Consider the following 57671-nt stretch of genomic DNA (forward strand, 5'->3'; position numbering starts at 1 on the left):
ATCACTGCGCTCATAATGAGGTGTATTCTCTTATCCAAACGTGACCGTCAAAGTCTATTCCTGAGATCCAAATTACCTTCAGACCCCGCAAGCTTCGCCGCCCACGTTTCTCTTTCTTCTCATATTCAATTGTCAAAAAACTGACCACTCAAAGCAGTCAAAAAATCAAATCCCCGAAACCATCAGGCCTCGAATCCAAACAAGCAACCAGCTCATTCCTTGATTTATTTAGAACGAAAGACTTCGTCGCCAGCAGCGCCGCCGCCCTCGTTCAGTGAGCGGACTTATAAGAGAACCCCACCGAACAAGTCAACAGGCGAAAATGCGAATTCTAAAAAAATCAGTCAAGCTACTGATAATAAAAGGTAGTTTCCAATTTATCGTATTAATTACCAACGATTAATGATTCCAGCACGACTTTGCCGGAAGCATAGCATGCCTCGCCTATATGGGGTTTCATGTTCGCAATAAGAGGGGTTTAAGCCTTACGATCAATCCGCGGACGGGCTGAAACGGGCGACAAGAGCGTGCGCATTTCCGGGATAGGTGAACCGCACATAGGTGACGGCGCCGGAATTGCTCCACGTCCGGCGCTCCACGACGAGGCAGGCCTGCTTCTCAGATATGGCCAGCAGGCGCGCAATCTCTTTCGACGGCGTTTCGGCACTGATACGGTGTTCGGCATTGCTCCACGGAACATGGCCGAGCAGCCACGGGCCGGGCGCGACGCCGCCGAAATCGGCTTCTGCAGCCTCCGGCACCGTTACGAGGTTGACAAGGCGCTGCTCGATACAGAATTCCCGCTCGCCCGCGAAGTGAAGACAGACGATATCCAGCAGCGGCGCGCCGGCCGCCATCTCAAGCCGTGTACGGTCGTCTTTCGTTGCCGTACGCTGCGTGCACTTCAGAACCTTGAAACCGTAATCAAGACCGAGGGATTCAACCTCGGCCCTGATGTCGTGAATTTCGAGAACTGCCGACTGGATCTGCGGTTGACGAACGAAACTGCCGGATTTCTTGCGTCGCTCGATCAAACCCGCCTTGGCGAGCTGACTCATGACCTTGTTCACTGTCATGCGCGAGCAGTCATAATGGGTGGCAAGATCGACCTCGAACGGCAGCCTGTAACCGGGCGGCCATTCCCCCGAGACGATCCGCCCCTCTATATCGCTGAGGATCGTCTGGTGCAGGGTCTGTCCGGCCGATGCCTTTGTCACGTCCGTGATACCTTTCCGCACGGGCTCTTTCTCGTTCTCGCCGAGCCCATATCAGCTATTAAGAAGTTCGGCCATGACCTGGTTGAAACGATCCGAAATTTCCCGGCGCCGGATATGCTGACCCGCCTGCACCTGTTTTTCGCCACGGACCCAAACGGTATCGACACGGACATTGCCTGCAAATAACCATTGGTCGAGGATCTTTGACGCGGGAAGATAGGGCACGGCCGAAATATCGAGCGCGACAAGATCGGCGCTTTTTCCCTTTTCGATTCTACTTTCTGACATGAGTGCCCCGCCACCGCCTTCCAGCGCCGCCTGGAAAAGTTTTTCCCCGGTGGAACTGCCCGCGTCGGCAATGACATTACGCGCGCGCCGAGACAGACGTTGGGAATATTCCAGCGTGCGCAGCTCTTCAGAAACCGAGATGAGAATATTGGAGTCGGATCCGACACCGAAATGTCCGTCTTCCGCGAGAAAATCCGGAGCGTGGAAGACACCGTCGCCGAGATTGGCCTCCGTGACAGGGCAGAGGCCCGCAACCGCGCCGCTCCGTGCCATGCGGCGTATCTCCGCTTGCGTCATATGCGTGGCGTGGATGAGGCACCAGCGCTTATCGACCGGCGCGTTCCCGAGAAGCCATTCCACTGGCCGCGCACCGGAAAAAGCGAGGGAGTCCTCGACCTCTTTGATCTGTTCCGCCACGTGAATATGGATCGGCCCGTCTTTTGCGAGCGGCACGATGGCCGCAAGCTCATCACCGGTCACAGCGCGCAGGCTGTGCGGCGCGATGCCAAGCGCCGCACCCGGAAGGGATTTGACGACAGCCTGTGCGCCCTGCATCAGCTTCTCGTAACTGTCAATCGAATGGATGAAACGTTTCTGCCCGTCGATTGGCGGCTGACCGCCGAAACCGGAATGCGCGTAAAAGACCGGCAGCAATGTCAGGCCTATACCCGTTTGGGCAGCGGCAGCGCCTATACGCTCCGCCATTTCGGCGATATTTCCGTAATGTGAACCGTCCCTGTCATTGTGCAGGTAATGGAATTCTCCGACCCTGCCGAAACCGGCCTCCAGCATTTCCATATAAAGCTGTGCGGCAACGGTCTCGACATGGTCAGGCGTCATGGAGAGGGCGAATTTATACATGACCGTGCGCCAGCTCCAGAAACTGTCGTCGGCAGGCCCGCGGATTTCGGCAAGTCCAGCCATGGCCCTCTGGAAGGCGTGGCTGTGAAGATTGGGCATGGCCGAAACGATGACGGCATGGCGTTCATCCTGCCGCTCGGGAGAAACACCGGTTTCGACCGATGAAACAACCCCGCCATCACAGACGATACGGACATCCTGCGCCCACCCGCCGCTGAGAAGTGCCGCACCCGCGTGAATTGCCGTCATACCACCCTCTCCTCTTGTTACGACATCGGGCAAGGCCATTTCGAACAGAAAATGCGGCTTGCCAAGCCGGTTATTATGTATATACATTTACGCCATAAAGGAAAGGCGAAAAGCAATGCCCGGGAACAAATCTGCAAAGGGAGCGGCGATGGGAAACGCAACGGCCTTGTGGCGTAATGCCCGGCTGGCCACCTTCGATCCATTGAGGGAAGGCATCGGCGCAATCGAAAAAGGCGTGATCGCCGTCAGCAGCGGTCGCATCGCATTTGCTGGCCCGGAGAGCGATCTGCCCGCTTATCTCGCCGCCGCCGAGCAAATCACCGATTGCGATGGGCGCTGGATCACTCCCGCTCTGATAGATTGCCACACCCATCTGGTCTTTGGCGGCAACCGCGCCATGGAATTCGAAATGCGGTTGAATGGCGCGACTTATGAAGAGATCGCCAAGGCGGGTGGCGGCATCGTGTCCTCCGTGCGCGACACGCGCGCGGTTTCAGAGGATGTCTTGATGGCGCAAGCGCTCCCCCGTCTCGATACGCTTCTTTCCGAGGGCGTCTCGACGATCGAAATCAAATCCGGTTACGGCCTCGATATAGATACCGAACTGAAAATGCTGCGTGTTGCCCGCAGGCTGGAGACGCTGCGGCCGGTGCGGATCGTCACCAGCTATCTGGCCGCCCATGCAACGCCTGCTGAATATAAGGGTAGGAACGGTGACTATATCACCGATGTCGTTTTGCCCGGGCTGGAAAAAGCACAGGCGGAAGGGCTGGTCGATGCGGTGGACGGCTTCTGCGAAGGCATCGCATTCTCCGTCGAAGAGATAGCACGCGTTTTTGAAAAGGCGCGGCAGCTTGGTCTGCCCGTCAAGCTGCATGCCGAGCAGCTTTCCAACCTGGGTGGCGCAGCGCTTGCCGCCTCCTGCGGCGGGCTTTCCGCCGATCATCTGGAATATCTGGATGAATCAGGCGCCAGGGCACTGGCCAAGGCGGGAACCGTGGCCGTACTGTTGCCCGGCGCCTTTTATGCGCTTCGTGAAAAACAGGCTCCGCCGATGCAGGCATTGCGCGATGCAGGCGCGACAATCGCCCTCGCCACCGACTGCAATCCAGGCACCTCACCGCTCACTTCCCTGCTTTTGACCATGAACATGGGTGCAACGCTTTTCCGTATGACCGTGGAGGAATGCCTGGCAGCGACAACGCGCAATGCCGCCAAGGCGCTTGGCCTGCTTGCGGAAACCGGCACGCTGGAGGCCGGGAAATCCGCTGATCTTGCAATCTGGGATATCGAACGCCCGGCCGAGCTTGTCTATCGCATCGGTTTCAATCCGCTCCATGCCCGCATATTCAAGGGACAGAAGGTTTCTCCATGACCATGACGACCATTACGCTTCACCCCGGCAACGTGGCCCTGGCCGACCTGGCCGGCATCTACTGGAACAACGGCTCCGCGAAGCTGGACCGCTCGTTCGACGCCGGCATCGAAAAGGCGGCTGCCCGCATTGCCGAGATTGCCGCGGGTAATGCCCCCGTCTATGGCATCAATACCGGTTTCGGAAAACTTGCCTCCATCAAGATCGATGCAGCCGACGTGGCAACGCTGCAGCGCAATCTCATCCTGTCGCATTGCTGCGGGGTAGGCGCGCCGCTTCCTGAAAATGTGGTTCGGCTGATCATGGCGCTGAAGCTGATTTCGCTTGGCCGCGGCGCTTCCGGCGTGCGGCTGGAACTGGTGCGGCTGATCGAGGCCATGCTGGAACAGGGCGTTATTCCCGTCATTCCCGAAAAGGGTTCCGTGGGCGCTTCCGGCGATCTCGCGCCGCTTGCCCATATGGCGGCGGTAATGATGGGCGAGGGTGAGGCTTTTTATCAGGGCGCTCTGCTGCCCGCCGGCCAGGCGCTGACGAAAGCCGGGCTGACGCCGGTGGTTCTCGCCGCCAAGGAAGGGCTTGCCCTGATCAATGGCACGCAAACCTCCACCGCACTGGCGCTTGCCGGGCTTTTTCGCGCCCATCGCGCCGCGCAGGCTGCGCTGATTACCGGCGCACTTTCCACGGACGCCGCCATGGGGTCTTCCGCTCCATTTCACCCGGATATTCACAGCCTGCGGGGCCACAAGGGGCAGATCGACGCGGGATCTGCGCTTCGCAGCCTGCTCGACGGCTCCGAAATCCGCATCAGCCACATCGAAGGCGATGAGCGGGTGCAGGATCCCTATTGCATCCGCTGCCAGCCGCAGGTGGATGGCGCCTGCCTTGACCTCCTGCGGCAGGTGGCCCGCACACTGGAAATCGAAGCCAATGCGGTGACCGACAATCCTCTGGTGCTTTCTGACAATTCCGTCGTGTCCGGCGGCAATTTCCATGCCGAACCGGTGGCCTTCGCCGCCGACCAGACGGCGCTCGCGATTTGCGAGATCGGGGCCATCGCACAACGCCGTGTCGCGCTACTGGTCGATCCGGCGCTTTCTTATGGCCTGCCCGCTTTCCTTTCCAGGAAGCCGGGGCTGAATTCAGGGCTCATGATCGCCGAAGTCACGTCCGCAGCGCTGATGAGCGAGAACAAGCAGATGGCACATCCAGCCTCGGTGGATTCGACGCCAACCTCGGCCAACCAGGAAGACCATGTCTCCATGGCCTGCCACGGAGCGCGGCGACTTTTGCCGATGACCGACAATCTATTCGCCATCCTCGGGATCGAGGCGCTTTCAGCCGTTCAGGGCGTGGAACTGCGCGGGCCGCTGAAAACCAGCCCGGAACTGCAAAAGGCCATTGCCGTGCTACGGGCCGCAATCCCTTCGCTGGAGGAAGACCGTTATATGGCGCCGGATCTCAAGGCGGCGGCGGAGTTGATCGCCTCCGGTGCGTTGGTCGCCACGATTTCGGACGGCATCCTGCCGAAGCTGGAGGCTTGAGATGAGGCACGTTTTAACCTTCGCCAACTCTCTTCTTGCAGGGGCTAAACCCACGGAAAAGAGAGGCAATCGATGAAGACTCCCTTTGCCCTTCACCAAGGCACTTCGCCGATCATACTCGGTCTGCCTCACACCGGCACGGATGTTCCGGCGGAGATTTGGAGCCGCCTCAACGACAACGGCAAAATTCTGGCCGATACGGACTGGCACATCCATGAGCTTTATGCCGGGCTTCTGGAAAACGCGACAACCGTGAGGGCGACGTTCCATCGTTATGTCATCGACGCCAACCGCGACCCGGCCGGGGTGAGCCTTTATCCGGGCCAGAACACGACCGGGCTGGTTCCGGACACCGATTTCGACGGCAAGCCTATCTGGAATGAAGGGCAGGAACCCACGCCGGATGACATTGCGGACCGTCTGGAAACCTTCCACGCGCCCTATCATGCAGCTCTTGCGGCCGAGATCGAGCGGATCAAGAGCATCCATGGGATCGCCATTCTCTATGATTGCCATTCGATCCGTTCGCACATCCCCTTCCTCTTTGAAGGCAAGCTGCCGGATTTCAACATCGGCACGGATATGGGCAGAACCTGTGATCCCGCCATCGAACACATCGCCGTTGAGGCCACCGCCGCCGCGCAAGGTTACGACAGCGTTCTGAACGGCCGCTTCAAGGGTGGCTGGACGACGCGCCATTATGGCAGGCCGCAGAAAGGCGTGCACGCAATCCAGATGGAGCTGGCACAATCCACGCATCTGCAAAGCGAGGTGCCGCCTTTTGCTTATGACGCGGGCAAAGCCGAACGCCTTCGCCAGCATCTCAAGACGATTCTCACGCGCATGGAAGAATTTGCGCTCGACACGAAACGATAAGGGGAAATCTTATGAACAATCCGCGCCATAATATTCGCGACGTTCGCGCACCGCAGGGCACCGAGCTCAATGCCAAAAGCTGGATGACGGAAGCGCCGCTGCGCATGCTGATGAACAATCTTGACCCTGATGTTGCCGAGCGACCGCATGAGCTGGTGGTTTATGGCGGCATCGGCCGCGCCGCCCGCACATGGGACGATTTCGACCGCATCGTCGCGACGCTGAAGGATTTGAACGAGGACGAGACCCTGATCGTGCAGTCCGGCAAGCCGGTCGGCGTCTTCCGCACCCACAAGGATGCGCCGCGCGTGCTGATCGCCAATTCGAATCTGGTGCCGCATTGGGCCACCTGGGATCATTTCAACGAGCTGGATAAGAAGGGCCTGGCCATGTACGGCCAGATGACCGCTGGTTCGTGGATTTACATCGGCACCCAGGGCATCGTGCAGGGAACGTACGAAACCTTCGTGGAGGCTGGCCGCCAGCATTATGGCGGTAATCTCAGGGGCAAATGGATCCTGACCGGCGGTCTCGGTGGTATGGGCGGCGCGCAGCCGCTCGCCGCCGTCATGGCCGGCGCCTGCTGCCTTGCCGTCGAATGCGATGAAACCCGCGTCGATTTCCGTCTGCGCACCCGTTATGTTGATGCGAAGGCGCATACACTCGATGAGGCGCTGGCGCTGATCGATCAATGGACCAAGGCCGGCGAGGCCAAGTCCGTCGGCCTGATCGGCAACGCGGCGGAGATATTCCCGGAACTTTTCCGTCGCGGCATCCGGCCCGATATCGTGACCGACCAGACCTCGGCGCACGACCCGATCCATGGTTATCTGCCTGCCGGCTGGAGCGTGGCCGAATGGCGCGCCAAACAGGAGAGTGATCCACAGGCCGTTGCCGCTGCCGCTCGCGCCTCCATGAAAGTTCACGTCCAGGCCATGGTCGATTTCTGGAATGCCGGCGTTCCGACGCTCGATTACGGCAATAATATCCGCCAGGTCGCAAAGGACGAAGGGCTGGAAAACGCCTTCGCTTTCCCCGGCTTCGTGCCGGCCTATATTCGCCCGCTGTTTTGCCGAGGCATCGGGCCGTTCCGCTGGGCGGCACTTTCCGGTGACCCGGAGGACATCTACAAGACCGACGCCAAGGTGAAGGAACTACTGCCCGACAACAAACACCTGCACAACTGGCTGGATATGGCGCGCGAACGCATCGCGTTTCAGGGCCTGCCTGCCCGCATTTGCTGGGTGGGGCTCGGCGACCGCCATCGTCTCGGGCTTGCCTTTAATGAAATGGTCAGGAACGGTGAGCTGAAGGCGCCCATCGTGATCGGCCGCGACCATCTCGATTCTGGCTCCGTCGCCTCGCCCAACCGCGAGACCGAATCCATGAAGGACGGTTCCGATGCCGTGTCGGACTGGCCGCTGCTTAACGCACTGCTTAACACTGCATCCGGTGCAACCTGGGTATCGCTGCATCACGGCGGCGGTGTTGGCATGGGCTTTTCCCAGCATTCCGGCATGGTCATCTGCTGCGATGGCACCGACGACGCCGCGCGTCGGATCGAGCGTGTTCTGTGGAATGATCCGGCAACCGGCGTCATGCGCCATGCCGATGCGGGTTACGAGATTGCCGTGGAATGCGCCAAGGAGCGGGGGCTGCGTCTGCCCGGTATTCTCGGCAATTGATGAGCGTGCCGCGTGGTCCATCGCCGCGCGGCATTCCGACCTTGCGTCGGCAAAGCCTCAGGGCATTACCCAACGCTCCTTTGACTGAAACTTCCGGTTCGATTTTCTCGTTGTTAGCTGTTGGTCGGTCATAGCCGATCATTTTTAGCGTCTATAACGGCGCGGCAAGCTTTAATGGAGTGCGGAAGACAGCATGTCACCACGGCGTATTTCACTTGCCTTCAGCTTTTTGGTTGGTGCAATTTTTCCGGCTTTTTCTTTGACCGTTCCTGCATCCTCCCAGGCCCAAGAGCCTGTGCCGGTAAGAATCGATGTTGGCGGATATAAGCTCAACAGCCTGTTGCTGGAACCGCAAGAGCAGGCAGAGCTGCCACCGATCGTCTTCCTGCATGGCGCGAGCGCAAGTCTCTACGACCCGCTGTTGTCCTTTGCGGACAAATTCCGCGGTCGCGCAAAACTTCTGTTCGTCGACAGGCCGGGCCATGGCAGTTCCGACATCGGCGGCAAAGATAATATCCTGCCCGACGGACAGGCCGACGCCGTGGCTCAACTGATGAAAAAGCGCGGCATCCGCAAGGCCATCATCGTCGGCCACTCCTTTGGCGGAGCCATTACCGCGGCATTCGCGCTTCGCCACCCGGAGATGGTGTCGGGCCTGGTGTTTCTTTCTCCGGCGGTTTACCCTTGGCCTGGAGGCATCGCCTGGTATTACACGGCGGCAAGCGCCCGGGTGACAGGCCCGCTTTTTTCGATCTTCGTCGCACCGCCCGTGGGTTTCCTTGCGCTCGACCGGGCGACGCGCGGGGTTTTCGCCCCCAATCATCGTCCTCCTGGCTATGTGGAGGCAACGCGCGCATGGGGGGCGTTGAGACCGCAGGCTTTTCGCCATAACGCGCAGGAAGTCGCCGCGCTGAACACATGGGCGCGGAGCGCCTCACCGAACTACTCCAAAATCAAGGCGCCGACCGTCATTATAACCGGCGACACCGACAATGTTGTTTCACCGGAAATTCATTCCCGCCAGCTTGCACGCGCTATTGATGGGTCGAGCTTGATCATTGTGAGGAATCTCGGACACAAGTCGGACTACGTTGCGCGTGATCTTGTGGTCGCGGCAATCGAAAAACTCGCCGGAAAAAGTGTTGATCTACGCGCCGCGCAAAAAAAGCTTGAACAACGTATCGCTGGCGACCGCGATAAATAGTGCCATCGTCCAGACAAACGACCAGGGAATGCAGAAGATGAGACACCTAGAAAACACCGCCTATACATCAATGCCCTGGAAAAACGGCGGCGGTGTAACGACGGAGATCATCGTTCATCCCGCAAAAGCCTCTATGGCGGATTTCGACTGGCGCATCAGCATGGCGAACGTTGCGCAAGACGGGCCATTTTCCATATTTCCCGGAGTTGATCGCACCCTTTGCATCCTCGAAGGGAAAGGCATGAGCCTCAGCATCGACGCACGCGAGCCGGTGGCGTTGACGATGGCAAGCGATCCCCTGCCCTTCGCCGCGGATGTTCCGGTGGACGCCGTTTTGGCAGATGGTCCCATCGTCGATCTCAATGTCATGTCCCGTCGCGAGCAATATTCGCATCGCGTCGAAAGACACCGCACCACACTCACTGTCCAGTCGACAGGCTCAACGGCGACAATAATTTTTGCCGTTGATCCCGTCAGCGTCTCATCGGCCGGCCAAACGGTGCATTTGCAGCGACGCGACAGCCTCTTGCTGGAGCGCGGCGCCGGATTTGCAGTGAAGGGCATGGAAGAGGATGGTCGTTTCTTCGTCGTGACGTTTGATCAGGTCTAAGCTGCTTCCCTCAATCGAGACCGAGCGGGTCGGCAACCCGTGGCCATAGGCCAAGGCTTGCCTTGCGGTAAGGTGTTTTTGCCGGGTCGGTGGGATAGGAGGTCGGGGCCGCGATATAGACGATCTCTGAAGCGATCGGCGCAAAACCCGCGTGAAAATGGTTGGTCGACTTGACGAGCAACAGGTCTTTTTTCGCGAAATCGATTCCAAGATTGGAAAAGATATCCGGCTCATAAGTTTGCGTTCGACTGGTAATGAGAATGATGTCGATTTCGGTGCCGAGCGGCCGGACAACGGCGGCGCGGCCGAGCGTGACGCGACTATTACGGAAACTCTGCCAGCCCGTCTCGACGGTGCGCATAACCATTACTCGGAAATCCAGCGGATCGCCGCCCTGCGGACTGGATTTGCCACCTATGCGAAGATCGAGCTCTGCGCCCTCCCCCGCTGCATGGCAAAAAGAGACTGCGATGGGATCCCAGATCGTCGCGACGCCGATCCTGTCCATGCCGCGCTCTACCATGCGGCGCAGAATGTGGGTCGCGTCACCCGCGACACCGCCGCCGGGATTGTCCCATATATCCGAAACCACCACCGGCCTTTGCGAATTTGCGCTGCGAATGGCAACGGCCTGGTCGAGACCAGCTTCCGTATCCAGCATCGGCATGGCGGTCAGCCTGCGCATGGCATAAAGTTCACGGCCCAGCTTTTCGGCCAGCGCGTCCCCTTTGGTCCTGTCGTCATCCGTAACAACGACGATGCGTGTGCCCATGTCCGGTACATCACCTGCCATGAATCCATGAATAACGGAGATGGAGAGAATACCGTCTTTGCCCTCCATCGCCTTCAGCCGGTCCACATAAGAACGCATCGGCTCACGGCTGGTCGGATAAATGGTGATCATTCGGCAATCGAAAGTCGAGATGACGGGCCTGATTTCGCCGCGCAGAGTACGCAACGCCATTTCGACGACATGTTCGCCGCGTTCCTCAAAATCGGTATGGGGAAATTCCAGGAACGTCGCCATGATATCTAGGCTTTCAACCCTTAATGCCGTGAGATGGCTATGGGGATCGAACTCCGCCGCAATCAAGACGTCCGGGCCCACCATTGCCCGCATCCGCGACAGGAAATCCCCTTCAGGATCGTCATAGCCCTGCGCCACCATGGCGCCATGCAGGCCAAGAACCACAGCATCGACCGGCAGGGCTGCCCGGAGCTCCGAAAGAATGGTGTCGCGCAGTGTTTCATACGTCTGGCGCTGGATGAGGCCGGCAGGCTCCGCCCAGCAGGACGTGCCCTCGATGACCGTGAACCCTTCCGCCTTGCCGCGGCGCCGCAGAATGGGGACCGGCGAGGAGCAGAGCGTCGGCGTGTCCGGATGTTCACCCGGCCCGGCATAGAAAGCCGCACGAAAGGCATCCATATCCGTGGGAACAGGTGAAAACGTGTTGGTTTCGGTGGCGAGCGACGCCGTGAATATGCGCATTTATGGGGTCTCGTTGCCGGAGCTGCCTGCGGGCTGAGCTCGTTTCCTCAAGTTAATTAGCCGGATAACATTACCAGACCGTGCCGCGTGCAGCGACCTCTTCGACGCGGGTAACAACGCCGTTTCGATGGAACACCATCCTGTCGAAAAGGTTGCTGACGACGCATGTATGGTTCGGCACGACCCTGACGACATCGCCGATCCGGGGACCGCCGGACGCGCAGCCGGAAAGATCGACAACCGCGTGTTCTTCAGAGAGTGAGATGATTTTTGCGCCTTCATGGCCTTCGATCAGCCCATAATCGTTGAAGCCGAGGAGATCGGAGGTCAAAGCCTTGGAGCCGCAATCAAGCACGGCGCGGTCCGCTGCAGGCCGCGAGACAACGGTAGCGAGAACATGCATTGCCAGATCATCGGCCGTGCAATGGCCGGTACGCAACATCGCCCGGTCATTATAGACATAGGTGCCTGCCCGGTGTTCGGTTGCAGAGGGAACGAGATGCGCTGCATAGAAGTCCGGCGAGCCGCCACTGGAACGAACCGGGCAGTCCACGCCTTTTGCCGCAAGCAGCGCCATGGTGTCGCGCAGGAAGCTTTCCACCTTTTCAGCTCCGCCCGGTGCCGGATAGGTCAAGATACCCTTGAATATAAGTCCCGGCGCGGCGACGATTTTCTCAGCAAGTGCCGCCGCCGCCTCCGGTGTCTGCACACCGCAACGCTTTCCGCCGGTATCACATTCAACGAGCACGGCGAGCGGCCGCCCCTCATCAAATGTGGCAGCGAGGCCGGTAACCGTCACGTCGCTATCAGCAACGACGCTCAGCTGAGCTATACGGGCATTCAGCGCTTTCAACCGCGACAGTTTCGCGGCACCAAGAATATTGTAGGTTATCAGGATATCGTCAAAACCGGCGTCTGCGAAAACCTCCGCTTCGCTGACTTTCTGGCAATTGATGCCTATGGCGCCGGCCTGAAGCTGCTGTCGGGCGATGGCCGGTATCTTGTGTGTCTTGATATGCGGCCGGAAGGCCTTGCCATGACTGTCGAGATAGGCCTGCGCCTTCTTTATATTGGCGGCAAGCCGGTCTTCGTCGATCACCGGCATTGGCGTCGAAATGGCATCGAGCTTTGCGCCCTCGTCAGGCCATGGATAGGTCATCATATGCTCTCTAAGCGAAATAAATCAGATACTTAAGCCAAAGGCTTAAAAGCGATAACGTCCATTTCCACCTTGGCGTCAACCATCAGCGGGGATTGTACGGTTGAGCGTGCAGGCGGATGATCGATGAAATGTTTCTGGAACACGGCGTTAAAACTGGAAAAATCCCTGGCGTCATCCAGCCAGACATTCACCTTCACCACATCGGCAAGCGTACAATCAGCCAGCGCCAGGACATCCTTGAGATTGGCCACCACCTGCTCGGTCTGGGCGACGATACCGCCAGTCACCACTTCGCCGTCAATGGTGGGCACCTGTCCGGACACATAGACGAAATCACCGGCCCGGACGGCCTTGGCGAAGGGTCGACGCTGCCCGCCGGCCTGGCTATCTGCGACCTCGAACCGCACCAACTTATTTTTCACCATTCAAGCCTCGCAAATTATTTTCATGATGTTCAATTTTTCTTGCATTTATAGCCGGTTTAACGACGATACTCCATAACCCATGTAAATTATTTAGCAAATGATGAGATTCATTCGCTTTTCGCGACATTTTTTGAATGTTGCGGATATTTACTTAACGGCCGGCGATTTTTCGCCACGCGTCGAATATGACCTATTGCATCCAGGCCAAAGAGCGTCATCCACGCGGTGACCGTGACTCAACCGACGAGTTTGCCGCGGCAAACTACGCATTATAAATGAGGAGGCCGGAGAGTCCGGCACCATTGTTGGGTCCGCAACAGGCATCAGCCTTGTGCGGATATGAGGCGCTTACCGATCACTCTGTCAGTGATGAAATGCGCTATATCACGAGCCTGGATCCGTATATCCGGAACGGCGGTAATTTCCCAGAACCGGCCTGCCGTCAGCGCGCCGACGGCGAAGAGACCTCGCCATGCTTGGCCATCCGTGCGCAGCAGCCGGGAATCGCCGTCGACCTCGACACCAAGGCCAAAGGAATCGAGCCGAAGCACCCCGTCAGATCGCATGCTTTCCAGAAGGCGAGAGTGGCCGATACCCGCGCGTTCCATGCCGGTGCAATTGATGACCCAATCGACCTGCAGTTCCTTAATCATCTGCGTATGCCGAACGCGATAACGAATGGAGATGCTCTCCTCGTGTTCATCGATCGCCTGGAGATAACCCGCGTGGATAGTGAGAACGCCGTCTGACAACAGCCTGTCAAAGGCGTCATGCACCTCAGGCGCGATGCGATGTCTATGGATATTCCACCAAGGCAGCGCATGCCGCAAAAACCTTGCGCGTTGCTGTGAGCTGAGGCTCTGCCATAGCGATTGTGTTTTTGGCCGCAAACCGTCCATAACCGAGCGCCATGGCGCCCCGTTGGTCACCTGTTGACGGAGAGATCGTAATAGCTCGCTTATCTCAGTGGAACCTTCACGCAGACGCGGAGCGCTAGGCGGCACAGGCGGACTAACATGCGGATGCGGAATGAGCCCGCGGCGGGACAGGACATGGATCGGGCCCCGGTGACCTTTTCCGCGCAGCGTCAACACCTGATCGATCATCGTAAGGCCGGAACCAAGGATACAGATACGATCCCCGCTCTTCACCCGGGACAACCATCCCGGCTGCCAGCAATGGCTCACCACGCGCTGCACGCCCTCTTCACGTTTTGCGACAGTTTGCACCGGCAAACTTGCAGCACCAACGCCGAGACACAGAACGACATTGCGTGCCTGCAATGTCTCGCCATTTTCCAGGGTGAAGGTAAAGCCGCCTTGTGATTCGGGCCGGCAAGCGGATGCCTTCGCCCGAATAAAATCGACACGCGCCCGCTGTTCCCGGCTTCTGAGAAGACTGGCGAGCCGGTCCCGCAAATAGAGCCCATAATCGCCCCTCGACGCGAATAGAAGGGGATCGTTTCCCAGCCCGTTCTGCGCCAACCATTCGACAAAATCGTCCGGGCGGTCCGGAAAGACGCTCATACGCCCCGCGGGCACATTCAGCCGATGATAGGGTAGTTCCGTGCGATAGGCGGTACCGCGGCCAAAATCCGACTCGTCACCAACGATGGCAATCGACGCCTCCGCGGGCAGTGATGACAGGAGATGGGCTGCTGTACAAATGGCCGAGAAACCCGAACCGACTAGAGCGACGTCATAGGACATTCAATCCTCCAACCAACGACAATGGAATTGCCCGGCAACCAGCGCGAGGCATCCCATACTCTAGTCATGCAGTAGAGATTAACCAGCTGCGAATGTCCACCCTTGAATTTCCCACTGCCCCGCCCCAGCGGGAAGATAGCGAAAGTTAGCCGCGGCAAACTTCCGGCCCACCTGCTGTCATAACTCAAGCCGAGGGCGCGAGGGGAAAACGAGGCCAAGTTAGCCGCGGCAAACCAGAAAACGCCCAAGAAGGAAAAAGTGATTCTTCCACAATGCTTTAGCCGCATCTCCGCACATGAGAAAAAAGCCTATTGCGCCAAAAAGAGAATCGGCGCTTATATCTCAGTTGCGGAAAAAACCGCCTTTTTCGAAAAAAACCGCTACTGCAATTTCGAGCGAAAGAAGACCGATGACACAGAGTGCCGATTTAAGACGTGCCGCAGGAGCACCTGACCTGACGAGTCTTATACAACAGCATTCGGCTGCGTTGTCAGCCCAGTTGCAGGCGCATAACGCAAATACATTTTCCCCCCATACCGAAAAGAGCATGCGGCATTTCTCTCCGGCGGAGACCGCAAAGCTCATCGGCATTGGCGAAGCCTATCTGCGCCAGATCGCTTCCGAGCTGCCTGAGCTTGATGCCGCGCAGGTATCCGGGCGTCGCTCCTATTCCGTAGAAGACATGCGCGATATCAGGGGTTTTCTGGACCAGGGTGCGCGTGGCACACGCCGCTACCTGCCCCACCGCCGGGAGGGCGAAGAGTTACAGGTCATCGCCGTCATGAATTTCAAGGGCGGTTCGGGAAAGACAACCACCTCTGCCCATCTGGCGCAATATCTGGCACTACGTGGCTATCGGGTTCTTGCCATCGATCTCGACCCCCAGGCCAGCCTTTCCGCGCTTTTTGGTCACCAGCCCGAGATTGATGTCGGGCCGAACGAGACGCTTTATGGCGCGATCCGTTATGACGATGAACGCCGCCCCATCGCCGAGATCGTCCGTGGCACCTATATTCCCGATCTCCACATTGTTCCTGGCAATCTGGAACTTATGGAGTTCGAACACGATACTCCGCGTGCGCTGATGCGCCGTGCACCGGGTGACACGCTGTTTTTCGCCCGTATCGGCCAGGCGATCGCCCAAGCGCAAAATTTCTACGACGTTGTCGTCATCGATTGCCCACCGCAACTCGGTTATCTGACGCTTTCGGCTCTGACAGCGGCGACATCGGTGCTCGTCACCGTCCATCCGCAGATGCTTGACGTGATGTCGATGAACCAGTTCCTCGCCATGACCGGCGACCTTCTGGCAGAAATTGGCCGGGCCGGTGCTCGGTCGGATTATAACTGGATGCGTTACCTGATCACCCGTTTCGAACCGAGCGACGGGCCGCAGAACCAGATGGTCGCTTTCCTGCGATCGATCTTTGGTGAAAACGTCCTCAATCATCCGATGCTGAAAAGCACGGCGGTCTCGGACGCTGGATTGACCAACCAGACGCTTTTCGAAGTGGAGAGGACGCAATTCACCCGGTCGACCTATGATCGCGCGCTGGAAGCCATGAACAATGTGAACGCTGAAATCGAAGGACTGATTAAAAAAGCGTGGGGTAGGGCAGCATGAGCAGAAAACAAATCTTCGCAAATCTTGGCACACCGGGTACCGACAACAACGATACCACGCCGGAGCGTTCGCGACCCCGTATCAGGCCTATCCTCGGCTCCCCTGAGCTGGTGACGGATGTTTTGAATTCCCCCGTTGGTATGATCGGTCAATCGCTGAATGAAGTCTCGGAGCGCGCCAAACGGGCTGAAGCCATTGAAAAGCAGCTAGCCGAAGGACTGACGATTGTCTCTCTCGACCCCGCGGATATCGATCCCTCCTTCATACCGGATCGTATGCCCGCTTCCGAAGAGGCCGATGCCGGTCTGGTGGAGGCAATTCGTGAGCAGGGGCAGCAGGTGCCGATTCTCGTGCGTCCGCATCCCGATTTCCCGGGCCGTTATCAGGTCGCCTTCGGTCATCGCCGCCTTCGCGCCGTTTCAAGTCTTGGCATTCCGGTCAAGGCCGTTGTGCGGGATCTCAGCGATGAACAGCTGGTGGTGGCCCAGGGCCAGGAAAATAACGAACGTCGCGACCTGACCTATATCGAGAAAGCGCGGTTTGCGCAGAAACTGCAGATGCGGTTCCCTCGAGACACGATCATGGCGGCGATGTCGCTTCACAAGGGCGATCTGTCCAATATGCTTTCGGTCGTTGGACGCATTCCAGAGGATCTGGTCGATCTCATAGGCCCCGCACCCACTGTCGGCCGCCGCAACTGGATGGATCTAGCCGACCAGCTTTCCTCCTCACAGGTCAAGGAGGCGGCCCGCGCATATGTCAGCGAACCTGCGGTTGCCTCGCTTCCTTCCGAAGAACGCTTCAAGGCGCTTCTGGACTTTTTGAAGCCAAAGACACAGGTCAAGAAAACCGGCGTATGGTCTTCGGATACGGGCCGTCGCCTGGCGAAAGTGGTCGAGAGCGACCGGAAGCTGGATATATCGATCGACAAGAGCGAAGCACCGGAATTTGCCGAATTCGTTCTGGAACATCTTCAGACGCTGTTTGCCGAGTATCGGTCCAAGCAGTGATTTCTAACCCGAACGACTAACAGGAGACGCATCACAAAAGAAAAAAGCCCCCGAACGTTGCCGCGCGGAAGCCTTTCTTTGATTTAAGCACCCGAAGAATCTCATTTCCGCGAATCATAGTCAAGAGTCTTGGCATCGAATTTTTCGGTGAGCGATTTTCTTTTGCCTTGTGAAAGGTGAAAGACATGGACAGCACATGTGTAACGACGCCCTTTGGGCGGCGAGCGATGTCGTTTGGCGTGCTCGCAACCCAGTTTGCCGCGCAGAGAGGCAGAAAATGCGAAGCAGTCGACAAATGGAAACTCTATCGGTCCGTCTGTGAAGCAAGACCGCTGCTCGGCGTGACCGATCGCTCGCTTGCCGTTCTGAACGCGCTCTTGAGCTTTTATCCCAAAAATGAGCTTTCCAGCGAAGCCGGATTGGTGGTGTTTCCATCCAATACGCAGTTGTCGCTCAGGGCGCATGGCATGGCGGAACAGACATTGCGTCGGCATCTTTCGGCTCTTGTCGAAGCCGGCCTCATCATCCGCAAGGACAGCCCGAATGGGAAACGTTACGCACGGAAGCACAGGGGTGGCGAGATCAGCGAAGCCTACGGGTTCTCACTCGCACCGCTTCTTGCTCGTAAAACGGAAATAGAGGAACTGGCCGAGCGCATCATTCGCGAACGGCTCGATCTTCAACGGCTTCGCGAGACGATCAGCCTCTGCCGTCGGGACATCCAGAAACTCTGCGAAATGATTGCTGCCAGCGGCAAGATCGAGATCTTTGACGGGTTTCAGGCCCGTTACAACGACATCGCGCGGGCTCTCGGGCGCAATTCGAAGACAGCTGAACTCAAGGAAATCGCAGGTTTTCTGGCTTCACTCCGCGCAGAAGTGACCAACTATCTGGAAAATCTTGAAAAATCGGAAAATTTGAGCGGCAATGACTGCCAAAATGAGCGCCTCATAAAGAATTCAGAATCCGAATCCATATCTGAACCGCAGGAATTGGAGGATGCCGCGCCGGTTCGAACTGCTGCAACAATCGCGTCCACATCCGCAGATGCCGCGGTCGCTGGTGTCACACCTCCAAAGCCAACACCCAAGAACGATCTTCATAAGCAATTTTTTGTTCCTGATATTGTTTTGGTTTTGAAAGCGTGCCCGGATATCTCACTCTATGCACCTGGAGGTGCGGTGACTGGCTGGAGAGATATGGAGGTGGCAACTTCCGTCATCAGAACCATGTTCAGCATCAGCCAGTCGGCCTATCAGGATGCATTAGCCACCTTCGGGAGGCAGGGAACAGCGGCCATCCTCGCTTGCCTGTTGCAGAAGGCTGATCAAATCAGTTCGCTTGGCGGATATCTGCGCAATCTCACACGTAAGGCCCAGGAAGGCAGTTTCGATCTCAAGGCCATGCTCACGGCGCAACTGCGTGGCCGAACAGACAAGCAGGAAGCGGGAACGAGATCATGAGGGCGTGATGAGCGGAGCGGCGGCAGCTTGCGAAAAACCGGCTATGCGGTTAGATTCTTGCTGTTCACGCAAACACCAAAGGATTCGTTGGAACGAAGCTGCTAGAACACTTTGTGTCCGATCGGGGCTTCCCGTGGTGAATGCACAGTAACGCAAGTTAAGTCCAATTTAGCTTTCGTTTGCGCTTTTCCGTGATTGGTTTCAATTGCTTGAGTCTGGAGCATTTTGAATGCGGAGTAGCGGTCTGAACACATCAGATTGTGCAGTTCGGGCAGAAGTTCCTCCCTGCGGCCTCGAAAAAAGTTCCGCGATATGTCGCCAATCCGCGCTACCTTGGCGCCGACGAATTGAACTTTCGCTGGCACTGCGCGTTCCAGTCAATGGTTTAACGGAACGCCACGCTCATGACATTTCCGGATGATATAGAACTGGCCGTCGCCCTTTACATGGCGGATAAAGCTCTGCCCCGACATATTGCGATTGCAGAGCTCGTGAAATCAGTCCTCGAAGACACCGGCTATCTCCCAGGGGGCGAGGGGCGGCCGCCTGAAGTCGTCGATGGGCAATCGAGCGGTGATTACGTGCAATACCGCACTTACCTTGACGGCGATACCTGAAGCTGTGCGGAACAAATGCAGGGGATGGCTGTTATTGGCGCAGATAAAAGCGTCAGGGAATTTCGATGTTACCCAAGCCCCTCTTTCTCGCCGCCGGCCTCGTCTGCGTAATGGTCGTGCCGGTATTTTCCCAGTCCCTGGAAATCAGCCGGCTGGAAGATAAAAAAGACGGTAACGCAGCGGTTTCATCGGCGCCTTCCGCCCAAAGTTACATTATTGATGTCTCCGGAAAAACGGTGCGGCTGGTGGGACCGCAGTTCCTTCCCGACAGCGCGCGTGGGCTGGAATTCCCCGGCCGCGGGTCAGATCATAACAATACCGGGGCTGAAACCCACGTCTTGCGACAGTGAGGGATTGCGATGATCTATGCTCCGCAAACGGAAGCAGAATGAGAACAGGAACCAAGATTTCCCGACGGGCGCCGAGTGCAGAAAGCTGGATCCGGCATGACGGTCAGGAGACGGGAAAGGCGACATTTCCTGAGCTGTTCTTTGATCTGGTTTTCGTTTTCGCTCTTATTCAGTTATCCCATTCTCTGGCGAAGGACTTTGGGCCAACGGCGGTGCTGGAAGCCGGCATCCTGATATTGTCCCTGTGGTGGCTGTGGATACACACCACCTGGATAACCAATCTGCTGAATACTGAGAAAGAACCGGTCAGGATTTTGCTCTTCGTGCTGATGTTTGGCGGTGTACTGCTGGCCATCGCCTTGCCGGAAGCCTTTGCCGAACAGGGCCTGGTTTTCGCGCTGATCTACAGCGTCATGCAGATCGGTCGAAGCCTGTTTGCTCTCTATGCCTTCAGGGATGAAGACCGGCAGTCGTTTCTGGTGTTCGTGAGGGTGACGATCTGGCTGGCCATTTCGAGCCTGTTCTGGCTGGCAGGCGGGTTTTGCGATCTGGGGGAACGCATTCTCCTGTGGGGCATGGCCCTCGCAATCGAGTATGCCGGTCCGGCCTGCCGCTATGTTGTCCCCGGCTTGCGTTCTCGCGATGACGACAGTCTGCATCTTTCCGGAGAGCATCTGGCGGAACGTTGCGCCCTGTTTGTCATCATCTGTCTGGGGGAAACAATTCTGACCACCGGCCGGACGGCAACCGAATATATGAACTCCGGGCTGACATTTGTCGTTTTCTGCTCCGCCTTCATAAGCACCGTCGCGATGTGGTGGATTTATTTCCATCACGGACAGGCGGAAGCCTCCAGAAAAGCCGAGAACGCCGACGAGAAGGCGAAGATCGCCCATAATCTCTTCAACTACGGACATTTGCCAATCGTCGCCGGTATCATTCTGACGGCGGTGGGAGAGGATTTCAGCCTGTCCCATGCCCACGAGGCCGCAACGATAAGGGAGGCCATCGCAATCGTCGGTGGTCCCGTCCTCTTTCTGGCAGGCAATATCGGTGTCAAGATCGCCGCGACCTATCAGCGCCCCGTCTCGCATTTTGCGGGCGTGGCAGCGCTCTGCCTATTGTTGCCGGTGCCGGGCATTCCGCTATTCATCCTGCAGCTGGCCAGCACGGGTATTCTGCTGCTCGTTGCTCTGTGGGAATATCTGGCTTTGAAAAAGTCAGTCGCCACGGCGTGATCTCGAATGCTTAGACGCTGACCAGATTGCGCGTCCTCTCGTTCCAGAGCTTGAGGCTTTTCGCGTAAGCTTCGTCAAAGGAAAGCCCCATGTCATTGACGAGCATCAACGCGGCGGCGGCGGTGGATATGATGATGGTTTCCGCCCTTTCGTCTTTCGCGGCTCCCGTCCAGACTGCACGCCAATATTCGAAGGTGGTGAACATGGTTGGCATTTCGGCAGGCGGTGCTTCGCGGGCGGGGACCAGGACCTCCACGTCCCTTCCGCTTGAAAGACCGAAAATCCGTGTGCTGCGGAATGGCGTGAACTGTGCGAAATCCCGAGTGTTACCGAGTATGGCGAGATTCTCCACGGCGAGCAGGCGGGCGGTATCGCGATGCAGCTCCTGATAGGCCGGACGGGCGAGCCCTATAATGGTGCTCCTTGCGCGCAGTGGATTGAGAAGGTGGACGACAGTATGCACCGGCAGGCGCATTTCCAGAATGCCATGGAGACTGAGCAGGCTCTGGAATTGCAGAGACAGGCCGCCCAGGGGGAGATAGGCGATCCCTTCGGATGACGTGGCCTCGGCCGCCTGCGAAAGCGAATGGCAAAGGGGAATACCGCAGGCTTGTGCGGCGCGTTCAAGCTTGCCGCCATTTTCGCCCTGACCAACATGGCCGTGCAACAGCACCCTGTATCCCGCCATGGAAACGAGGCGGGCAGAATGCACGAACCATGGCGCATCGCGGTGTTTGGGGGACATATAAGCCGGCCAGTCGAGATCGACGGTGACAGGCCGGTAGCGGTCTCGCCCGACATGTCGCCACGTCGCCTGGATGAAGCCGGCCAGTTCGGCCGCCGTCACGCCGCGATAATGCATGGTGGCGAGCAGTGCCCCGATCTGTATCGGATCGGCATCCCCTTCCAGAATGATCGACAGTGCATCCGCCGCCTCCGATTGGCTGAGCGGACGGCTGTTGCCTATTCCCATCGCAGACGTTGCAATATACTTGGCGAGCCGTTCCTGTGGGGCGGAATTGTGACCGATGCGGGCGAGACGCTCGGCAATGTTTTCCGGCGTCGGCTGACCTTCAAGAAGAATGCTGGGGCGAAGGGAAAGTGGCGGTGCTTTCATCAATGCCGGCTGCTCCCAGCCGCTCTTATTGATGGTGGCCGGCGCCTCGGGTTCTTCCTGCGAATAATCGATCAGATTTTCGGCCTCTGCCGCCAGGGAGCGGATGCGCAGGCGCATGGCTTCGGCAAAGGGGGTGGGGCGCAGGCCTTGGCCGGTGCGGAGAAAGAGCTGGTCCCCGTATTTTTCCCGTAGCTGCTGCAAGATCCGGCTCATCGATGATGTTGGAAGTCCCATGCCCGCCGCGGCGCGGCTGACACTACCTTCCCGCAACAAAGCATCAAAAGCGACAAGCAGTTTCAGCTGCCCAAGCCTGTCGGGTTTTGCCGTGGAAGCCGGTCCGTCTTTTCTCTTGCTGGTTGTCATCTGGCGAATTTTTACTCCACTCATCTTAAGAGGGAGCCCTTTTTGCAATTTCTAGAATTTAGAACTGTTCGAAAACAAACCTGTTGCGCCTGCACCCCCCTCGTAAATAAGTGGGGTGAAATTCTCAAGTTAAATGCGGGGGCATAACATGGAATTGAAGTACCGGGGCTGCAAAAAGGCTTCGATGACAATAAAGACTACTTTTTCGGCAGCAATGGCGGGAACCGCGTTAAATATTGCTCTGCCCGCTTTTGCGCAGCAGGCATCCGAAAATACCACTGTTCTTGAGCAGATCGTCGTCACCGCGTCCGGTTTCGAGCAGAATGTAAAGGACGCTCCGGCCAGCATCACCGTCGTCACACGGGAGGATCTGGAAAAGGGGGCGTATCGCGACCTGACTGACGCCTTGCGCGAAGTGCAGGGCGTGTCTGTCACCGGGATCGCCAACGAAAAGGATGTTTTCATCCGCGGCTTGCCGGGCGCCTATACGTTGATCCTCGTTGACGGCAAGCGGCAGAGCACGCGCGATGCCCGCACGAACGGCAACTCCGGCTTCGAACAGAGCTTCGTGCCGCCGGTTTCGGCGATCGAACGTATCGAAGTGGTGCGCGGTCCCATGTCCTCGCTTTATGGCTCGGATGCCATGGGCGGCGTGATCAACATCATCACCCGCAAGGTCGGCGACGTCTGGTCGGGCTCCGTCACCACCGAGGGCACGGTTCAACAGCATTCGAAATTCGGCAATAGCGGCCAGGTCTCCTGGTATGCGAACGGTCCGATCCTCAAGGATCAGCTTGGTCTGCAGCTCTGGGGCAGGGGCTTCACGCGCGGCGAAGACCGCATTTTGAGCGGGACCACCGGCGCCAAGGAATATGATTTCAACGGCCGCCTGACGTTTACGCCGAACGAAGATCACGACATCTATCTCGAAGGTGGCAAGACAAGGCTGCGCCGTAGCGCCGAGCCTGGCGAATCGCTCGCGGCCAATAGCGACGGCACCTACAACATCAACACGCGTGACCACTGGTCACTCTCGCACACCGGCCGCTGGGGACCGACCACATCCGAATTCTCGTTGCAGCAGGAATGGGCGGAACGCACCAATTTCACCAGAAACATCCGAACCGGCCGCGTGACTGAAAATGCACGCTCGCCGGAGGTGCGCAATACCGTGCTCGATGGCAAGTTCACCACGCCTTTCGAGCTCTTCGGCAACCACACACTGGTCACGGGCGGCCAATATTTCGAGGCACGGCTGACGGACCAGAACCCGGGCCGCCGTACCGGCCGGGACGAGACGTTTTCGGCCACGCAATGGGCTCTATTCCTTGAGGATGAGTGGCGCATCGTCGACAATTTCGCGCTGACGGGCGGGCTTCGCCTCGATAACCATGAAAAATACGGCAATCATTTCAGCCCGCGTCTCTATGGCGTCTGGAGCGCCACGGAAGAGCTGACCATCAAGGGCGGCGTTTCCACCGGTTTCCGCGCACCGGAAATCCGTCAGATCGCGCCGGGTTATGCCTATACGACAGGTGGGGGCGGTTGCACCTATGGTCCGAGCGGCACTTGCGGTGTGATCATCGGCGATCCCAACCTCGAAGCGGAAAAAAGCACGAGCTACGAAGTGGCGGCACTTTGGGAGAATGGTGACGTCGCTCTGGGGGCCACCTATTTCTACACCGATTTCAAGGACAAGATTTCCAACGCGCTGGTGCTCAATCCCGATGGAACGCCAGTCCGCTGGAGCGAAGACCGCAACTACCGCCTCTGGTATAATTACAATATCGACGATGCGGTCATTCAGGGTGTGGAATTGACGGCGACCTGGTACGCGACGCCGGAACTGACGCTGCGCGGCAACTATACCTATACGCATTCCGAACAGAAGACCGGTGATTACCAAGGTTTTCCATTGGCGCGGACACCGGAGCATATGGCCAATCTGCGCGGCGACTGGGTGACACCGATCGATGGTCTTGAAGCCTGGGCCTCGCTGAATTACCACGGATCGGAAATCAATGCCGGCCCGCGCATCGGCACGAACGGCACGCCGGTGACGATCAACGGCAAGGCCGGTCGAAAATATGACGCCTACACCACGCTTGATATCGGCGCGAAATATGCGGTCGCCGAAAATGTCGATCTCAATGCCGCCGTCTACAACGTCTTCGACAAGGATGTCGGCACCGACGATTTCAACACCGTCATGGAAGGCCGTCGTTTCTGGATCAGCATGACAGCCAAGTTCTGATCCAGTCATAGTCGCGAAATTCGGAGGCGCCATCGAGCGCCTCTTTTTTTGACCGTTGTCTATTGACCTCAACTATGGTTGAGGAATTATACCGGCTGCTCTTCGTTGTGTTTCCGCGTTTCCGAGCGGAAATCGGTCCGGAAGCAGGAGCCAGAATGGAAAATACCATACTCAAACACAGCCTGACGGTGGGAGAGGTTGCCCGCCGCAGCGGCATCGCCGTCTCCACCATCCATTTTTACGAGGCGAAGGGATTGATCGAGGGCTGGCGCACCGCCGGCAATCAACGCCGTTATCATCGCGCCGTTCTGAGGCGCATCGCCATCATCCGCATTGCGCAGCGGGCGGGTATACAGCTGAGCATCATCAGGGACGCAATGGCCGACCTGCCGCAGGATCGGGTGGCGACAACAGCCGACTGGCGCAGGTTCTCCCAATCCTGGCGGGAAATGCTCCAGCTTCGCATCAACAACCTGATCATGCTGCGCGACCAGCTTACCGGCTGTATCGGTTGCGGGTGCCTTTCGCTGGATGATTGTCCGTTGCGCAATCCGAACGATGTTCTCGCCGATAACGGCGCAGGTCCGCGCCGCCTCGTTTCGGCAGAGTGAGCATAATTTTCGGACCGTTGGCCTTGTTGCTCACCCGGATTCGGCTGGCACCCAAACACTGACACTGCCGCCATTGGTGGGGAAGACGCCCTTGCCGCTCTCATCGAGGGTGATCTCCTCTTGACGGTGCCCGAGGAAGTCGCGCCAGACCGCCCTTGCATGATCCGGACCGAGATCGACATGCTTTTCCGCCGGTTCGCCATTCGACATCACCACGACACAGCCCGGCGCATCGGCGGTGCCATGGCGAATGAAGGCGATGCAGTTCGGGTCATCGAAAATGTCCGTCTGTACGCCATTGGCGAAACGGCTGCGCGCCTCTATGAGCTTCGGCAGGCATTCGATGGCCGGCATATCGATTTTGTACTCATTGCCGTCATTACCCGTGTCGGTATAGCTCGTGCCGAACAGATCGGGATAAAAAACGCAAGGCACGCCGTTTTCACGCAGCAATATGATCGCATAGGCGAGGGGCTTGAACCAGGGGTCCACCGGAGCCTCCAGCGATTGCAAGGGCTGGGTGTCGTGGTTATCGACAAGCGTGACGGCGTGATCGGGAACGACGGAAACAAGCGCACCATCGAAAATGCTGCGCATGTCAAAACCACCGCCCTGTTTCGACGCGTCGTGGAAGCTGTGGTGAAGGGCGACATCGAAAAGCATCAGCTGCTTGTCGACGAGTTCGAGATAGCTCTTCAAGGCCTCAAGATCGGGGTGCCAATATTCCGCTACGACGAAAAGATCGGGGTCAATAGTCTCGCGCATATGGCCGACCCAGTCGCGGAAGAACCATGCCGGAATATGTTTCGCGGCATCCAGACGGAAGCCGTCCACCTGGACCTGCTCGGAAAGCCAGCGGCCCCAATATTTGAGCTCTTCATAGACGGCCCGATTGCGAAACTCGACATCCGCGCCCATGAGATAGTCGAAATTGCCGTTTTCCTGATCGACTTCCTCGTTCCACTCACCGTCGCCATATTCGTTGACGAGCCGGAAAATGCCGTCTTCGGTCGGCTCTTCGATGTGATCGACGCCGCTGAAACATTTCTGGTCCCAGATGAATTTGGAATGCGCGCCGCCTCGGCCGGGAAAGGTGAAACGTGTATAAGCGAGTGCGGAAAAATCCTCGTCGTCGATATCCGTGCGATCGTCGGGATTGACGCGGCGAACCCGTACCTTTTCCTTCTCGTCGGCACCCATCTTGTGATTGAGAACGACGTCGTGAATGACACGGATGCCATTCTCTTTCAGCGTCTTGCCCGCATGCTCGAGGGCACCACGATCACCGTATTTGGTGGCGACGGTGCCCTTCTGGTCAAATTCGCCGAGGTCGAAGAGATCGTAGGTGTCATATCCAACCGAATAACCGCCGGCGGCGCCCTTGTAGGCGGGCGGCAGCCAGACGTCGGTGATGCCCATTTTGGCAAGGCTTTCGGCCTTCTCGGCCACCTCGCTCCATAATTTCCCTCCGTCCGGATAATACCAATGGAAGAATTGAAGCAAGGTGCGTCCGGCCATATGTCCCTCACGATGGTTAGCAGGTCGCGCCATAAACGGCCCGGTGACGAAAGGGTTCCGCCACCGGGGATGCGCGATCTGCGATTATGAGGTCGTTGCGGCGCTTCAATATTAGCCGGCTATTTCGAGCACCCTATCGCCGGCCTGAAGATAGTCGCCTTCCTTGCCGATCAGGCGGACCCTGCCGGCCCTGGTGGCGACAATCTGTGTCTCCATCTTCATTGCTTCCATGATTGCCAGGAGATCACCTTCCGAGACCGTGTCGCCATCTTTTACCTTGAAGGACTGCAAGGTGCCGGAAACGGGAGCGGTGATTTCACCCTCGTTCCTGTCGACCGCAGTGCCGGAAACGGACGCCTGGCCGCCGTTGACGCTGCCGAGGCTGGAAAGGAGAATGCTGGGCAGGCCGACCGAAACACGCTTTCCGTCAATCTCGAGATAGGTTCGTGTCATGGAAGGATCGTCGGCCGGTGCCGGGCGCTCCATGGCGTCGGGCACGGCCGCAAAATCGGTTTCGATCCAGCGGGTGTGAACCTTGAACCCATCCGTGCCAATGAAGTCGTCCGTCTCGATCGCGGCGCGATGGAACGGAAGAACGGTCGCGATACCCTCGATGCGGAATTCCTTCAGCGCGCGGCGGGCACGGCGCAGGACCTGATCTCGGTCGACACCTGTCACGATGAGCTTCGCCATCAGCGAGTCGAAGACACCAGGCACGACGGAGCCGCTGACGACACCGCTATCCATGCGAATGCCGGGACCGGACGGCGCGTCGAAAACCGAGATCGAGCCGGGCGTCGGCAGGAAGCCGCGGCCAGGGTCTTCGGCATTGATGCGGAACTCCATGGAGTGCCCGCGCGGTTCGGGCGTTTCGAGGACCCGCAGCTTCTGGCCTTCGGCAATACGGAACTGTTCGATGACGAGATCGATGCCGGTGGTTTCCTCGGTGACAGGATGTTCCACCTGCAGGCGCGTATTGACCTCAAGGAAAGAAATGGTGCCGTCAACGCCGAGCAGGAATTCGACGGTGCCGGCGCCGGAATAACCGGCTGCGGCGCAGATCGCCTTGGCGGCGTCATGGATTTTTTGGCGCTGCTCATCGGACAGGAAGGGGGCGGGGGCCTCTTCGATCAGTTTCTGGTTCCGGCGTTGCAGCGAGCAGTCCCGGGTGCCGAGAACAAGCACATTGCCGTGTTTATCGGCCAGAACCTGCGCTTCGATATGGCGCGGCCGGTCAAGGAAGCGCTCGAGAAAGCATTCGCCACGACCGAAGGCGGCGGTTGCTTCGCGCACGGCGGATTCGTAGAGGTCGGCGATCTCCTCCATTTTCCATGCAACCTTCAGACCTCGGCCGCCCCCGCCATGGGCGGCTTTGATGGCGACGGGCAGGCCGTGTTGTTCGGCAAAAGCGATGACTTCTGTGGCAGAAGAAACCGGACCGTCGCTGCCGGCCACCAGCGGTGCGCCGACGCCGGTGGCGATGCGCCGTGCTTCGACCTTGTCGCCCAGCGCCTCGATGACATGAGGATCCGGCCCAATCCAGATCAAGCCGGCATCGATGACGGCCTTTGCGAATTCCGCGCGTTCAGAAAGGAAGCCGTAACCCGGATGGACGGCATCTGCGCTGGCGCGTTTAGCAATCGAGATCAGCTTGTTGATATCGAGATACGTCCCGGCGGGCCGCACGCCTTCCAGCGCATAGGCTTCATCCGCCAGCCGGACGAAAAGCGCGCCCTGATCGGGATCGGCATAAACGGCGACCGATTTCAGGCCGTAATCGCGACAGGCGCGGATGATGCGCACCGCGATCTCGCCGCGATTGGCAATCAGCACTTTTTTCATCGCTTTTCTCCTCGGGATTCTATGTTCCTGGCCGCGATTTCGGCAAAGGGGCCGATCGGGCGAAATTTGATTTTGGCGTTGACGGGGATCTGCCCGGCAAGATCGAGATGATATTCCGCTACCGCGCCGATGACAGGATAACCTCCGGTCAGCGGGTGATCGGCAAGGAAAAGAACCGGCTGGCCGCTATGGGGAATTTGGATCGCGCCCGTTGCCGTGCCTTCGCTCGGAAGCTCCGCACTGTCCTTGCGTTCCACCGGCACGTCGCCTGAGAGGCGAATGCCGACCCGGTTCGATTGTGGGGTGACCTGCCAGAGCTGGCCAGTCAGCGTCTCGATACCCCTCTGCGTGAACCAGTCCGTTCGGGGCCCGAGAACGACATCCAGTGTCACGACCTCACCCGTTACCGGCGGCTCGAAAGCCGGAACCTCGTCGATCGATACGCTGGAAAGGCCGGACGTCTCACCCTTGAGCGGCAGGATGGCGCCTGCACCGACCGGCTCCGGGCCAACAACGGCAAGTGTATCCGTCGCGAAACTGCCGAGCACCGGCTCGACATCGAAGCCACCGCGCACCGCGAGATAACAACGCATACCTTTCGATGGTTGGCCGAAAGTGACAACATCACCGGCCTCAAGGGAAACCGGTGCATGCGCCTTTGCCACGAAACTGCGCTCTGCCGTCTTGATCGTGACGGGGCAGGGGGCGCCGGTTATGCCGATAACGGTACGGTTCGCGCTTTTGAAGGAAAAGCCGCCGAGCGTCAGTTCGAGACAGGGCGTGTTGACCGGATTGCCGACGATGCGGTTTGCGGCATTAAATGCGCCGCGATCCAGCGCGCCGGAGGCGGAGACACCCTGCCCGGTCTGGCCGAAACGGCCGAGGTCCTGAAAGATGGCTGGCATTGGCGCGGCAAGCACCTCGAAATGCGGGCCATCCTTTTTTGGTACTTTCCTGTCCGGTGCCGGAGCTGGGATATCTACCGTTCGACCGGTCTTGTCCATGTCGAAGAAACGCACACGGTAGCCCGGCTGAAACAGCGCGCCGGGGTCGCGGTCTATATCCCACATCTTCACCGGCGTCGTGCCGATGATCTGCCAGCCGCCAGGGCTGTTTTGCGGGTAGACGCCGCTGAAAGCACCGGCCAATGCTACGGAGCCGGCCGGAATACGGGTGCGCGGGCTTTGCCGGCGCGGGACATGCAGCGCGGGATCGCCTCCGACCAGATAACCAAAACCGGGAGCGAAGCCGCAGAAGGCAACGGTGAATTCGCTTTCGGTGTGCCGGCGGATAACCTCTTCGATGCTCAGGCCGGTTAGTTCGGCAACATCTGCAAGGTCTTCGCCATTATAACGGACGGGGATTTCGACAAGATTGTCCGACGGCGCGATCTTTGCCGAGAGATCGCGGCTCGCAAGCCGCGCAGCCAGCGCTTCGGAGCCGATCTTCTCGGGCCGGAACCGGATCATCAGCGTGCGGGCAGCCGGCACCGTCTCTTCTATGCCTTCGATGGGATCGTTCTGCAGCGAGGCGAAAAGCGCAAGCGTTTCATCGAGATCGGCGAGTTCGACAAGAATGGTGGCGAGGCTGACGGGAAGAAAACGCATCATATCCTCACGCGTGGTAGGCGGAATCGGGAATATCGGTAATGAACATGTGTCCCGGCGCATGGGTAATGGCAAAGGGAACACCGGATGCCATCACGGCGGCCTGTGGGGTGACGCCGCAGGCCCAGAAGACCGGAACCTCGCCGGGTTCAATCCGCACCGCGTCGCCGAAATCGGGCTTTGCGAGATCGGTAATGCCGATCTCCTCGGGCGCACCCACATGCACGGGCGAACCATGCACCGCTGGAAAACGTCCCGAAATGGTCGCCGCATCAGCGACGCGCGACGCCGGGATCGGCCGCATGGAAACGACCATATTGCCCTTCAGCCGACCGGCCGGACGGCAGGGGCGGTTGGTGAGATACATGGGCACATTGCTCTTGTCCGTCATATGGCGGATTTCGATACCCGCCTCCACCATCGGTGTTTCGAAGGTGAAGCTGCAGCCAATGAGGAAGGCGACGAGATCGTCGCGCTCAGCCCATGCGGCGGTGGCGTCAGCGGTTTCCTCAACAAGCTTGCCGTCACGCCAGATGCGATAAAGCGGCAGATCAGTCCTGAGATCGGCGCCAGGCGCCAGAAGAGTGGTCGGCGATCCCGGATCGGACACGTCGAGTACCGGGCAGGGCTTGGGATTGCGTTGCGCATAAAGCAGGAAATCGAAAGCCCAGTCGCGCGGCAGCACGATCATGTTCGCCTGCGTGAAGCCGGGCGCGATGCCGGAGGTAGGGGCGACAATACCGCCGCGATAGGTGGCGCGGGCCTTGCGGGCGGCGTCCGCGTCCGTGTGATTGAGATAGGATGTGGGTATCGTCATCGGCTATCCTTTCAGCGATTGGATGCAAAAGAGCGGATGTCGATGCCATCAGCCTCGAAGCGCCGGCGGATTTCCTGGGCGATGGCGACCGCACCGGGGCTGTCGCCATGTACACAGATGGATTGCGCCTCGATTTTTATAATACTGCCATCGATCGCCTCCAGCGTGCCTTCGCGGGCAAGCTGCACCATGCGGTCGGCAATTTTTGCCGCGTCATGTAATACGGCACCGGCTTCCCGGCGGGAAACGAGCTGGCCCTGAGGCGTATAGGCGCGATCGGCAAAAGCTTCGGCAACGACGGCAAGACCGGACTTGGGGGCGAGATCGAGGATGGGCGCGTTCGCAAGGCCCATCAACGCCAGTGACGAATCTATGGCCTTGATGCCGTCGATCACGGCTTGCCCCTGTTTCGCATCATTGGCGATGCGGTTGTAAAGTGCGCCATGCGGCTTCACGTAACGCACCGTGGTGCCCGCAGCGGCGGCAACACCCTTCAGCGCGCCTATCTGGTAGATGACATCGGCAATCAGTTCTTCCGAGGTGGCGTCCAGATCGCGGCGGCCGAAGCCGACGCGGTCAGGATAGGAGACATGGGCGCCAACGACCACGCCCTTTTCGGCAGCGGCCTTGACGGTGCGGTAGATGCCGGCCGGGTCGCCTGCGTGAAATCCGCAGGCGATGTTGGCGCTGGAAACGATGGCGAGCATCGCCTCGTCATCGCCCATGCGCCATGCGCCGTAACTTTCGCCAAGATCGCTGTTGAGATCGATAGCGGCCATGTTTGCCTCCCTTATTCCATCAGTAGCCGAGCAGGGCAAAGATCGCGCCCGCCGATTTATAGGCCATATACCAGGTGAGCGCGCAGGTCAGCACGCCAAGCACCAGCAGCCAGCGCGGGTAGTGGTACCCGTGCATCAGATTCGCGCGCTTCCAGGCGGCATACATGAAGATCGAAAGACCGATCGGCAGGACGAGACCGTTGAGACCGCCGACGAAGACGAGCATGGCTGCAGGCGGGGTGGTGATGATGACATAGGCAATCAGCGAAATGGCGATGAAGCCGACCGTTGCCAGATTACGCTGACGCTCCGTTATGTCAGGCTTGAAAGCTGTCAGGAATGACACGGAGGTATAGGCCGCGCCGATGATGCTGGTCATGGCCGAGGCGAGGAAGACGGCGCCGAACAGGCGGTAGCCGATATTGCCGGCGGCGGCATGGAAAGCCTGGCCGGCCGGATTCGCCGCCTTGCCGGAGAGATCGATGACCACGCCACTTGCGACAACGCCGAGGATGGCAAGGAACAGGACGTAGCGCAGGACGCCGGTGATGGCGATGCCGCTGAGCGCCGCGCGATTGACCGCGTTGATATTTTCAATGCCCACCATGCCCTTGTCCAGCAGGCGATGCGCACCGGCATAGGTGATGTAGCCGCCAACCGTGCCGCCTACGATGGTGGTGATGGTGACGAAATCGATGGTGTCTGGCAGGAAAGTCTGGCGGAAGGCTTCCGCGACCGGCGGGCCGGAAACATATGCCGCATAAACGATCAGCGCCAGCTTGACAAAGGCCGCGACGAAAACCACGCGGTCCATGGCAATGCCGGCGCGGCGGGACAGGAAGATTCCGATGGCCGCCAGTGCACCGATTGCACCGCCGATCTTCGGATCGAGATCGATCATGGCGTTGAAGCCGAGGCCCGCGCCGCCAATATTGCCGATGTTGAAGAACAGGCCGCCGATAATGACGAGAATCGCAAGCAGATAACCCGAACCCGGAATAGCGGCATTGGCAATGGCCGGTGCCCGCATGCGGGTAATGGTGACGATGCGCCAGATATTGGCCTGCACGACAAAGTCGATGAGGACGGAAATGACGATGGCGAATGCGAATGCGGCGCCCAGTTTAACCGTGAAATTTGCGGTCTGTGTGATGAAGCCCGGCCCGACGGCCGACATCGACATCAAGAACATTGCCGAAAGCAAGGCATACCGTTGATTCTTCGCCTTGCGCGCAACCTCGTTAGGGTCGGCGGGCGAGAGCTTATTCTGCTCCATGGATTTTCTCCGCTCCATTTGCAATCCGCCCCTCGCGGATGCTTTATGAGACCGAGTTTGGCCTGTTCCGCGAAATTGTCAACATTGTTCAACAATAAATAATAATCGTTCTCTTATTTTGTCTATTTGTTGGACGTTATGCGCATGAATTCAGCATGTTTTTTTCGTGCTTTGCTAATGCTTTGTGCTATGGGCAGAACATGCCGTGTCCGAACATGCCTGTCACGGAATTCCCGATGCTGCATTGCTCTTAGGAAAGGAGCGCCATGACGGAAACGATAGAGGGTCTGCCGCTTGCGGATCGATTGGCCAAGGGTATTCGTACCCTGCTGATATCAGGTGAGCTGGCGCCGGGGCAGCGCCTGTCAGAGGCAGCCTTCAGTGAACGTTTCGATGTCTCCCGCAATTCGCTGCGCGAGGCATTCCGGCTTTTGACCAAGGATGGGCTTCTGCGTCATGAGGCCAATCGCGGTGTGTTCGTCGCAGTTCCCACCATGTCCTCGGTCATCGATATCTACCGGGTGCGGCGCATGGTGGAATGCGGCGCGCTGCGGCAGGCCTGGCACAAGCACCCCGCGATCAAAACGATGCGGGCGGCGGTTGAGGATGCGAAGGTGAAGCGTGAGGCTGCTGATTGGCTGGGCGTGGGCAGCGCCAATATGAAATTTCATGCCGCTGTCGTTGATCTCCTCGACAGTGCCCGGATCAGCGATTTTTACGAGCGTATCGCCGCTGAACTTAGGCTGTGTTTCGGTCTCTTGAAAGATCCCGAACAGCTTCATTCTCCATTTGTCGACATGAACAGCAAGATTCTGTCACTGATGGAGGAAGGCAAGGCGCAGGAAGCGGGCGACGAGATGGACACCTATCTCAATCTTTCAGAGCGTACGGTCCTGAAAGCGCTCGAACGTGCCGTGGAACACGCCTCCTGACATAGCGGGCGGCGGCGGCGAAAGTCTCGTGCCGTACTGTTTCACTTTTGCCGATCAGGGCGATTGCCAAGTTTGCTGCGCTGCGTCATCAATGCTGGCATGACGCTTCGCGACCTGACAATTCTCGTTATCGACGAAAACGCGATCCGCGCTTCCATCATAGAGGAGGGCCTGCGCGAGGCGGGCTATCAGCGCGTTACCGTCATCCACGAGGTGAACGGGGTGGCGCGCACCATCGAGACGCTGCAGCCTGATGTCATTTTCATCGATCTTGAAAATCCCAATCGTGACATGATGGAGCATCTGTTTCAGCTCACCCGCACGGTTGGCCGGCCTATCGCCATGTTTGTCGATCGTTCCGACACCGCCTCCATCGAGGCAGCCGTCGAGGCCGGTGTCTCCGCCTATGTGGTGGACGGGTTGAAGAAAGAGCGTGTGAAACCGATTCTCGATATGGCGGTTAGCCGCTTCAATGCTTTCAGCCGCCTGCAGCGGGAGCTGGCCGATGCGAAATCGGCGCTTGAGGAGCGCAAGGTCATCGAACGCGCCAAAGGCATATTGATGAAGATGCGCGGCCTTTCCGAAGAAGAGGCCTTTGCACTTCTGCGGCAAACGGCAATGAACGAGAAAAAGAAGATTTCCGAGATCGCGCAAAGCGTGGTCACCGCGGCCGGTCTGTTGATGTGACGAAGACCAGCCGGACAGCGTGGAGTGAATAACATGGCGGCACCGGAACAAACGGCAGGACCAGACAGCGGAGCGACGAAAGCCCCGGGCGCACCGGCAAGGGTCGGCAGTGACCGGCAGAAAATCCTGCGTGCTGGCTTTATACCCCTTGTTGACGCATCGGTTCTTATCGCAGCGGCCGAATTCGGCTTTGCAGAACGCGAGGGCATTACGCTCGATCTCGTGAAAGACGTTTCCTGGGCAAATGTGCGTGACCGGCTGGCGTTCCGGCAATTCGACATTGCCCATATGCTATCGCCAATGCCCGTCGCCTCCATGCTCGGGCTCGGTTCCAACCCGTCGCCGACGATTACGCCTTTTTCACTCGGACGCGGCGGCAATGCAATCACGCTTTCAACCCGCCTGTTTGACCGCATGAAGGCCGTGACCGGACTTTCCGAAACGGCGGGAGCGCTCGAAAATGCTGAGTCGCTGAAGCGTGTGCTTGATGATATGCGTGCCCGCGGCGAGCCGCCACCGACGCTTGGCATGACCTACCCGTTTTCCTCGCATAATTACGAATTTCGCTACTGGCTTGCCGCTGGCGGCATTCACCCCGATAACGATGTCAAGCTTGTGGTCGTGCCGCCGCCGTTGACATCGGATGCGCTCGCTGCGGGAGCGATTGACGGTTTCTGCGTTGGAGCGCCGTGGAATATCGTCGCCGCCGAACGCGGTGTCGGCCGGATCGTTGCCGCCAAGCAGGATTTGTGGCCTTCCGCACCCGAAAAGGTCATCGGCATGCGGCCCGAATGGGCGGCAAACCAACAAGAAGCGGTCGGACGGCTGCTGACGGCGCTTGATGCGGCCGCGCGCTGGTGCGACCTTGCAGAAAATCACGATGAACTAAGCCGGGCCCTTGCCGATCCGCGTTACATTGGAGCGCCTGAGGCGATTATCCGTCGTGTGCTTGCCGGTGAATTCAGCATTGATAGCCGCGGGAATAGGCGCGTGATCAACAAATATTTCACCTTTCATGGTGGCCATGCGAATTATCCCCGGCAAAGTCAGGCTTTGTGGATTTACAGCCAGATGATCCGCTGGGGGCAGGCGGAATTTTCTCGCAAAGCCGTGGCGACCGCCTTGTCTTCCTACCGGCCGGATATTTACCGGGCGGTGCTGGGCGACGCCAATGCGCCTGATGATGCCGATATCCGTGTCGAAGGGCAGGAAGAGGGTGATCGTTTCGTAGATGGCCTCATATTCGATCCCGCCGACATAGAAGGCTATGTGAAGAAATTTTCAGTACGTACATCTACGGCTGTTTCTCACGCTTCCGGTGAGGCATAAACGGTCCCCAAGCTGGTCAAGCTGCGTAAAATTCAAGCGCGGGATTTCTCCATTTGCCCAAATGCAAGCCAAGAAAATCCCTGATTAAAATTTAGTCGTAAAGCTCATCTCCTGAAATACGCCTTTCTTTTCAGGGTTATAATCTAATTTTGATAAACTGGCACGCCTTTTGCTTCTTGTTTTTCGCACCGGTCAACGGCGATCGGAGCAAGCAGGGCGCGGCATAGGCGCTTTCAAAGACACAGACGTCGCAAGGTTTTGCAGTCCGGACTTCTCCCGTCCGCAGACGCAAACACCGAGCGGCGTTTTTTTATTTTCCGGTTTTTTCGCAAGCGAAAACGTCGCCTACGGGTGGCCCAATAAGGGGAACATGCGAATGAAAAAGATATTCTCCGGCGCTGTCAGCCGCCGCGCGATTTTGAAGACCACGGCCACCGCAGCCCTTGTCACTGCGGTACGCGGTGCGTTTCCCTCCGGGGCTTTCGCAGGCACCGCCGAGCCTGAGGTCAAAGGCGCAAAACTCGGCTTCATCGCACTGACCGACGCCGCACCGCTCGTTATCGCCGCGGAAAAGGGCCTCTTCGCCAAGCATGGCATGCCTGACGTCGAGGTTCTGAAGCAGGCGTCATGGGGCGCAACGCGCGACAATCTGGTGCTCGGCGGCGCTTCGAACGGTATTGACGGCGCGCATATTCTGACGCCGATGCCGTATCTGATGCATACGGGCAAGGTAACCCAGAACAATGTGCCGGTGCCGATGACAATCCTCGCCCGCCTGAACCTCGACAGCCAGGGCATCTCCGTCGCCAGGGAATATGCAGATACCGGCGTTCAACTCGATGCCTCCAAACTGAAGGTGGCGTTCGAGAAAAAGAAGGCGGAAGGCAAGGAAATCAAGGCCGCGATGACGTTCCCGGGCGGCACGCATGATCTCTGGATCCGCTATTGGCTTGCCGCCGGCGGTATCGATCCCGACAAGGACGTTTCCACCATCGTCGTTCCGCCGCCGCAGATGGTCGCCAACATGAAGGTTGGCAACATGGACGTCTTCTGTGTGGGCGAGCCCTGGAACGAGCAGCTGGTCAATCAGGGCATCGGCTTTACTGCCTGTACGACAGGCGAACTCTGGAAGGGCCATCCGGAAAAGGCGCTCGGCATGCGCGCCGACTGGGTGGAAAAGAACCCCAACGCCACCAAGGCGCTGCTGATGGCGGTCATGGAAGCACAGATGTGGTGTGACGAGATGGCGAACAAGGAGGAAATGTCCACCATCCTCGGCAAACGCCAGTGGTTCAACGTGCCGCCAAAGGATGTTCTTGGCCGTCTGAAGGGCAATATCAATTTCGGCAACGGCCGCGTGCTCGAAAACACCGGTCTGCAGATGAAGTTCTGGCAGGACCATGCCTCCTATCCCTTCCGCAGCCACGACAGCTGGTTCATCGCGGAAAACATCCGCTGGGGCAAATTCGCGCCCGACACCGATGTGAAGGCGCTGGTTGCGAAGGTGAACCGAGAGGATATCTGGCGCGCGGCCGCCAAGGATCTCGGCGTAACCGATCTTCCCGCCTCCACCTCGCGCGGCAAGGAAACCTTCTTCGACGGCAAGGTCTTCGACCCGGAAAACCCGTCGGCCTATCTCGAGAGCCTGTCCATCAAGGCGGCCTCCTGAGGAGGAGACCCGGGCGTCGCCCTTCATCCGCCGGCCGCGCTTCCCAACCGGTGCGGCTGAAGACCGGGTGAGGGGCGAGCCCAGACCGCAACCGACATCAAGAGGAAATGCCCATGTCCGCATTGGCCCGAAAATTCAACGAAGAGCCGCAGCAGCAGGCAGCGAAGAAGGCAAATGTCGTGGCGCTTGCGCCGAAACAGGCGCCGCGGATTGATCTGCGCAAATGGGCTGTGGTAGCGGCCCGCAACATCATCCCGCCGTTTGTCGTTCTCGCCATTCTGCTTGCTGTCTGGCAGCTGCTCTGTTCCGCCCCCGGCGCCTCCCTGCCGCCGCCGAGCCAGGTTTTCGAGGAGAGCTACGATCTCATCGTATCGCCGTTCTTCCATAACGGCTCGCAGGATATAGGTCTCGGCCTGCGCGTGCTGGTGTCGCTGGAGCGGGTGGCCTACGGTTTCGGCCTTGCCGCCATCGCCGGGATCATTCTCGGGGCTGTCATCGGCCAGTCGGTCTGGGCGATGCGCGGCCTCGATCCGATCTTTCAGGTGCTGCGCACCGTGCCGCCGCTCGCCTGGCTGCCGCTTTCACTGGCCGCCTTTCAGGACAGCAATCCGTCGGCCATTTTCGTGATCTTCATCACCTCCATCTGGCCGGTCATCATCAATACCGCAGTCGGCGTGCGCAACATTCCGCAGGACTACCGTAACGTGGCGCAGGTGCTGCGGCTGAACCAGCTCGAATTCTTTTTCAAGATCATGCTGCCATCGGCAGCACCCTACATCTTCACCGGCCTGCGCGTCGGCATCGGCCTTTCGTGGCTCGCGATTGTGGCGGCGGAAATGCTGACCGGCGGCGTCGGCATCGGCTTCTTCATCTGGGACGCTTGGAATTCCTCGCGCCTGCCCGACATCATCGTGGCACTCGCCTACATCGGCGTCGTCGGCTTCATGCTCGACAAGCTGGTGGCGGCGCTCGGCAAGGTCATCACCCGCGGCGCTGCGGCCAACTGAAAGGGCGATAACTATGAACGCATATCTCAAGCTCGATCACATCGACAAATATTTCGACAAGGGCGGCTCGCGCGCCGAGGTGCTGAAAGGCATCAACCTCACTCTCGAAAAGGGTGAATTCGTCTCGGTCATCGGCCATTCTGGTTGCGGCAAATCCACCATGCTGAACCTCATCGCCGGCTTGACGAAAGTCTCCGCCGGTGCCGTGCTCCTCGAAAACCGGGAGGTCAACGAACCCGGACCTGAACGCGCCGTCGTGTTTCAGAACCACAGCCTGCTGCCGTGGCTTTCGGTTTATGAAAACGTCAATCTCGCTGTCGAGAAGGTCTTTCGCAACACCAAGACCCGCCCCGAGCGGCATGACTGGGTCATGCGCAATCTCGATCTCGTTCAGATGGGGCACGCGAAAGACAAAAAGCCTTCGGAAATTTCCGGCGGCATGAAACAGCGTGTCGGCATTGCCCGGGCGCTCGCCATGGAGCCGAAAATCCTGCTGCTGGACGAGCCTTTCGGGGCGCTGGATGCTCTGACCCGCGCTCATCTTCAGGATGCGGTGATGGAAATCCACGCCCGGCTCGGCAACACCATGGTCATGATCACCCATGACGTGGACGAGGCGGTGCTCTTGTCCGACCGTATCGTGATGATGACCAACGGTCCCGCCGCCCATATCGGCGAAGTGCTTGAGGTGCCGCTGGCACGTCCGCGCCACCGCATCGAGCTTGCATCCGACAAGACCTACCTCAAATGCCGCGAGGCTGTGCTGAAGTTCCTTTACGAACGTCACCGCTTCGTCGAAGCCGCGGAGTAACGACCATGACGCAGAAACTCGTCATCATCGGTAATGGCATGGCGCCGGGGCGCATGCTGGAAAACCTGTTCGAAACCGCGCCCGGCCTCTACGATGTCACCATTTTCAACGCCGAGCCGCGTGTTAATTACGATCGCATCATGCTCTCGCCGGTGCTTTCAGGCGAAAAGAGCTACGAGGACATCGTCATCCACAATGACGACTGGTATGCGGCCAATAATGTGACGCTGCACAAGGGTGCGAAGGTCACCGGTATCGATCGGGACAAAAAGACCGTCACCAGCGAAAACGGTATTACGGCTTCCTATGACAAGCTGGTGATCGCCACCGGTTCTCTGCCCTTCATCATTCCCGTCCCCGGCCATCAATTGCCCGGCGTGCTCGCCTATCGCGATCTCGATGATGTGACGAAGATGCTGGAGATCGCAGAAGGAAAGGGCCGCGCCATTGTCATCGGCGCCGGGCTTCTCGGGCTGGAAGCCGCCTATGGTCTCAAGCGTCAGGGAATGGACGTCACCGTCATCCACCTGATGCCGACGATCATGGAGCGTCAGCTTGATCCGGCAGCGGCCTATCTTCTGGAGAAGGCGCTCACCGAGCGCGGCATCGACATCATCACCAAGGCCAATACCAAATGCATTCTTGGCAAGGAGAAGGTCGAGGGCATAGAGCTGGAAGACGGCAGGATCATCAAAGGCGACATGGTGGTGATGGCGGTCGGTATCCGTCCCGCTTCCGGTCTTGCCAGGGAAGCCGGTCTTGCCGTCAATCGCGGTATCGTCGTTGACGATGGCATGATGACGTCGGACGCCTCGATCTATGCGCTTGGCGAATGCGCGGAACATCGCGGCATATGCTACGGGCTGGTTGCCCCGCTTTATGAATCGGCCCGGGTGTTGGCCGACCGCCTTTGCGGCGGTTCGGCCGAATATCACGGCTCCGTCACTAACACGAAGCTCAAGGTCACCGGCATCAACTTGTTTTCCGCCGGCGATTTCGCAGAAGGCGACGACCGCGAGGAAATCGTGCTGCGAGACGCCACGGCCGGCGTCTATAAGCGCCTCATCCTGAAAGAAAACCGCATCATCGGTGCGGTGCTCTACGGCGAGACGGCGGATGGGTCGTGGTTCTTCGATCTGATGAAAAAGTCCGCCGATATTTCCGCCATGCGCGAAACCCTGATTTTCGGCCAGGCCTATCAGGGAGGGTCGCCGCTGGACCCTATGGCGGCCGTTGCAGCCTTGCCGGATGATGCGGAAATCTGCGGCTGCAACGGCGTTTGCAAGGGTAAGATCACCTCGTCCATTACCTCCAAGGGATTGACGTCTCTGGATGATGTGCGCGCCCACACCAAGGCGTCGGCCTCCTGCGGCAATTGCACCGGCCTTGTCGAACAGCTGATGACGCTGACGCTCGGCGACAGTTATAACCCCGCTGCCGTGCAGCCCATGTGCAAATGCACCGATCTCGGCCACGACGATGTACGCCGTCTCATCAAGGCCAAGGGTCTGAAGACCATTCCAGCCGTGATGCAGGAGCTGGAATGGAAAACCTCCTGTGGCTGCGCAAAATGCCGGCCGGCGCTCAATTATTACCTCGTCTGCGACTGGCCGGATGAGTATGCCGATGATTACCAGTCGCGTTACATCAATGAGCGTGTTCACGCCAATATCCAGAAGGATGGGACCTATTCCGTCGTGCCGCGCATGTGGGGCGGTGTGACATCCTCTTCCGAACTTCGGGCGATTGCCGATGTGGTCGACAAGTTCGAAATCCCAATGGTTAAGGTGACGGGCGGCCAGCGCATCGACCTTCTCGGCATCGAAAAGGAGGATTTGCCCGCGGTCTGGGCCGATCTCGGCAAGGCCGGGTTCATTTCCGGCCAGGCCTATGCCAAGGGCTTGCGCACCGTGAAGACCTGTGTCGGCCAGCAATGGTGCCGCTTCGGCACGCAGGATTCCACCGGGCTTGGCATCCGCATTGAAAAATTCATGTGGGGCTCGTGGACACCCGCCAAGCTGAAGCTTGCCGTTTCCGGCTGTCCGCGCAACTGCGCCGAGGCCACCTGCAAGGATATCGGCGTCATCTGCGTTGATTCCGGGTTCGAAATCCATTTCGCCGGTGCCGCCGGCCTCGATATCAAGGGCACTGAAGTTCTGGGTCTTGTCAGAACCGAGGATGAAGCGCTGGAGCATATCGTGGCGCTCACCCAAATGTACCGTGAGCAGGCGCGCTACCTTGAGCGCATCTACAAATGGGCCAAGCGCATCGGCTACGACGAGGTTCGTCGCCAGATCATGAATGATGCGGAGAAGCGTCGGGCCTATTTCGAACGCTTCGTCTTCAGCCAGAAATTCGCGCAGGTCGATCCCTGGTCTGAGCGTGTGTCCGGCCACGACAAGCACGAATTCAGGCCCATGGCGGCAATCGGTTTCAGCGAGGCAGCGGAGTGAGAACGATGGACGTCAACTGGATCGATATTGGTGACATCTCCGACATCCCACTACGCGGCGCACGGTGCGTAAAAACGCCGATGGGCAAGATCGCCGTGTTCCGCACGGCGGAAAATCAGGTCTTCGCCATCGAGGACCATTGCCCGCACAAGGGCGGGCCGCTGAGCCAGGGCATCGTGCATGGCGCTTCGGTGACGTGTCCCTTGCATAATTGGGTCATTTCGCTGGAAACCGGCAAGGCCTTGGGGGCAGACGAGGGCGAGGTGCGGACCATCCCGGTGCGTAATCTGGATGGAAGGCTTTCGATAGCGCTCGAAACCCTGATGATTGCGGCGGAGTGAATTGCGATGGCGGTGGCTTTACCCCCCTTTGCCCTGCCGGGCATCTCCCCCTCAAGGGGGGAGATCGACAAGCGGAGGGCTCCTCGTTCCCTCTCCACCGGCGACGACGCCAGTTGTGAATGGAAGTTTGTGCCGCGATTGATCTCCCCCCTTGAGGGGGAGATGCCCGGCAGGGCAGAGGGGGGTAAGCGCCACACGTTGAGGCGGCGTAACCGCCACACGCTGAGAGGGCAAACCCATGCCCGTTGAAACCAAAACCACCTGTCCCTATTGCGGCGTCGGCTGCGGCGTCATCGCCACCGTCAACGACGATGGCATCGTTTCCATCAGAGGCGATCAGGACCACCCCGCCAATTTCGGCCGGCTGTGCTCCAAGGGCTCGGCTCTCGCCGAAACCATCGACCTTGAAGGACGCATTTTTCACCCTGAGATCAATGGCAAACGGGCAACATGGGACGAAGCGCTTGATCTCGTCGCTTCCCGCTTCTCCGACACCATTGCCGAACATGGCCCGGATTCGGTTGCCTTTTACGTCTCCGGCCAATTGCTGACGGAGGATTATTACCTCGCCAACAAGCTGATGAAAGGTTTCATCGGTTCGGCCAATATCGATACCAACTCAAGGCTCTGCATGTCGTCCTCGGTCGCCGGCCATCGCCGCGCCTTCGGGGCCGATACGGTGCCGGGCACCTATGAGGATATGGAGCTTGCCGATCTGGTGATCCTCACCGGTTCCAATCTCGCCTGGTGCCATCCCGTCCTCTACCAGAGGCTAGCGGCGGCAAAGGCGGCACGGCCGGAAATGAAAGTCGTTGTCATCGATCCGCGTCGCACGATGAGCGCCGATATTGCCGATATGCACCTCGCCATCCGCCCGGATGGAGACGTGGCCTTGTTTACCGGCCTGCTGGCGCATCTTTCCGGTAGTTCTGCAGTCGATCACGCCTTTGTGGAAGATCACACGGTCGGTTTTGATGCTGCGATGCAGGCAGCAACCGAACATAGCCTGCCTGATATCGCTGAGGCCACCGGGCTGACGATTGCCGAACTGATCCCCTTTTACGAATTGTTCGAACGCACCGAAAAAACCGTCACCTGTTACAGCCAGGGCGTCAACCAGTCGCAAAGCGGCACCGACAAGGTCAACGCTATCATCAATTGCCACCTTGCGACCGGTCGCATCGGCAGGCCCGGCATGGGACCGTTCTCGCTGACCGGCCAGCCGAACGCCATGGGCGGGCGCGAGGTCGGCGGGCTGGCCAACATGCTGGCCGCCCATATGGCCATCGAAAGTGCCGGGGATCGTGATCGCGTGCAGCGCTTCTGGGCCTCGCCTGCCATTGCGGAAAAATCCGGCCTCAAGGCCGTTGATATGTTTCGGGCCGTGGCCGATGGCCGCATCAAGGCGCTGTGGATCATGGCAACCAATCCAGTGGTGTCCATGCCTGACGCCGGTGCTGTCGAAGCGGCCATCAAGGCCTGTCCATTCGTCGTGGTGTCCGATGTCATGGACAAGACCGATACGGCGCGCCATGCCCATGTGCTTCTGCCATCGCTTGGCTGGGGGGAAAAAGACGGCACGGTCACCAATTCCGAGCGGCGCATTTCCCGCCAGCGCGGTTTTCTCGATGCACCCGGTGAAGCGAAAGCGGACTGGTGGCAGATGGCGGAAGTGGGCCGGCGCATGGGTTTCGGCGCAGCCTTTGCCTTCCGGCACGCGTCGGAGATTTTCTCCGAACATGCGGCTCTGTCTGGCTTCGAAAATCTGGGCAGTCGCGATTTCGACATCAGTGGCGTCGACCCGAAAGTCTATGACGGGATGGCGCCCTTCCAATGGCCAAGACCGCAGGCAGGTGACGCCGGCACGGCGCGTTTCTTCGCAGATGGCCGGTTTTATCACGCCGATGGCAAGGCGCGGTTCATCGTCACAGCCTTGCCGGAGGTGGACAGAACGTCGGCGGACTATCCGCTGACGCTGAATACCGGGCGCATTCGCGACCAGTGGCATACCATGACCCGCACCGGCAAAAGCGCACGCCTTACCGCCCATATCGCCGAGCCATTCGCCGAGCTTCACCCGCGCGATGCACAGGCGCTGGGCATCGAAAGCGCCGATCTGGTAGAGCTGGAAAGTCCACATGGTAAGGTTCTGCTGCGGGCGTTGATCAGCGAAAGGCAGGCGCGCGGATCGGTCTTCGCGCCGATGCACTGGAACGACCAGTTTGCCTCGCTGGCGCGGATCGATATGTTGGTGGCCCCGGTCACGGACCCCTATTCCGGCCAGCCCGCCTCGAAAAACACGGGCGTGAGGGCAAGACGTTTCGAAGCGAAGGCTTACGGTTTCGCCATTTCCCGCACCCGGCCCGATGCGCCGGACTGCGCCTATTGGGCCATTGCAAAGGCGGATGGCAGCTATCGCATGGAGCTTGCCTTTGCGGAAGAGCCGCAGGACTGGACGCTCTGGGCACGACAGGTCTTCGGCATCGACGCCGGGATCGAGCCGCTGGGTTATAGCGACCGGCAAACTGGCGATCTGCGCCTTGCCTTTTTCGATGGCGATATACTGCTGGCGGCGCTGTTCATCGCAAGGCGGCCGGTGGCTGTTGCCCGCAACTGGGCGATTTTACAATTGACCGAGCGCCATGAGGACTTGCGAATGCGGTTTGCGCTGATCGCCGGTCGCCCCGGAGCCGGCCGTCCCGATCCGGGGGCCACGGTCTGCTCTTGCTTCAATGTCGGCGTCAACCAGATCACGGCCGCAGTCCGGGATGGCTGCCATAGCGTCGAAGCCATCGGCAAGGTGTTGAATGCCGGCACCAATTGCGGCTCGTGCCGCGCCGAAATCAAGGGGGTCATCAATGGATGCCTTAAAACCGCAGCGGAATGAACCGGCCCGTATGGAGAAACTCGCCAAGCTGCCGGTTTTCTGGGGGCTTGAGGGCAAGCGCGTAGTGCTGGCGGGCGGATCGGATGGGGCCGCCTGGAAGGCGGAGCTGTTGCTGGCCTGCGGCGCGGAATTGCATGTCTTTTGTGAGAGGGGTGACCTGTCCGAGACATTTGCAGGGCTCGTTGCCAGAAGCACTCGCCTGCATTTCCATGCCATGCGCTGGCATAGTGGCATATTCGCCAATGCGGAACTGGCGCTGGCGGATTGCGAGACGGATACGGAGGCGGCAGCCTTTCATGCCGCTGCGCGGGCGGCGGGTGTTCCCGTCAACGTCATCGACAAGCCGGAATTCTGCCAGTTCCAGTTCGGCTCCATCGTCAATCGCTCGCCAGTGGTCGTCTCGATCTCCACCGATGGCGCAGCACCTATTCTGGCTCAGGCCATCCGTCGGCGCATTGAGACATTGCTGCCGCACTCGCTCAGGGATTGGGGCGCGCTTGCCCGGACCATCCGTGAGCGGGTTAACCTGCGGCTGACGCCAGGTCCGTCCCGGCGGCTGTTCTGGGAGAAATTCGTCGATCGGGCCTTTACCGAAAGGCTGGACGAAGACAGCGAAGAACGATTGCTGATGGCTACCGGAATGCAGGCTTGCGAGGTTGGGGGGCGGGTGACGCTTGTGGGCGCCGGCCCTGGAGACGCCGAACTTCTGACGCTGAAAGCGGTGCGCGCCCTGCAGGCGGCAGATGTCATCCTGTTTGACGATCTTGTCTCAGCCGAGGTGCTGGAGCTGGCGCGGCGGGAGGCCAAGCGCATGCTGGTTGGCAAGCGCGGCGGCCGCGAAAGCTGCAGGCAGGAAGATATCAACGACATGATGATCCGGCTTGCAAAGGCGGGAAAAAGGGTGGTGCGCCTGAAATCCGGCGATCCGATGATTTTCGGGCGCGCCGGTGAGGAGATCGCCGCGCTGGCGGCTGAAAACATTCCCGTCGATGTCGTGCCCGGCATCACCGCGGCAAGCGCCATGGCCTCCCGCCTCGGCATTTCCCTGACCCATCGCGACCACGCCCAGTCGGTGCGCTTCATCACCGGCCATTCCCGTCAGGGAAAGCTGCCGGAGAATATTGACTGGACATCGCTTGCCGACCCCGCCGTAACCACGGTTTTTTACATGGGCGGGCGAACCGCGGCGGCAATCCAGTCCTCCTTGCTCGCCCACGGCATGGACGCCTCGACGCCCGTTGCCGTCGTGGTTTCCGTCACCCGGGCGAATGAGCAGCGCTGGTGCGGCCCACTCACGCAACTGTCTGCGGCAATCGAGCGGCTGGGGGTAAACGAGCCCGTTCTGATCGGCATTGGCGATGCGTTCCGCGCCGCTTCCCCGGCGCTGTCCTTGATGGACGCAAAGGAGATCCTTCCACCCGTTCTGATAGCTCGATGACGGACCACGCGCCGCCCCGGCGCAAATTTTTGACACATGACGTCGACGCGGCCACCCACGGTCGGCCTAAACCATCCCTTGACATTGGTTTTTCGTTCGCTCTTCAATAAAACGAAAAAATTGAAAGAGGAGGGAGGGCGAAATGTTGCTCACACCGCGTCAGGATGAAATCGTCGCGCTGGCGAAAGCGAACGGGCGAGTGCTGGTCGACGAGCTGGCATCTCGGTTTTCCGTCACCCCTCAGACGATCCGCAAGGACCTGAACGACCTCTGCGATACCCGTGTTCTGACCCGCATCCACGGCGGCGCGCTTTTTCCAAGCGGCAATGAAAATGTCAAATACGAGGCTCGGCGGGCGATTGCTTCCGTGGAGAAACAGGCGATCGGGGCCGCTGCCGCCGCTCTCATTCCCAACAATTCGTCGCTTTTCATCAACATCGGCACGACCACGGAGGCGGTGGGCGAAGCGCTGGCGGATCATCACGAACTGATGGTCATCACGAATAATATAAATGTTGCCAACAGGTTACGCGTTTTCCCGGGTATTGAGGTGGTGATTGCCGGTGGTGTCGTGCGCGGCTCCGATGGCGGCATTGTCGGCGAAGCGGCCGTGGATTTCATTCGCCAGTTCAAAGTGGATTTCGCCGTCATCGGCGTGTCCGCCATCGATGAGGACGGCGCCCTGCTGGATTTCGATTTCCGCGAGGTCAAGGTTGCGCAGGCAATCATCTCCAACGCGCGCCATGTGATTCTGGTATCGGATTCGCTCAAATTCGAACGGACGGCCCCTGTCCGCATCGGCCATCTTTCGCAGGTTCATACCTTCATCACCGATCATTGTCCGATTGATTCCATCCGCGGCATCTGCGCCGATCACGATGTCCGGCTGATCGAGACGGAGGCCCGCGGCACCTGATCCACCGGCTGTCGGAATTTCGTTTGACATTCGTTTTATCTTCGAATTAGATGGTCGTGCTTTCAATATATCGATGAGGAGAGCGTCGATGAAAGCGCGGGAGGGTGCATGTCTGACGAGGCAATTCACGATATTTTCGTGATCGGCGGCGGTATCAATGGCTGCGGCATTGCGCGCGACGCCGTCGGCAGGGGCTATTCCGTCGCACTTGCAGAAATGAACGATTTCGCCTCCGGTACGTCGTCTGCTGCAACCAAGCTCATTCATGGCGGCCTGCGTTATCTCGAACATTACGAGTTTCGCCTGGTGCGCGAAGCGCTGATGGAACGCGAGGTTCTGTGGGCCATGGCGCCTCATATCATCTGGCCCATGCGTTTCGTGCTGCCCTTCCAGAAGGGCGGTGTGCGTCCGGCTTGGCTCGTGCGTCTCGGGCTCTTCCTTTACGATCATCTTGGCGGCCGCAAGCTTCTGCCCGCCACCCGCTCGCTCGATCTGCGCCGTGATCCGGCCGGAAAGCCTTTGAAACCGATTTTCGCCCGGGCTTTCGAGTATTCCGACGGATGGGTCGATGACGCCCGCCTGGTCGTGCTGAACGCCCGTGATGCCGCTGACCGTGGCGCGTTGATCCTCAATCGGACGCAGGTGGTTTCCGCGCGGCGCGACGGCGCGTTCTGGCGGGTCGAGACGAGAAATGCCGCCGGAGAAACGCAGGTCCACCGGGCGCGGATGTTGGTGAATGCCGCCGGTCCATGGGTCGACAGGGTTCTGTCGGCGACCTTCGGAAAAAACAACGTTCACAATGTTCGCCTCGTCCAGGGCAGCCATATCATCGTGCGCAAGAAGTTCTCCGATCCGCGCGCTTACTTCTTTCAGAATCCGGATGGCCGCATCATTTTCGCCATCCCTTACGAACAGGATTTCACCCTGATCGGCACGACGGATCGCGACTATACCGGTGACCCCCGGGCTGTTAAGATCAGCGACGAGGAAATCAGCTATCTCTGCAGCGCGGCGAGTGAATATTTTGCCGAACCGGTGAAGCCGGCCGATATTGTCTGGACCTATTCCGGGGTGCGGCCGCTTTTTGATGACGGCGCGTCAAAAGCGCAGGAGGCGACGCGTGATTATGTCTTGAAGACCGAGGGGACCGACGGCGAGGCACCACTTCTCAATATTTTCGGCGGCAAGCTCACCACTTATCGGCGACTCGCCGAACATGCTCTTGAAAAGATCGGCGATGCGCTGGGAACAAAGGGAGCCCCATGGACAGCGGGTTCTCATCTGCCGGGCGGAAATTTCAATGTAGAAGCTTATGCTGCGGAGGTTTCTGCGCTGCTATCGCGTTATCCCTTCATGGAAAAGCGTCATGCGGAGCGGCTCGTACGCTGCTACGGCACCGATGTGGCGGCGATGATAGGCAATGCGACAGACGCGTCGGCGCTTGGGCGGCATTTCGGCGGCACGCTCTATGAAGCCGAAGTTCGCTGGCTGATGGCGCGGGAATGGGCGCTGACGGCGGAGGATATTTTGTGGCGCCGTACCAAGCAGGGGCTTTTTTTGACCCCCGACGAGGTGCGTGGGTTGGAGGACTACATCGATGACATTGCAGGTGGACGATTGAAGGCAATCTGACGATCCGGACAAAAGCGGAGGAGGCTTTGGATCACCATGCTTGAATTGCGAAATGTCTCGAAGATGGTGGGCGGTGACTATCATATTCATCCCACGGATCTGACGTTGCAGCGCGGAAGCCTGAACGTTCTGCTTGGACCGACGCTTTCGGGCAAGACGTCGCTCATGCGGCTTATGGCAGGGCTGGACAAGCCAAGCAGCGGCTCGATCCTGGTCAACGGCGAGGATGTGACCGGCTGGCCGGTCCAGAAGCGCAACGTCGCCATGGTGTACCAACAGTTCATCAACTATCCGGCGCTCAGCGTTTACGAAAACATTGCCTCGCCGATGCGGGTTGCGGGCAAGGATCAGGCAACCATCGACCGGGAAGTGAGAAAAGCCGCGGAGCTTCTGAGGCTTACACCCTATCTCGACCGTACGCCGCTCAATCTTTCCGGCGGCCAGCAGCAGCGCACGGCACTTGCCCGCGCCATCGTCAAGAACGCCACTCTGGTGCTGCTCGATGAGCCGTTGGCCAATCTCGATTACAAGCTGCGCGAAGAATTGCGCGAGGAGCTGCCGCGCATTTTCGCGGAGTCGGGCGCGATCTTCGTTTATGCCACCACAGAGCCGTCAGAGGCGCTGCTGTTGGGCGGCAATACGGCAACACTCAACGAGGGCAGGGTAACCCAGTTCAGTCGCACCATCGAGGTTTACCGGCGCCCGGTGGATATTGTGACGGCGGAAATTTTCGCCGACCCGCCGCTCAACACCATCGAGGTCATCAAGACGGGTGGAGCCTTTACCCGTGCTGATCGCGCAGTTGTCGCGGTGCCGGCGCACCTTGCCACCGTGCCGGATGGACCTTTGACCATCGCTTTCCAGCCGCATCATCTTTTCCCGCAGGCGAAGGGTGAAGCACGGCAATCCATACGGGCGCGGACGCTGATCTCGGAAATCGCCGGGTCGGAAAGCTTCGTGCATGTGGAATTTTCGGGCCGACGCTGGGTCATGCTGGCGCATGGCATCCACGACATCGAACCGGACAGGGATATCGAGCTGTTTCTCGATACAAGCCACCTGATGGCATTCGACGCAAATGGCCGCGCCATCGGCGAAGCGGCGTAAGGGGGATCGGTCATGGCACGTATCACGCTCGATCATATCCGCCACGCCTATAACGCCAAGGCGCAGGCTGCCGGCGATTATGCGCTGAAGGAGGTTCATCACGAATGGGAGGATGGCGGGGCCTATGCACTTCTCGGTCCCTCCGGTTGTGGTAAGACCACGCTGCTCAACATCATTTCTGGCCTGCTGCGCCCCTCCGAAGGCCGCATCGCGTTCGACGGAACAGACGTCACGGATTTTGCGACTGAAGATCGCAATATCGCCCAGGTGTTCCAGTTCCCGGTCGTTTACGACACGATGACAGTTTACGACAATCTTGCTTTTCCGCTGCGCAACCGGCATGTGCCGGAGGCCGAGGTCGACCGCCGCGTGCGGGAAATCCTTGAGATGACCGACCTCTCCGGTATGGCCAAACGCAGGGCCCGCGGGTTGACGGCGGACCAGAAGCAGAAGATCTCGCTGGCGCGCGGCCTCGTACGCTCCGACGTCAACGCCATTCTCTTTGATGAGCCGCTGACGGTCATCGATCCGCATATGAAATGGGTGCTGCGCTCGCAGCTGAAGCGCCTGCATCGCCAGTCCGGTTTCACCATGGTCTACGTCACCCATGACCAGACCGAAGCGCTGACCTTCGCCGACAAGGTGGTGGTGATGTATGATGGCCAGATTGTCCAGATCGGCACGCCGGCTGAGCTTTTCGAGCGGCCGGGGCATACATTTGTCGGTTATTTTATCGGCTCGCCGGGCATGAATGTTCTGCCCGCCAATATCGAGGGGACGACGGCTGTAGTCGGCGGTCTTGGTGTGCCGCTGGCAGGTGCGCCGACGATCGCATCGGGGCAGCGCATCGAAATCGGCATCCGCCCGGAATTCGTCCGGCTGGAGCGCGGCGGCATGCCCATCACTGTCGATAAGGTCGAGGACATCGGCCGGCAGAAGATCGTGCGTGCCCGGTTCGCCGGCCAGAAACTCGCGATCGTCGTTGCGGAAGACGAGGAAATCCCGGCGGAGGCCGGTGTGCGCTTCGACCCGGCCGCCATCGGTGTTTTCGCCGATTCCTGGCGTGTAAAGATGGGGGCCTGACCATGGAAAAAAGCTGGAACAACAAGGCATGGTTCATGGTGCTGCCAGTGCTGGTGCTGGTCGCCTTCTCCGCCGTCATTCCGCTGATGACCGTCGTGAATTATTCGGTGCAGGACACCTTCGGCAACAACCAGTTCTTCTGGGCGGGAACGCAATGGTTCGAGGAAATCCTGGCGTCGGACCGGTTCTGGGATGCGCTGGGGCGCAACCTGCTATTCTCCGGCATCATCCTCGCGATTGAAATTCCGCTCGGCATCTTCATCGCACTCAAAATGCCGAAATCCGGCATCGGCGTGCCGATCTGCCTCGTCACCATGGCACTGCCGCTGCTGGTGCCGTGGAATGTGGTGGGCACGATCTGGCAGGTCTTCGGGCGCAGCGATATCGGACTTCTCGGTTATTACGCCAATCAGCTCGGGCTCGACTACAACTATGTCAACGATCCCGTCGATGCCTGGATTACCGTCGTCATCATGGATGTGTGGCACTGGACGAGCCTTGTCGTGCTTCTGTGTTATGCCAGCCTGGTTTCCATTCCTGACGCCTATTATCAGGCGGCAAGGATCGATGGCGCGTCGCGTTTTGCGGTGTTCCGGTTCATCCAGCTGCCGAAGATGAAACGGGTGCTGCTGATCGCCTTCCTGCTGCGCTTCATGGACAGTTTCATGATCTATACCGAACCCTTCGTCGTCACCGGCGGCGGCCCGGGCAATTCCACAACCTTCCTGTCCATCGATCTCGTGAAGATGGCACTTGGCCAGTTCGACCTCGGCCCGGCAGCGGCCATGTCGCTGATCTACTTCCTCATCATCCTGCTGTTATCGTGGGTGTTCTATACCGTGATGACCAGCCACGACGCGGAGACCTGAGTCATGAGCGCCTCCAATGTCACGACCGGCGTGGAACGTAACGGCTTGGTCTCCGGCTCGTCGGGCGTTGACACGTCGGCAAGACCCAGCTTTGCCGCAACGGCGCGCTCACGCCGCCATCACGGGCCATCCCGGTTTTCCTGGCTGGTGCCGACCATCTACATCCTGCTTCTGCTCGTGCCGATCTACTGGCTTATCAATATGAGCTTCAAGACGAATGCGGAAATCGTCTCTTCCATGACGCTCTATCCGCATCAGCCGACGCTGCAGAACTACAGGACGATCTTCACCGATTCATCCTGGTATTCCGGCTATATCAATTCGATCATCTATGTCGTCATGAACATGGTGATCTCGGTGGCTGTCGCGCTGCCAGCGGCCTATGCCTTTTCGCGTTACCGTTTTCTCGGCGACAAGCACCTGTTCTTCTGGCTTTTGACCAACCGCATGGCGCCACCGGCGGTCTTTGCGCTGCCGTTCTTTCAGCTTTATTCCGCTTTCGGGCTGATCGACACGCATATTGCGGTGGCGCTCGCGCATTGCCTGTTCAACGTGCCGCTGGCGGTTTGGATTCTCGAAGGTTTCATGTCCGGCGTGCCGAAGGAAATCGACGAGACCGCCTATATTGACGGCTACTCCTTTCCGAAATTCTTCGTGAAGATCTTCATGCCGCTCATCGCTTCCGGCATCGGCGTCGCCTGCTTCTTCAGCTTCATGTTCTCGTGGGTCGAGCTTCTGATCGCCCGCACGCTGACCACCACGGACGCAAAACCGATCGCCGCGACGATGACGCGCACCGTTTCTGCTGCCGGCATGGACTGGGGCCTGCTTGCCGCTGCCGGCGTGTTGACGCTGATACCCGGCGCTCTGGTGATCTGGTTCGTGCGCAATTACATCGCCAAAGGCTTTGCGCTGGGAAGGGTTTGACCATGACGAAGATGCCCGATTTTACCTGGATGGCGTGGACGTGGCAGACGGCGGCCTTTTTCGGCACCATCGCGGTTTTGCTGGTCGGCATGTGGTTCTGGGAACGTCTCTCGCCTGGCGGCAATCCCCGCTTCGGCCTGTTGCGCTTCGAAACGACGCGTGGTGACAGGCTGTTCATCTCGCTGCTTGGCAGCGCCTTCATTCATCTCGCATGGCTCGGGCTGGTCGGCCCGAACCTGTGGTGGGCTCTCGCTCTATCCGTGGTCTACGCCGTTGGCGTTTTCCGTTTTGTCTAGAGCAGGAAAAGATGCGGCGGAGGAAAACCGCATCTCGCAGACTTCATGCAATCGCAACCCTTGGGAGGACTGATATGCGACGGCATCTGATGACGACGACGGCAGCCATGCTGCTGGCAATGACAGGTTCGGCTTTTGCCGGAATGGAGGAAGCAAAGCAGTTTCTGGACAAGGAAATCGGCGACATGTCGGCGCTTTCCCGTGCAGAGCAGGAAAAGGAAGTACAATGGTTCATTGATGCCGCGAAGCCTTTCGCGGGCATGGAGATCAAGGTCGTATCCGAATCCCTGACGACGCATGAATATGAATCAAAGGTTCTGGCGCCTGCATTTACCGCCATTACCGGCATCAAGGTGACGCACGACCTTATCCAGGAAGGTGACGTTGTCGAAAAGATCCAGACCCAGATGCAGACCGGCCAGAACCTTTACGATGGCTGGGTCAACGACAGCGACCTCATCGGCACCCATTGGCGTTACCAGCAGGTGCGCAACCTGACGGACTTCATGGCCAATGAGGGCAAGGATGTCACCAATCCGGGTCTCGACCTAAAGGACTTCATCGGCAGCGCGTTCACGACGGCACCGGACAAGAAGCTCTACCAGCTTCCCGACCAGCAGTTCGCAAACCTCTACTGGTTCCGTTACGACTGGTTCAACGACGACAAGAACAAAGCGGACTTCAAGGCCAAATACGGCTACGACCTCGGCGTTCCCGTCAACTGGTCGGCCTATGAGGACATCGCCGAATTCTTCACCGGCCGCGACGTCGGCGGCAAGAAGGTCTTCGGCCATATGGACTACGGCAAGAAGGACCCCTCGCTCGGCTGGCGATTCACCGATGCCTGGCTTTCCATGGCCGGCAATGGCGACAAGGGCCTGCCAAACGGCCTGCCGGTCGATGAATGGGGCATCAAGGTCAATGACAAGTCGCAGCCGGTCGGCTCCTGCGTGGCGCGCGGTGGTGATACCAATGGTCCCGCTTCGGTCTATTCCATCGAGAAATATCTCGAATGGCTGAAGAAATATGCGCCGCCGGAAGCGCAGGGCATGACCTTCTCCGAGTCAGGCCCGGTGCCGGCACAGGGCAACATCGCCCAGCAGATCTTCTGGTACACGGCCTTTACTGCCGACATGGCCAAGCCCGGCCTGCCTGTGGTGAACGAGGACGGTTCGCCGAAATGGCGCGTCGCACCCTCGCCGCACGGCGCCTACTGGAAGGACGGCATGAAGCTCGGTTATCAGGATGTGGGTTCCTGGACGTTGATGAAATCCACGCCAGACGACCGCGCCAAGGCCGCATGGCTCTATGCGCAGTTCGTGACCTCAAAGACCGTGGATGTGAAGAAGAGCCATGTCGGTCTCACCTTCATTCGTGACAGCACCATCCATCACAAGAGCTTCACGGACCGGGCCTCCAAGCTCGGTGGTCTTGTCGAGTTCTATCGCTCGCCGGCCCGCGTTCAGTGGTCGCCGACTGGCACCAACGTTCCTGATTATCCAAAGCTGGCACAGCTCTGGTGGCAGGCAATCGGCGATGCGTCGTCGGGTGCCAAGACCGCACAGGCTGCCATGGACTCGCTCTGCGCTGAACAGGAAAAGGTCATGAGCCGCTTGGAACGTGCTGGCGTGCAGGGCGATATCGGCCCGAAGCTGGCGGAAGAGCATGATATCGAATACTGGAACAAGGACGCCGTTTCGAAGGGCAATCTCGCGCCGCAGCTAAAGATCGCCAACGAAAAGGAAAAGCCGGTCACCGTCAATTACGACGAACTGGTGAAAAGCTGGCAGAAGTGATGTCTGCATAAAATCTTAAATCGGGGCGGCTCTGCCGCCCCGTCATTGCGTTTAAAAGGGAGTGACATAATGGGCGGTTATATTCTGGCGATCGATCAGGGCACGACATCGACAAGGTCGATGGTCTTTGATCGCGACATGCGGGTCATCGGTGTCGGGCAGCGAGAATTTCCGCAGCATTTTCCTGCCTCCGGCTGGGTCGAACACGATGCCGAAGACATCTGGAAAAGTGTGCTTGAAACCATCCGACTTGCACTTGCCGATGCCGGCATCGCCGCAACCGATATAGAGGCGATAGGCATCACCAATCAGCGGGAAACGACGGTGCTGTGGGACCGCAACACCGGCGAAGCGGTGCACCGCGCCGTGGTCTGGCAGGATCGCCGTGCCGCCCCGGTCTGCGAGGATTTGAAAAGAAGGGGGCTGGAACCGCTCTTCTCTAAAAAGACCGGACTGCTGCTCGATCCATATTTTTCCGGCACGAAGCTGAAATGGCTCTTGGACAGCGTCAGCGGTCTTCGCGAAAGGGCGGGCAAGGGAGAAATCTGCTTCGGTACCGTCGACAGTTTCCTGATCTACCGTCTCACCGGCGGCCGCCGGCACGTGACCGACGCCACCAACGCCTCGCGAACGCTGATCTATAATATCGAAGACAATGTCTGGGATGATGAGCTCCTGTCCATCCTCGACATCCCCCGCGCCATGCTGCCGGAGGTTCTGGATTGCGCCGCCGATTTCGGCGTAACGGACAAGTCGCTTCTGGGCGCGGAAATTCCGATCCTCGGCGTTGCGGGCGACCAGCAGGCGGCGGTGATCGGCAACGCCTGCTTCGAGCCGGGCATGATGAAATCGACCTACGGCACCGGTTGCTTCGCACTTCTCAATACGGGCACAGACCGGGTGGCCTCCACAAACCGGCTGCTGACGACGATTGCTTATCGTCTCGACGGCGTGACGACCTATGCGCTGGAAGGCTCTATCTTCATCGCCGGGGCGGCGGTGCAGTGGCTGCGTGACGAGCTTGGTTTCATCTCGGTTGCATCAGAAGTCAGCGCGCTTGCCGAAAAGGCCGATCTAAAGCAGCGCGTTTATCTCGTGCCTGCCTTTACCGGTCTTGGCGCGCCTTATTGGGATGCCGAAGCGCGGGGTGCGATCTTCGGCCTCACACGCGGGACGGGCCCGGCGGAATTTGCCCGCGCGGCGCTCGAAAGCGTTGCCTATCAGACGTTCGACCTGCTGGATGCGATGCGCAAGGACTGGGCAGGTGACAATGGCAAGACGGTGCTGAGGGTCGACGGCGGCATGGTCGCCTCCGATTGGACGATGCAGCGGCTGGCAGATATTCTCGCCGCGCCCGTCGATAGACCGGTGTTTCTCGAGACGACAATCCTTGGTGCCGCCTGGCTTGCGGCCTCACGTGCCGGCATCTGGCCGGACCGCAAGGCCTTCGCCGACCATTGGCGGCGCGACCGCCGCTTCAGCCCCGAGATGGAAGAGAGCGAGCGGAAGAACGCTATCGCAGGCTGGCGCGACAGCGTCGGCCGTTGCCTCTCGAAACGGGACAATTAAGGCCGGTTACACGAAACTGCCGGGTGCGATGCTCTTGCTGGAAACGAGATCGGAAAGGGCGCGCACCAGCTCCGCCTCCGCGCCCTTGCTCGGTTGAAGCACGAATTCCACGTCTTCCAGCAGCGGCAGCACGCCTGCGGCAATCTCCTTCAGACCAGCCGGCGCCATGCTGCGCGGCTGCACCAGAATGCCCATGCCCGCCCTTGCTGCGGCGGTTAGTCCACTGAGACTGCCGCAGGTGCAGACGATCCGCCAGGCGAGACCGGCCCGGTCCAGTGCCTCCTGCGCCGCCTTCCGGGTGATGCTCGGTGGCGGAAAGGCAATCAGCGGGAGCGCATCCGGCTGGTTCAGCATCCGCTCAGGATCGCGCGCCAGCCAGACGAGCGGTTCGCGATAAAGGAAATGACCAAGCTTGTCGCCGAGACGACGCTTGGCCAACACCACGTCAAGTTCGCCATTGTCCTGCATCTGGTAAAGCACACCGCTCAGCGAGACCGTTAGTTCAAGGTCAACCAGCGGGTAAAGCCGAATGAATTCCTCCAGAATGGTCGTAAGGCGACTGGCGACAAAATCTTCCGACACACCAAGCCGCAGCCGACCGCGCAGGCGGCTTTCGCTGAAGAGCGAAGAGACCTTGCTATCGATTTCAAGCATGTTGCGAGCGTAACCGAGTAATGCCTCACCCTCGCCGGTCAGTTTTACCTGATGGGTGTTGCGTGCGATCAATCGGCGGCCAAGGGAGGCC

General features: G+C 59.0%; 47 protein-coding genes (1 of these 47 running past the window's edge). 33 read left to right on the forward strand and 14 right to left on the reverse strand.

Annotation, left to right across the window (positions count from 1 at the left end; translation table 11 throughout):
- Positions 1 to 491: 491 nt before the first annotated feature.
- Both hutC and K7A42_RS08075 read right to left on the reverse strand, forming a co-directional pair.
- The gene (gene hutC, locus K7A42_RS08070; RefSeq protein WP_112557263.1) at positions 492 to 1238 is read right to left on the reverse strand and encodes a histidine utilization repressor; all 747 of its coding nucleotides are present in this window, start codon (positions 1236 to 1238) and stop codon (positions 492 to 494) included.
- A 30-nt stretch (positions 1239 to 1268) separates the two neighbouring features.
- On the reverse strand, positions 1269 to 2615 hold the full coding sequence (locus K7A42_RS08075; RefSeq protein ID WP_112557261.1) for a formimidoylglutamate deiminase: 1347 nt from the start codon (positions 2613 to 2615) through the stop codon (positions 1269 to 1271).
- Positions 2616 to 2763: 148 nt separating this feature from the next.
- Here K7A42_RS08075 and hutI point away from each other — a divergent pair, with 148 nt between their 5' ends.
- From hutI to K7A42_RS08105, 6 genes are all read left to right on the forward strand, one after another.
- Positions 2764 to 3990 carry an imidazolonepropionase gene (hutI, locus tag K7A42_RS08080; RefSeq protein WP_416220899.1) on the forward strand — a complete coding sequence of 409 codons (1227 nt, stop codon included), beginning with the start codon at positions 2764 to 2766 and terminating at the stop codon, positions 3988 to 3990.
- Complete coding sequence (gene hutH, locus K7A42_RS08085; RefSeq protein WP_112557259.1) at positions 3987 to 5531, forward strand: histidine ammonia-lyase; 1545 nt, start codon at positions 3987 to 3989, stop codon at positions 5529 to 5531. The genes hutI and hutH overlap by 4 nt, the downstream gene beginning before the upstream one ends.
- 72 nt (positions 5532 to 5603) lie before the next feature.
- The gene (gene hutG / locus K7A42_RS08090) at positions 5604 to 6407 is read left to right on the forward strand and encodes an N-formylglutamate deformylase (protein WP_112557257.1); all 804 of its coding nucleotides are present in this window, start codon (positions 5604 to 5606) and stop codon (positions 6405 to 6407) included.
- A gap of 11 nt (positions 6408 to 6418) precedes the next feature.
- On the forward strand, positions 6419 to 8092 hold the full coding sequence (gene hutU / locus K7A42_RS08095) for a urocanate hydratase (protein WP_112557255.1): 1674 nt from the start codon (positions 6419 to 6421) through the stop codon (positions 8090 to 8092).
- A gap of 193 nt (positions 8093 to 8285) precedes the next feature.
- Entirely contained in the window at positions 8286 to 9296 is a 1011-nt protein-coding gene (locus K7A42_RS08100; protein WP_112557253.1) for an alpha/beta fold hydrolase, read from the forward strand.
- 37 nt (positions 9297 to 9333) lie between these two features.
- Positions 9334 to 9906 carry a HutD family protein gene (locus tag K7A42_RS08105; RefSeq protein WP_112557265.1) on the forward strand — a complete coding sequence of 191 codons (573 nt, stop codon included), beginning with the start codon at positions 9334 to 9336 and terminating at the stop codon, positions 9904 to 9906.
- A gap of 10 nt (positions 9907 to 9916) precedes the next feature.
- On the opposite strand, the gene K7A42_RS08110 is transcribed toward K7A42_RS08105, so the two are convergent.
- The 4 genes from K7A42_RS08110 to K7A42_RS08125 all read right to left on the reverse strand — a co-directional run bounded on the left by K7A42_RS08110 (position 9917) and on the right by K7A42_RS08125 (position 14691).
- Entirely contained in the window at positions 9917 to 11395 is a 1479-nt protein-coding gene (locus K7A42_RS08110; RefSeq protein ID WP_112557251.1) for a M81 family metallopeptidase, read from the reverse strand.
- A gap of 70 nt (positions 11396 to 11465) precedes the next feature.
- Positions 11466 to 12554: a D-TA family PLP-dependent enzyme gene (locus K7A42_RS08115; RefSeq protein WP_282455080.1), complete on the reverse strand. Its 1089-nt coding sequence runs from the start codon at positions 12552 to 12554 to the stop codon at positions 11466 to 11468.
- 32 nt (positions 12555 to 12586) lie between these two features.
- Positions 12587 to 12982, reverse strand: coding sequence for a RidA family protein (locus K7A42_RS08120; RefSeq protein WP_282455053.1), 396 nt, complete (start codon positions 12980 to 12982; stop codon positions 12587 to 12589).
- A gap of 323 nt (positions 12983 to 13305) precedes the next feature.
- Positions 13306 to 14691, reverse strand: a complete 1386-nt coding sequence (locus K7A42_RS08125; protein ID WP_282455054.1) for an FAD/NAD(P)-binding protein — start codon at positions 14689 to 14691, stop codon at positions 13306 to 13308.
- A gap of 409 nt (positions 14692 to 15100) precedes the next feature.
- Between K7A42_RS08125 and repA the strand changes: the two genes are divergently transcribed.
- From repA to K7A42_RS08155, 6 genes are all read left to right on the forward strand, one after another.
- A complete protein-coding gene (gene repA / locus K7A42_RS08130; protein ID WP_022563274.1) occupies positions 15101 to 16315 on the forward strand; it encodes a plasmid partitioning protein RepA in 1215 nt (404 codons plus the stop codon).
- Positions 16312 to 17325: a plasmid partitioning protein RepB gene (gene repB, locus K7A42_RS08135; protein WP_282455055.1), complete on the forward strand. Its 1014-nt coding sequence runs from the start codon at positions 16312 to 16314 to the stop codon at positions 17323 to 17325. The genes repA and repB overlap by 4 nt, the downstream gene beginning before the upstream one ends.
- A gap of 185 nt (positions 17326 to 17510) precedes the next feature.
- The gene (repC, locus tag K7A42_RS08140; RefSeq protein ID WP_282455081.1) at positions 17511 to 18788 is read left to right on the forward strand and encodes a plasmid replication protein RepC; all 1278 of its coding nucleotides are present in this window, start codon (positions 17511 to 17513) and stop codon (positions 18786 to 18788) included.
- Between the two features lie 404 nt (positions 18789 to 19192).
- Positions 19193 to 19405: a hypothetical protein gene (locus K7A42_RS08145; RefSeq protein ID WP_035207316.1), complete on the forward strand. Its 213-nt coding sequence runs from the start codon at positions 19193 to 19195 to the stop codon at positions 19403 to 19405.
- A 65-nt stretch (positions 19406 to 19470) separates the two neighbouring features.
- The gene (locus tag K7A42_RS08150; RefSeq protein WP_282455056.1) at positions 19471 to 19755 is read left to right on the forward strand and encodes a hypothetical protein; all 285 of its coding nucleotides are present in this window, start codon (positions 19471 to 19473) and stop codon (positions 19753 to 19755) included.
- A 38-nt stretch (positions 19756 to 19793) separates the two neighbouring features.
- Positions 19794 to 20993, forward strand: coding sequence for a low temperature requirement protein A (locus K7A42_RS08155; RefSeq protein WP_111813650.1), 1200 nt, complete (start codon positions 19794 to 19796; stop codon positions 20991 to 20993).
- A 10-nt stretch (positions 20994 to 21003) separates the two neighbouring features.
- Here K7A42_RS08155 and K7A42_RS08160 read toward each other — a convergent pair whose 3' ends face one another.
- Positions 21004 to 22473, reverse strand: a complete 1470-nt coding sequence (locus K7A42_RS08160) for a glycosyl transferase family protein (RefSeq protein WP_037090375.1) — start codon at positions 22471 to 22473, stop codon at positions 21004 to 21006.
- A 148-nt stretch (positions 22474 to 22621) separates the two neighbouring features.
- Here K7A42_RS08160 and K7A42_RS08165 point away from each other — a divergent pair, with 148 nt between their 5' ends.
- Complete coding sequence (locus tag K7A42_RS08165) at positions 22622 to 24727, forward strand: TonB-dependent receptor plug domain-containing protein (RefSeq protein ID WP_035207322.1); 2106 nt, start codon at positions 22622 to 22624, stop codon at positions 24725 to 24727.
- Between the two features lie 155 nt (positions 24728 to 24882).
- Positions 24883 to 25338, forward strand: a complete 456-nt coding sequence (gene soxR, locus K7A42_RS08170; RefSeq protein WP_003584914.1) for a redox-sensitive transcriptional activator SoxR — start codon at positions 24883 to 24885, stop codon at positions 25336 to 25338.
- 30 nt (positions 25339 to 25368) lie between these two features.
- Here the strand turns inward: soxR and amyA are convergent, their stop codons facing one another.
- From amyA to K7A42_RS08200, 6 genes are all read right to left on the reverse strand, one after another.
- Entirely contained in the window at positions 25369 to 26856 is a 1488-nt protein-coding gene (gene amyA / locus K7A42_RS08175; RefSeq protein WP_282455057.1) for an alpha-amylase, read from the reverse strand.
- A gap of 111 nt (positions 26857 to 26967) precedes the next feature.
- Positions 26968 to 28698: an acetyl/propionyl/methylcrotonyl-CoA carboxylase subunit alpha gene (locus K7A42_RS08180; RefSeq protein WP_282455058.1), complete on the reverse strand. Its 1731-nt coding sequence runs from the start codon at positions 28696 to 28698 to the stop codon at positions 26968 to 26970.
- Positions 28695 to 30305 (reverse strand): 5-oxoprolinase/urea amidolyase family protein, encoded by a 1611-nt coding sequence (locus tag K7A42_RS08185; RefSeq protein WP_282455059.1) that lies wholly within the window; start codon positions 30303 to 30305, stop codon positions 28695 to 28697. The genes K7A42_RS08180 and K7A42_RS08185 overlap by 4 nt, the downstream gene beginning before the upstream one ends.
- Positions 30306 to 30312: 7 nt before the next feature.
- Complete coding sequence (locus K7A42_RS08190; RefSeq protein ID WP_022563283.1) at positions 30313 to 31122, reverse strand: putative hydro-lyase; 810 nt, start codon at positions 31120 to 31122, stop codon at positions 30313 to 30315.
- Between the two features lie 11 nt (positions 31123 to 31133).
- Positions 31134 to 31901, reverse strand: a complete 768-nt coding sequence (locus tag K7A42_RS08195; protein WP_282455060.1) for a LamB/YcsF family protein — start codon at positions 31899 to 31901, stop codon at positions 31134 to 31136.
- 19 nt (positions 31902 to 31920) lie between these two features.
- Positions 31921 to 33177 (reverse strand): NRAMP family divalent metal transporter, encoded by a 1257-nt coding sequence (locus tag K7A42_RS08200; RefSeq protein ID WP_282455061.1) that lies wholly within the window; start codon positions 33175 to 33177, stop codon positions 31921 to 31923.
- Positions 33178 to 33443: 266 nt separating this feature from the next.
- Here K7A42_RS08200 and K7A42_RS08205 point away from each other — a divergent pair, with 266 nt between their 5' ends.
- The 19 genes from K7A42_RS08205 (at position 33444) to glpK (ending at position 56926) form a co-directional block, all read left to right on the forward strand.
- Complete coding sequence (locus K7A42_RS08205) at positions 33444 to 34109, forward strand: GntR family transcriptional regulator (protein WP_004437233.1); 666 nt, start codon at positions 33444 to 33446, stop codon at positions 34107 to 34109.
- Positions 34110 to 34208: 99 nt separating this feature from the next.
- A complete protein-coding gene (locus tag K7A42_RS08210) occupies positions 34209 to 34796 on the forward strand; it encodes an ANTAR domain-containing response regulator (RefSeq protein WP_006699921.1) in 588 nt (195 codons plus the stop codon).
- 33 nt (positions 34797 to 34829) lie between these two features.
- On the forward strand, positions 34830 to 36125 hold the full coding sequence (locus K7A42_RS08215; protein ID WP_282455062.1) for a CmpA/NrtA family ABC transporter substrate-binding protein: 1296 nt from the start codon (positions 34830 to 34832) through the stop codon (positions 36123 to 36125).
- A 376-nt stretch (positions 36126 to 36501) separates the two neighbouring features.
- Positions 36502 to 37794, forward strand: a complete 1293-nt coding sequence (locus tag K7A42_RS08220) for a CmpA/NrtA family ABC transporter substrate-binding protein (protein ID WP_282455063.1) — start codon at positions 36502 to 36504, stop codon at positions 37792 to 37794.
- Positions 37795 to 37907: 113 nt separating this feature from the next.
- A complete protein-coding gene (gene ntrB / locus K7A42_RS08225) occupies positions 37908 to 38801 on the forward strand; it encodes a nitrate ABC transporter permease (RefSeq protein ID WP_282455064.1) in 894 nt (297 codons plus the stop codon).
- A gap of 13 nt (positions 38802 to 38814) precedes the next feature.
- Positions 38815 to 39612 (forward strand): ABC transporter ATP-binding protein, encoded by a 798-nt coding sequence (locus K7A42_RS08230; RefSeq protein WP_282455065.1) that lies wholly within the window; start codon positions 38815 to 38817, stop codon positions 39610 to 39612.
- Between the two features lie 5 nt (positions 39613 to 39617).
- The gene (gene nirB, locus K7A42_RS08235) at positions 39618 to 42065 is read left to right on the forward strand and encodes a nitrite reductase large subunit NirB (RefSeq protein ID WP_282455066.1); all 2448 of its coding nucleotides are present in this window, start codon (positions 39618 to 39620) and stop codon (positions 42063 to 42065) included.
- Positions 42066 to 42070: 5 nt separating this feature from the next.
- The gene (gene nirD / locus K7A42_RS08240; RefSeq protein WP_006699925.1) at positions 42071 to 42406 is read left to right on the forward strand and encodes a nitrite reductase small subunit NirD; all 336 of its coding nucleotides are present in this window, start codon (positions 42071 to 42073) and stop codon (positions 42404 to 42406) included.
- Positions 42407 to 42644: 238 nt separating this feature from the next.
- Complete coding sequence (locus tag K7A42_RS08245; RefSeq protein WP_282455067.1) at positions 42645 to 45293, forward strand: nitrate reductase; 2649 nt, start codon at positions 42645 to 42647, stop codon at positions 45291 to 45293.
- The gene (gene cysG, locus K7A42_RS08250) at positions 45265 to 46731 is read left to right on the forward strand and encodes a siroheme synthase CysG (protein WP_162750271.1); all 1467 of its coding nucleotides are present in this window, start codon (positions 45265 to 45267) and stop codon (positions 46729 to 46731) included. Before K7A42_RS08245 ends, cysG begins: the two co-directional genes overlap by 29 nt.
- Positions 46732 to 46873: 142 nt before the next feature.
- Positions 46874 to 47647, forward strand: coding sequence for a DeoR/GlpR family DNA-binding transcription regulator (locus K7A42_RS08255; protein WP_006699927.1), 774 nt, complete (start codon positions 46874 to 46876; stop codon positions 47645 to 47647).
- Between the two features lie 108 nt (positions 47648 to 47755).
- Positions 47756 to 49279, forward strand: coding sequence for a glycerol-3-phosphate dehydrogenase (locus tag K7A42_RS08260; protein WP_112555192.1), 1524 nt, complete (start codon positions 47756 to 47758; stop codon positions 49277 to 49279).
- Between the two features lie 36 nt (positions 49280 to 49315).
- Positions 49316 to 50386: an ABC transporter ATP-binding protein gene (locus K7A42_RS08265; RefSeq protein ID WP_006699929.1), complete on the forward strand. Its 1071-nt coding sequence runs from the start codon at positions 49316 to 49318 to the stop codon at positions 50384 to 50386.
- A gap of 12 nt (positions 50387 to 50398) precedes the next feature.
- Positions 50399 to 51469 (forward strand): ABC transporter ATP-binding protein, encoded by a 1071-nt coding sequence (locus K7A42_RS08270; RefSeq protein WP_022563294.1) that lies wholly within the window; start codon positions 50399 to 50401, stop codon positions 51467 to 51469.
- 2 nt (positions 51470 to 51471) lie between these two features.
- Complete coding sequence (locus K7A42_RS08275; RefSeq protein ID WP_004437268.1) at positions 51472 to 52338, forward strand: carbohydrate ABC transporter permease; 867 nt, start codon at positions 51472 to 51474, stop codon at positions 52336 to 52338.
- A gap of 3 nt (positions 52339 to 52341) precedes the next feature.
- Positions 52342 to 53265 (forward strand): carbohydrate ABC transporter permease, encoded by a 924-nt coding sequence (locus tag K7A42_RS08280; protein ID WP_112555194.1) that lies wholly within the window; start codon positions 52342 to 52344, stop codon positions 53263 to 53265.
- A gap of 2 nt (positions 53266 to 53267) precedes the next feature.
- Positions 53268 to 53561: a DUF2160 domain-containing protein gene (locus K7A42_RS08285; protein ID WP_004437276.1), complete on the forward strand. Its 294-nt coding sequence runs from the start codon at positions 53268 to 53270 to the stop codon at positions 53559 to 53561.
- A gap of 74 nt (positions 53562 to 53635) precedes the next feature.
- Positions 53636 to 55357, forward strand: a complete 1722-nt coding sequence (locus K7A42_RS08290) for an extracellular solute-binding protein (RefSeq protein ID WP_112555196.1) — start codon at positions 53636 to 53638, stop codon at positions 55355 to 55357.
- Positions 55358 to 55426: 69 nt separating this feature from the next.
- A complete protein-coding gene (gene glpK, locus K7A42_RS08295) occupies positions 55427 to 56926 on the forward strand; it encodes a glycerol kinase GlpK (protein WP_112555198.1) in 1500 nt (499 codons plus the stop codon).
- Positions 56927 to 56932: 6 nt separating this feature from the next.
- Here glpK and K7A42_RS08300 read toward each other — a convergent pair whose 3' ends face one another.
- Positions 56933 to 57671, reverse strand: partial view of a LysR family transcriptional regulator gene (locus K7A42_RS08300; protein ID WP_044459571.1) — the 3' portion only. Its footprint extends 122 nt past the window's final position; only the last 739 of its 861 coding nucleotides appear in the window; the start codon falls outside the window, past its right edge; the stop codon is at positions 56933 to 56935.

The sequence above is a fragment of the Agrobacterium sp. InxBP2 genome (assembly GCF_026191755.1).
GTDB lineage: Bacteria > Pseudomonadota > Alphaproteobacteria > Rhizobiales > Rhizobiaceae > Agrobacterium > Agrobacterium pusense.

Bases quoted from the DNA above. Each gene is read 5' to 3' on its own strand.
- K7A42_RS08280 (WP_112555194.1), top strand. From the start codon at position 52,342: ATGAGCGCCTCCAATGTCACGACCGGCGTGGAACGTAACGGCTTGGTC.
- K7A42_RS08260 (WP_112555192.1), top strand. From the start codon at position 47,756: ATGTCTGACGAGGCAATTCACGATATTTTCGTGATCGGCGGCGGTATC.
- K7A42_RS08285 (WP_004437276.1), top strand. From the start codon at position 53,268: ATGACGAAGATGCCCGATTTTACCTGGATGGCGTGGACGTGGCAGACG.
- K7A42_RS08110 (WP_112557251.1), bottom strand. From the start codon at position 11,395: ATGCGCATATTCACGGCGTCGCTCGCCACCGAAACCAACACGTTTTCA.
- K7A42_RS08210 (WP_006699921.1), top strand. From the start codon at position 34,209: ATGACGCTTCGCGACCTGACAATTCTCGTTATCGACGAAAACGCGATC.
- K7A42_RS08215 (WP_282455062.1), top strand. From the start codon at position 34,830: ATGGCGGCACCGGAACAAACGGCAGGACCAGACAGCGGAGCGACGAAA.
- K7A42_RS08275 (WP_004437268.1), top strand. From the start codon at position 51,472: ATGGAAAAAAGCTGGAACAACAAGGCATGGTTCATGGTGCTGCCAGTG.
- K7A42_RS08195 (WP_282455060.1), bottom strand. From the start codon at position 31,901: ATGGCCGCTATCGATCTCAACAGCGATCTTGGCGAAAGTTACGGCGCA.
- K7A42_RS08165 (WP_035207322.1), top strand. From the start codon at position 22,622: ATGGAATTGAAGTACCGGGGCTGCAAAAAGGCTTCGATGACAATAAAG.
- hutH (WP_112557259.1), top strand. From the start codon at position 3,987: ATGACCATGACGACCATTACGCTTCACCCCGGCAACGTGGCCCTGGCC.
- K7A42_RS08200 (WP_282455061.1), bottom strand. From the start codon at position 33,177: ATGGAGCAGAATAAGCTCTCGCCCGCCGACCCTAACGAGGTTGCGCGC.
- amyA (WP_282455057.1), bottom strand. From the start codon at position 26,856: ATGGCCGGACGCACCTTGCTTCAATTCTTCCATTGGTATTATCCGGAC.
- glpK (WP_112555198.1), top strand. From the start codon at position 55,427: ATGGGCGGTTATATTCTGGCGATCGATCAGGGCACGACATCGACAAGG.
- K7A42_RS08220 (WP_282455063.1), top strand. From the start codon at position 36,502: ATGAAAAAGATATTCTCCGGCGCTGTCAGCCGCCGCGCGATTTTGAAG.
- K7A42_RS08125 (WP_282455054.1), bottom strand. From the start codon at position 14,691: ATGTCCTATGACGTCGCTCTAGTCGGTTCGGGTTTCTCGGCCATTTGT.
- K7A42_RS08185 (WP_282455059.1), bottom strand. From the start codon at position 30,305: ATGCGTTTTCTTCCCGTCAGCCTCGCCACCATTCTTGTCGAACTCGCC.
- K7A42_RS08290 (WP_112555196.1), top strand. From the start codon at position 53,636: ATGCGACGGCATCTGATGACGACGACGGCAGCCATGCTGCTGGCAATG.
- ntrB (WP_282455064.1), top strand. From the start codon at position 37,908: ATGTCCGCATTGGCCCGAAAATTCAACGAAGAGCCGCAGCAGCAGGCA.
- cysG (WP_162750271.1), top strand. From the start codon at position 45,265: ATGGATGCCTTAAAACCGCAGCGGAATGAACCGGCCCGTATGGAGAAA.
- hutG (WP_112557257.1), top strand. From the start codon at position 5,604: ATGAAGACTCCCTTTGCCCTTCACCAAGGCACTTCGCCGATCATACTC.
- K7A42_RS08180 (WP_282455058.1), bottom strand. From the start codon at position 28,698: ATGAAAAAAGTGCTGATTGCCAATCGCGGCGAGATCGCGGTGCGCATC.
- K7A42_RS08145 (WP_035207316.1), top strand. From the start codon at position 19,193: ATGACATTTCCGGATGATATAGAACTGGCCGTCGCCCTTTACATGGCG.
- hutI (WP_416220899.1), top strand. From the start codon at position 2,764: ATGGGAAACGCAACGGCCTTGTGGCGTAATGCCCGGCTGGCCACCTTC.
- K7A42_RS08270 (WP_022563294.1), top strand. From the start codon at position 50,399: ATGGCACGTATCACGCTCGATCATATCCGCCACGCCTATAACGCCAAG.
- K7A42_RS08075 (WP_112557261.1), bottom strand. From the start codon at position 2,615: ATGACGGCAATTCACGCGGGTGCGGCACTTCTCAGCGGCGGGTGGGCG.
- K7A42_RS08230 (WP_282455065.1), top strand. From the start codon at position 38,815: ATGAACGCATATCTCAAGCTCGATCACATCGACAAATATTTCGACAAG.
- K7A42_RS08150 (WP_282455056.1), top strand. From the start codon at position 19,471: ATGTTACCCAAGCCCCTCTTTCTCGCCGCCGGCCTCGTCTGCGTAATG.
- repC (WP_282455081.1), top strand. From the start codon at position 17,511: ATGGACAGCACATGTGTAACGACGCCCTTTGGGCGGCGAGCGATGTCG.
- repB (WP_282455055.1), top strand. From the start codon at position 16,312: ATGAGCAGAAAACAAATCTTCGCAAATCTTGGCACACCGGGTACCGAC.
- K7A42_RS08155 (WP_111813650.1), top strand. From the start codon at position 19,794: ATGAGAACAGGAACCAAGATTTCCCGACGGGCGCCGAGTGCAGAAAGC.
- K7A42_RS08190 (WP_022563283.1), bottom strand. From the start codon at position 31,122: ATGACGATACCCACATCCTATCTCAATCACACGGACGCGGACGCCGCC.
- hutU (WP_112557255.1), top strand. From the start codon at position 6,419: ATGAACAATCCGCGCCATAATATTCGCGACGTTCGCGCACCGCAGGGC.
- nirB (WP_282455066.1), top strand. From the start codon at position 39,618: ATGACGCAGAAACTCGTCATCATCGGTAATGGCATGGCGCCGGGGCGC.
- soxR (WP_003584914.1), top strand. From the start codon at position 24,883: ATGGAAAATACCATACTCAAACACAGCCTGACGGTGGGAGAGGTTGCC.
- K7A42_RS08265 (WP_006699929.1), top strand. From the start codon at position 49,316: ATGCTTGAATTGCGAAATGTCTCGAAGATGGTGGGCGGTGACTATCAT.
- K7A42_RS08120 (WP_282455053.1), bottom strand. From the start codon at position 12,982: ATGGTGAAAAATAAGTTGGTGCGGTTCGAGGTCGCAGATAGCCAGGCC.
- repA (WP_022563274.1), top strand. From the start codon at position 15,101: ATGACACAGAGTGCCGATTTAAGACGTGCCGCAGGAGCACCTGACCTG.
- K7A42_RS08160 (WP_037090375.1), bottom strand. From the start codon at position 22,473: ATGACAACCAGCAAGAGAAAAGACGGACCGGCTTCCACGGCAAAACCC.
- nirD (WP_006699925.1), top strand. From the start codon at position 42,071: ATGGACGTCAACTGGATCGATATTGGTGACATCTCCGACATCCCACTA.
- K7A42_RS08205 (WP_004437233.1), top strand. From the start codon at position 33,444: ATGACGGAAACGATAGAGGGTCTGCCGCTTGCGGATCGATTGGCCAAG.
- K7A42_RS08245 (WP_282455067.1), top strand. From the start codon at position 42,645: ATGCCCGTTGAAACCAAAACCACCTGTCCCTATTGCGGCGTCGGCTGC.
- K7A42_RS08115 (WP_282455080.1), bottom strand. From the start codon at position 12,554: ATGACCTATCCATGGCCTGACGAGGGCGCAAAGCTCGATGCCATTTCG.
- K7A42_RS08255 (WP_006699927.1), top strand. From the start codon at position 46,874: ATGTTGCTCACACCGCGTCAGGATGAAATCGTCGCGCTGGCGAAAGCG.
- K7A42_RS08105 (WP_112557265.1), top strand. From the start codon at position 9,334: ATGAGACACCTAGAAAACACCGCCTATACATCAATGCCCTGGAAAAAC.
- K7A42_RS08100 (WP_112557253.1), top strand. From the start codon at position 8,286: ATGTCACCACGGCGTATTTCACTTGCCTTCAGCTTTTTGGTTGGTGCA.